The sequence below is a fragment of the Legionella rubrilucens genome, assembly GCF_001468125.1.
GTDB classification, from domain to species: domain Bacteria; phylum Pseudomonadota; class Gammaproteobacteria; order Legionellales; family Legionellaceae; genus Legionella_C; species Legionella_C rubrilucens.
Genome location: NZ_LNYT01000007.1, coordinates 510498 through 568168, shown reverse-complemented (window position 1 = coordinate 568168; position 57671 = coordinate 510498). Strand labels below are relative to the sequence as shown.

Here is a 57671-nt window from a genome sequence, read left to right as displayed (position 1 = left end):
GTTGGAGTCAGGCCGCTCGCGCCAATTTTACGGATGATTTCAGCACGCGGACTGGCCAGGGCATCGCCGAGGTTTTTCAAAAAAATCTGCTCTTCCGGCGAATCCGTCAGCGCATTTTTTAAATTAAGGCCGTAATCCACCGCCTTACCGAACAAATTGCTGAAACATTCACGAAAAGCTTCATTAAAGATGATGAGGTTAAACTGATCGTCAATGGCAGCGATGCCATCGGTCGTTGCGCCAATGATCCCTTTTAACTGGTTTTCAGCCTGCTTGCGCCGCCGGTTAATCAGCACCGCCTTGCTGTATTGCAGATTAAAAATGACTAAAAAAAGCCCGATAACCAACGAGGTGCTGATTAAAGTAAACAAGAGGAATTTTTTGGTAAAGGCGGAATTATCCGTCAGCGCCTGATTGCGCAGGTCGAGCAAAATGAACTCTTCATTTTGAATATTAATGGCGAGACGCCTGATTTCTGTGGATAGCGACGCCCCTTTATCACTGGCAATCAGTTGTTCCGCCGCTTCTTCTCCCTTTAATGTGTAAGCCGCGAGAACCTGTCGATAGAAAATCACCCGCTCATCCAGCAGTCCTGATAACTGATCGAGACGTTTTATCTGATGCGGGTTATCGTGAACCAGCAATTTCAACCGTTTAATCTGGTTGCGTGCGGTTTGAATGTTTCGCTCAAACGACACAAGATTATTGCGGTTGGCGGTAATAATATAGCCGCGAAGATCGTTTTGCATTTCAAGGATTCGGTTCCATAACTCGCTGGCTAAGTAAGTCACTTTATGGGTATGGAGAACCGTTTTATTGGCATCCAGTAATTGCTGGATTTGATAATAACCGCCAAGATTGATTGCACCTTGCAGGAGCAGCACAATAATCATGAAGCAGTTTAATAAAATCCTTTTATTCACCATGCGGTTTATTTGATCGATATGCGTCTTATTTCAGTATACACCATGGGGCATGGATCTTTTCCGCAAGCCCGCTATACTGGAACAGGTCAATTGGACGTTATTCACTACAAGGAACACGTTATGAAAATAAAAACCATTGCTTTATTTGCAGCCTGTTCAATGATTTCAGCCGCCGCGTTTGCCAACTGGACTTGTTTTGTCGCTAACAAGCGTGGGGAGCACTGGTCCTTTTCGGCGCCCACTCAGGAAGGTGCGCAGGCCATGGCCAAAAATGTCTGCGATGCCAACAGCATCAACCCGAATAATTGCAATCCGACCTGCACCGACAATGGCGTAGCCGGCGGACGCTGGCATTGTGTGGTCAGTAATTTAAAAGGCGATCACTGGTCTTATTACGCTCCCACCCAAGAGCAGGCCAACAACCTGGCAAAATCCGCCTGCGACGCCAACAGCATTAATCCCAACAATTGCAATCCATCCTGCGTGCCTGAATAACGGGCGCTGGCCAAAGCCGTTTAATAACGCTGCTTTGGCCTCCTTTTTTGTAGTATACTTGCCTACCTGCTTATTTACTGTTTTAACGCCATGGCGATGTCTGTTCTTCAATTCCCTGCCCAGGAAAAACAACAAACCTGGGGGCAACTCTACGGTTGCAGTCTGCCTCTGGCCGTAGCGGAGTATTGCCGTCAGCAGAAAGGCATTCAACTCCTCATCACCCCGGACAATCTGACCGCCGCCCAGCTTCTGGCGGAATTGCAGTTTTTTTATCAGGACACCGACAATCCGCCGGAGTTATTGATTTTTCCGGATTGGGAGACCCTGCCCTATGATCAATTTTCCCCCCATCAGGACATCATTTCCGAACGCCTGCTGACCCTAAGCCGTATCGGCAATGCGACGCACGCGTTAATCATCACGTCGGTCAATACCCTGATGCACCGTCTGTGCCCGCCGCAATTTCTGCACCAGAATGCTTTTGTTCTGAGCACAGGACAAACGTTAAATACCGACCAATTCCGGCAACAATTGCAACAGGCCGGTTATCATTGCGTCAATAAAGTGCTTGAACATGGCGAATACGCACTACGAGGGTCGATTATTGATGTTTATCCCATGGGCAGCAGTCAACCCTTTCGTATTGAATTGTTTGATGATGAGATAGACAGTCTACGATTGTTTGATACTGAAACCCAGCGCACCATCAGTAAAATCAACGACATTCACATTTTGCCGGCGCGCGAATTTCCTTTAAATGAACAGAGCATTACCCATTTTCGCCGGGCCTTCAGAGAGCGGTTCACGGGTAATCCAAGTTTATGCCCGGTGTATGAAGCCGTCAGCGACGGCCAGGCCCCTTCGGGAATTGAGTATTATCTTCCTTTGTTTTTTGATAAAACCGTAACCCTGTTTGATTACCTGCCCGTCAATGCTTCGGTGTTGCTGCTGGAAGACATTCCTGAGCGGGCAGATCAGTTCTGGCAGGAACTCTGCCAACGTTATGAGCAACGCAATTACGATGTCACCCGCCCCATTTTAAGCCCTGACCAATGTTTCGTCCGGCCCACGGAATTACTGACTCTGGCCAATCAATTTCAAAAATTACGCGCTTACCATCAGCCCAGCGATAAAAAAGGGGCTTTTAACTTCCCAGTCGACAAAGCGCCTGCCTTGCCGATTGAGCGGCAAAATCCGGTTCCGCTGAACAGGCTCGTGGATTACCTGAAGTCGCCTGAGCGGCGGCATTTAATTGTGGTCGAAAGCGCCGGCCGCCGCGAAGTGCTGCTGGATTTAATGAAAGAAAGCGGGCTTAACGCCAAAATTCAGCCGTCCTGGCAGGCCTTTTTAAAGGACAGCGGCAGCCTGATTAATATCACCACCGGCCCACTCATCCATGGCATGGAATTACCGCAACAAAAGCTCGCGGTCATTGTAGAGGCGCAATTGTTTGGCGAACAGGCCGTCCCGCAGCGTAGAAGCGGCCAGAAAGCCTTAGATCCCGATTTGATTATCCGCGATCTGGCGGAACTTCGCCTTGATGCACCAGTGGTTCACCTGCAGTTTGGCGTTGGCCGTTACCAGGGTTTAAAAACACTGGAAAGTAACGGCACCATCAATGAATTTTTAGTGTTGTCCTACGCAGGCGATGATAAAATTTACGTGCCGGTCACTTCGCTGCACTACATCAGCCGCTACACCGGCCAGGACAGCGAGCATGCCCCCCTGCATAAACTGGGCAGCGATGTCTGGCAAAAAGAAAAGAAAAAAGCCGCCGATAAAATTCATGATGTGGCCATTGAATTGCTGGAAATATATGCCAAACGCGAAGCCAAACCCGGTTTTCAATACCAGTTCAACCAGGGCGATTACCAACGGTTTGCCAGCGGTTTTCCCTTTACTGAAACGGCAGATCAACTCCGTGCCATTGAAGAAATTATTGGCGATATGCAATCCCCACGCCCGATGGATCGCCTGATCTGCGGCGATGTGGGGTTTGGCAAAACCGAGGTGGCCATGCGCGCGGCTTTTGTGGCGGTTCAAAATGGCAAGCAAGTGTGCGTTCTGGTGCCGACCACCCTGCTCGCAGGCCAGCATTTCGAAACATTTCGCGACCGTTTCGCCGAATTTCCAATCAATATTGAGCTGTTGTCGCGTTTCCGCAGTGCCAAAGAATCTGAAAAGGTCATGGAATCCTTAACAAACGGTAAAGTGGATATTGTCATCGGCACCCATAAACTGTTCTCCAAAGACATTGCGTTTAAAAATTTAGGATTGCTCATTATCGATGAAGAACATCGGTTTGGAGTCAAACAAAAGGAACACATCAAATCCTTACGCACCCACATCGACATCCTGTCAATGACTGCGACCCCTATCCCGCGTACTTTAAACATGGCCATGGCGGGCATCCGTGACATTTCACTGATTGCCACACCGCCCGCCAAACGGCTGGCCATTAAAACCTTCTGGCAGGAAAAAAGCGATGCCCTGCTGCGTGAAGCCCTGCTGCGTGAAATTCTTCGCGGCGGTCAGGTTTATTTTTTACACAATAACATTCAAACCATTGACCGCATTGGTCAGGAATTGCAGGCCCTGGTTCCTGAGGCCAAAATACGCAGTGCCCACGGGCAAATGCGTGAACGGGAACTGGAAAAAATAATGTCTGATTTTTACCATCATCGTTTCAATGTCTTAGTCTGCACAACCATCATCGAAACCGGGATTGATATCCCGACCGCCAATACCATCATCATCGATCGCGCTGACAAGTTCGGTCTGGCTCAACTGCATCAGTTACGCGGCCGCGTCGGCCGTTCACATCATCAGGCCTATGCCTACCTGTTGACACCCAATGAAAAGGCCCTCACCCCCGATGCAGTGAAACGGCTGGAAGCCATTGTTTCTCTCGAAGATTTAGGTGCCGGTTTCACCTTGGCCACCCACGATCTGGAAATCCGCGGCGCCGGCGAATTGCTGGGAGAGGATCAGAGCGGCAACATGCAGGCCATTGGATTTAACCTGTACATGGAAATGCTCGATAGAGCGGTAAACGATCTGAAAGCCGGAAAAACGCCGGAATTGGCCGCTCCCATCCATCAGGGACCTGAAATTGATTTGCGCTTAAGCGCTATCATTCCCGAAGATTACATAGCTGACATCCATACCCGGCTCATCATGTACAAGCGCATAGCCAATGCCAAAAACAAGGATCAATTGCGAGAATTGCAGGTGGAAATGATTGATCGCTTTGGCTTGCTGCCGCAACCGGTCAAACAATTGTTGTTGATTACCGAGTTGAAATTGCTGGCAGATAAATTAGGCATCACCAAAATCAATGCCGCTCAGCAACAGGGGAAAATCGAATTTGGCGACGAGCCTCGCATCGATCCAGCCGCCTTAATCAGCCTCATTCAATTGCAAGCCAGGCGCTACCAGTTGGATGGCCCAACCAAACTGAAATTCACTTTGGATGCCACCCAGCCAGAAGAGCGGATTCACGAGATTTCAGGACTCCTCGTGAAACTGGCAGGCAATACCCTGGTTGAAGCTTAAGTTATTGCCAAACAACTGAAATTCACTTTGGATGCCACCCAGCCAGAAGAGCGGATTCACGAGATTTCAGGACTCCTCGTGAAACTGGCAGGCAATACCCTGGTTGAAGCTTAAGTTATTGCCAAACAATAGTGTGCGGTTCAGAAATAGCACCCTTGATGAGATCCAGGTAGTTAGATTCCACCACACGCCGCTTCACTTTGAGTGTGGGAGTTAATATCCCGTTTTCCGGCGACCAGGTATCCCGGGAGACAATGATATGGCTTATTTTTTCATAATTCGCCAACTTTCGATTCACCTCGTGCAGATTATTCTGCAACAGGTGTTTCAACTCGTCCTTGCCTTTGCTGCGGCCCAGCTCATTCAGAGTGATAATGAGGACATTATTGGGCAACTCGCGCCCAACAATGCACAGCTGCTCAATCAGGGAATTAGCGGCAAATTGTTTTTCAATGGGGGCAGGCACAATGAATTCGCCTTTCTGGTTTTTAAAATTCTCAGACAATCGGCCTACGATTTTCACATTCTGATGCTCATCCAGTTCGGCAATATCACCCGTACGCAGCCAACCGTCCTCCGTGAATGCCTGCTTCGTCGCTTCAGGCTCTTTGTAATATTCTTTCATTAAGCAGGGTGAACGAATCAACAACTCCTGATTTTCACCTTCCTTCACCTCGACCTGCAAACGCGGCGTACCCACATAACCTAAACGGCGTTGATTGAGCATGGTAAAGGTGGCATAGGCTAAATTTTCCGTTTGACCATACCCTTCCTGAATCAATAGGCCCAGCCTGTCAAAGAATGTCAGGATGGAAACCGGCAAATGCGAAGCACCGGAAAAACAATTCACACACTGTCCCAAACCCAGACTATGCCTGATTTTGCGTTTAATCAGCGTCGAAATCAGCGGAATTTTTAGCAGGAGGTTTAATTTGGCCGGCGGCAATTTCTGTTCAATTTTCTGTTGGAACACGCCCCAGATTCGCGGCACAGCGGTAAAAAAGGTGGGCTGCACCTCCCTCAGGTTTTCAGCAAATTTCTCAAGGCTTTCAACAAAAGACACATCAGCCGGAATCGTCACACTGCCCAATTGAATGGCTGTTCGCTCATACACGTGGGCTAAGGGTAAATAGGAAATCAACCGGTAATGATTGAGTTGACGGATACGGTTGATGTCCTGCGGGTACAGGGCCAGGTAATTGGCAATGGTGCCATGGGTATACACAGCCCCTTTGGGAACGCCTGAGGTCCCGGAAGTGTAAATAATGGTAAATAAATCGTCCGCCTCGATTTCTGGAAGCTCACTTAAGGGAGCATGCTTTAAAACCTCGGCCCAGGAAGTCCTGGTTTTCATGTCGGGATGGTAATCGAAACTGACCGTATGACGATCCGGTGGAATGTAATGGCAGACCCGATGATGATCATCCAGCTTGCCCAGAAAAACCAGCTTCACTTCGGCATGTTGCAAAATGTAGTTAATGCTTTCCTGATGTTGATTGGCAAACAGGGGCACATTCACCAGACCAGCCAGGCTGATACCAAAATCGGTAATAAACCACTCGGCGCAATTTTTAGAAAAAATCGACACCCGATCGCCTTTTTTAAGCCCGCTCTCAAGGAGAAAACGGGCAACCTTCCGCGCTTGTGTCACGACATCTGCCCAGGTGTACTCATGCCATTGGCCTTGGCGGGGCTGGCGCAGATAAATGCGCTCAGCAAACTGCCGCTCATTGTGCAGCAGCCATTGGTTGAGGGTTTTGCCTGATGATTGCGTGGACATGTTCACTCCCTGTCAATCGCTTACTGGTTAAGTATAGTCAGTTATCAAGCAATAATAAGGCCAGGTTAACGGGTGCCGCCAATGGTTAAGGCATCGATTTTTAACGTCGGTTGTCCGACACCGACCGGTACCGATTGACCATCCTTGCCACAGACACCCACGCCGCGATCCAGGGCCAAATCATTGCCAATCATACTGATTTTTTTCATGACATCCGGGCCGTTACCAATGAGGGTCGCGCCTTTCACCGGACGGGTTATCTTGCCGTTTTCAATCAGATAGGCTTCGCTGGCGGAAAACACAAATTGCCCTGAGGTGATGTCCACCTGGCCGCCGCCAAAATTAACGGCGTAAAGACCGCGCTCCACAGAAGCAATGATTTCTTCAGGATCATGCTGGCCGGCCAACATGTAGGTATTCGTCATGCGGGGCATCGGCAAATGGGCGTAGGATTCTCGCCGGCAATTGCCGGTGGGTTTCATGCCCATTAATTTGGCATTCAGCTTGTCCTGCATGTAATTGACCAGCCGTCCATCGTCAATCAGCGTCGTGCATTGTGTGGGCGTGCCTTCATCGTCCATGGTCAGGGAGCCGCGGCGATCGGGCAGGGTGCCGTCATCAACAACCGTGACGCCTTTTGCCGCCACCTGCTCCCCCATCCGTCCTGAAAAGGCAGAAAGCCCTTTACGGTTAAAATCGCCCTCCAATCCATGACCAACGGCTTCGTGAAGCAACACGCCTGGCCACCCCGGGCCAAGCACAACCGGCATGGTTCCAGCGGGCGCGTCCTCCGCTTCGAGGTTAATTAATGCCTCACGCACCGCCTCGCGAGCGTAATAAAGCGCGTTCTCCTTTTCCAGAAAATAGGAATAACCAAACCGTCCGCCACCGCCGGATCGGGCAGATTCGCGACGGCCGTTTTTATCTTCGACAATGACACTGACATTAATACTGACTAACGGGCGGATATCGGCCTGCAAATTACCCTGCATGCCGGCCACCATCACCACTTCATAGCAGCCGCTTAATGAGGCATTGACCTGAATAACGCGGGGATCAAGCCGGCGGGCTTCTTTATCGATGGCTTCAAGCAGCGCGATTTTTTCCTGCTTGGTCATGCCGTCAATCGGGTTAATACCGGCATAGCGCGCAATGGGCGAGCCTATGATCGGCACGGGTTCAAAGATTTTATTGGCGGAAAAGGCAATGGATCGCGCCGCATCCGCTGCTCTTTCCATGGCAGGCAAAAGAATGTCATCGCAATAGGCATAACCGGTTTTTTCACCGCTTACTGCACGAATACCCACGCCCCGATCGATGGAATAGCTGCCGCTTTTGACTTCAGAATCTTCAAGATACCACGATTCGTAGCTGCTGCTTTGAAAATACAAATCCGCATCGTCCACATGACGGCCAGCCATCGAGCGAATCAGTTTATCAATTGCCGATTCATCCAGGGAAGCGGGTTTTAAGAGTAACTCTTTTGCAATGGACAATGCCTGAGTCATGATTGCACCTTTAATTAATACCGAGAAGGACATGGTGGGTGTTACAGGGAAATTGCAGCCGCAATTGTTTTAAACGCTGCAAGTCAATCTCTGCCGTCACCATGCCGGGGTTGTCTTTTTGTTCAGCCACAATTTTACCCCAGGGCTCAACAATCATGCTGTGACCATGGGTGTGGCGGCCATTTTCATGAACGCCGCCCTGATTGGGGGCGAGTACATAACATAGATTTTCGATAGCACGAGCCCGAAGCAGCACCTCCCAATGAGCGGCGCCCGTAATCGCGGTAAAAGCCGAAGGGACAGTGAACAATTCCGCGCCGCGCATCGATAATTGCTGGTAAAGTTCAGGGAAGCGCAAATCATAGCAAACGCTGAGACCAAGGCGGCCAGCCGGAGTATCAACCACAACCACTTCATCGCCCCGCTCCACGGTATTGGATTCCTCGTGAGCTTCCTGCGAGGACACCCTGACATCAAACAGATGAATTTTGTCATAACGGGCCGCACAAAGGCCGTGATCGTCAAAAACCAGCGACGACGCACGCACCCGGTGATTCAAACCTTTGATGGGAATGGTGCCGGCAACAACCCAGATGCCGTATTTTTTAGCCAGCGCACTGACCGCCTGCTGAATCTCTCCCTCGCCATACCGTTCAGCAATCGCCAGTTTATCGGTTTCATTCATGCCCATAAACGCAAAATTTTCCGGCAAAACCAGCAAATCCACCTCGTGATCGCGGGCTTTGGCGAGCCTTTTTTCGACCTGTTGCAGGTTATCCTGAACCGAGGCCGAAGACCGCATTTGCACAACAGCCACTCTGGACATAAGTTCACCCCGAAATAAAATAGCATTTTACACTTATTTTATAACAGATTGCGATTGTTTAGGGGCGTGAAAAGGAGGCATTCGGATCTTGCCAGTGTAAAGACATCCCTATAGACTTGAAATCATGCAGGACGGCCATATCTATGCTAAAATAAATGTAACTAATGTGGAGTGATACATGAATAGAGACAACATGACTGTTATCAGTCAACGCAGCGAGTCGGTACTTGCAACAAACAAAGTATTACGCAACACCTATCTCCTGCTGGGGATGACGTTTTTGTTCAGCTGTTTTACAGCTTACCTTTCCTTTGCCTTTCAGGCGCCGCCGCTTAACATTTTTGTCATGTTGATTGGTGTTTATGGTTTGATGTTCTTAACTCAGGCCTTACGCAACAGTCCTTTTGGCATTCTGGCGGTTTTTGCCTTTACCGGTTTTCTGGGATACACCTTAGGCCCGATCCTTAACTTCTACATTGCCAATTTTTCCAACGGGCACCAAATCATTACCACGGCTTTAGGCGGTACCGGTATGATTTTCTTTGCCCTGTCCGGTTATGCCTTAACCACCCGAAAAGATTTCAGCTTCTTAGCCGGTTTTCTTTTCATTGGTACGATGGTCGCCGTATTGGCGATGATTGCCGGCATTTTCTTTAACATGCCTGCACTGCAGTTAACCATTTCTGCCGTGTTCATGCTGCTGGCTTCAGGATTAATTCTGTTCCAAACCAGTGAAATCATCCACGGGGGCGAAACCAATTACATCTCAGCCACCGTCAGCCTGTTCGTATCCATTTACAACCTGTTCGTCAGTCTGCTCCAGTTACTGGGTGCTTTCTCTGGCGACCGCGATTAACCACCGTCTCCTCACCTGAATCCCGGGATGCTTCCGGGATTTTTTTTCAACCCACTGCCGCTTGGGCGTGCGCTTAATCCGGCCTTTGCAGTCGCTGTTCTAATTTATTGGCGCGTTGTAATATCATCTCTCTGAAGGGACTGTCTTCCAGATGTTTTTCAATAACGTCAATCATACTGCTTGTTTCTTTCAAAACCAGACTTGGGGATAAGCCCGCCTCTTCAGCCATTTGTTCAATATGTCTTGGAAATAAACCCTCAAATTCATATTTGCTGCCAATCTTCATAGCCATCTTGGTCGTGAGGCTGGAATAATAAACCGTAGAAATCATATCGTAGAAAGGGGCTAAACGAACATTTTTTGCCGAGTATAATAAAGAAAAATTCTTACCGTGGGCATCATTGTTACCAATAATCAGATTAAACAAGACCCCCTGCAACAGGATTTTTATATCAATTGCTGGAATACTGGAAGCATACTTTAGCAATTGAAAACACTCTTTTAGACCTGGTCCCCCTTCGCGCTGGTATTTTTTTTCAGAAGGGATCCCCATGGCCTGGCAAAAATCTTCCTGATGCAGACGTTGAATAGTATTTCCCTGCACAATACGATCATAGCGTTTTACCAGTAAATACGGCACGTCCTCCGCATAGCACAACTCGGCTTCAACTGCATTTAACCCTATTTTTCGTGCTAAATTCAGACAAAACCATTCATTTTCAATAAGGGAAGGAAAATCACGATTAATTGGTTTTAAAATGTGTGTGCTGGGTGCCCCGTTCATGGGAATCGCAAGATGACCATTAATAACTGCAACAGCTAATTTATCCTGTGCGCCAGCCAATGACAAGCGTATCCCATCCTCTCCAGCGAGTAAGGGTTTTTGCACCATGGTTTGTAAAATCTCCACCACCGCATTGTCGTCAATCAGACGATAGTCTGGTTTTAAATCCGTAAAGTGCATTGATGGGGGGAGTAAACTCACAGCGCCGGCGCATTCTCCGCCGATGGCAGCCAACAGGGCAAAGTCATTTCGTTCACTGATTCCCAACTGCCTGGCAATGGAAGCCCGTAAATGAGATTCAGGCAAAATACCGTTAAAAAAGGGGCGGCATTCCTTCGCGGCAAAAGCCTTTTTTTGCAGCGGCAATGATTGTGATAAGGGTAAACTTTCCTTTGCACCCAGGTAATTCTCATCATAGACAAAGAGCATATCGCCGTCGTTGTCTATGGACAACTCCCCGGTCAGAGTCTGATTAAGATAGACATCCAATGTTTTAATCTGCATTGTCCATCTCCTCATGGGTTAAATGACATTGAATTCCCAGTATCTGCAGTACCTTAAGTACCTTGCCTATTTCGCAGGTGGGTTTACCCTTTTCCAGCTCAATAATAAAACGAACCCCCGTTCCGGCTGTCAAGGCAATGTCTTTTTGGGTGAGGCCAAATTTTTTACGAACCGTTTGGATAACTTCGCCAATATCCTTGGAAGTATGAATCATTATGTTGCCGTATTAATTCCCGTACGGGAAGTTTATTGGAAATTAAACCGTAAATCAAGGAAATATTCCCGGGCGGGAATATTTGGGCGATTAAAATCAATTTACAGCTTATTATTCCCGCTCGGGAATATCAACGCTGCTGCCAACTGGCTTTAGCCCTGAAGAGGTCATGCAAATCGTCTGTGGTTTTAGTCATGGGTTTGCTCAGGTTAAAGCAGGCTTTCTGTTGCTGATAATAAACGCCTAAGGGAACAGGGTACTCGGGAAAATGAAGACGAGCTAAACGCATGGCCGCCATTAAATGGCCGGGATCGTGAATGACCGCGGTATTTTCACCGACAGCGGCAATGTGCAACTCATCCCCCTGCAGGGTCAGTGCCTTGTCTTTGGCCGCGCCAAAAAGCAACGGTTGCCCTTCCTCCAGTTGCAGCGTTTTTTCTGCACGATTGGTTTTTAAGGCAAACGCATCAAAGGCGCCATTATTGAAGATGTTGCAATCCTGATAAATTTCCACGAAAGAACAACCGGGGTGCTCATACGCCTTTTTTAATACCGAAGCCAGGTGATTGGGATCTTTATCCACGGCTCTCGCCACAAAACCTGCGCCGGCGGCAAGTGCCAGCATCAGCGGATTGATGGGTTCATTGCTAACCCCCTGCGGAGAGGTTTTAGTGACCTGCCCCTTCTGCGACGTGGGTGAAAACTGCCCTTTGGTCAAACCATAGACCTGGTTATTAAACAAGAGGATATTGACGTTGACATTGCGCCGCAAACAATGAATCAAATGATTGCCGCCGATGCTTAAGGCATCCCCGTCACCGGTAATCACCCAGACAGTCAAATCCTCCCGCATGGCTTTTAACCCGGTGGCAACCGCGGTGGCCCGTCCATGAATGGTGTGGAACCCATAAGCATTCATGTAATACGGCAATCGTCCGGCGCATCCGATACCGGAGATGAAAACGTGTTGCTCAGGCGGCAGTCCGAGTTCCGGCAAAACCCGTTGCAGTGCAGCTAAAATCGCGTAATCACCGCACCCGGGGCACCAGCGGACTTCGGTCGCATTGGCAAAATCGTCACGCTTGTAGGTGTTGTTCATGTTCGCATTCCACTTTAACCGCGTTAAACAGGGTGCTTACTGCAAAAGGCTGGCCATTACACTGGGTAATGGCTTTGGCGTCCACTAAATAATCGGCTCGTAAAATCTGGCAAAGCTGGCCGGAATTAAGTTCCGCGACCAGCACTTTTCTAAAACGTTTGAGCAGGAGACCTAACTTTTCAGGCAAGGGATTTAAATGGCGCAAATGCAGAAAGGCCAGTTTCACCCCCTCTTCATTGCAACGCTCAACAGCCGCTTTCAGGCTGCCGTAAGTACTCCCCCACCCCACCAGCAGGACGTCGGCATCGCTGGCTCCTTCCAGAACAAGGGCCGGATACTCTTTCGCAATGCCCGCTATTTTGTTGGCACGCAAGGAGACCATTTTCTGGTGATTGTCCGCGTCATAGCTGACTTTGCCTTCTTCGCCCTGTTTTTCAAGGCCGCCTATCTGATGAATGAATCCCGGCGTACCCGGCTTATTCCAACTGCGGGCAAGGTATTCATCCCGGGCATAGGGTCTGGTTGAGCGGTTGAAGGCGACAGCAGGCATAGCCAGCGATTCCACCGCCGGAATTTTCCAGGGCTCTGCCGCATTGGCCAAATACGCGTCCATCAGCACAATGACTGGAGTCATGTAACGAATGGCTAAATGAAACGCTTCAATGATGGTATTGAAGCAATCCGCCGGAGACTGAGCGGCAAGGACAGGCAGAGGCGCTTCTCCATGCCGACCATAAAAGGCCTGACGCAGATCACTCTGACCGGTTTTCGTCGGCAAACCCGTGGAGGCCCCGGCGCGCTGCACATCAATTAAGACCAGAGGCAGCTCCGTCATGACCGCCAGGCCTAAGCTTTCGCTTTTTAAATCAAGTCCCGGACCCGAGGTGCAAGTCAGCGCCAGACAGCCGCCGTATGCAGCACCCAAGCAGGCGCAAATGGCAGCAATCTCATCCTCAGCCTGCAATAATTGCACGCCATACTCGCTCAGTCTTGCGCATTCATGCAAAATCGCGGAGGCGGGTGTAATGGGGTAACCGGAGACCAGTAAGGGCGTTTGCGTTTGTACCGCCAGCGTCGCTAACGCAAGCCCAACGGCTTCAACGCCGGTGATCTGCCGGTAGTCACCTTCAGAACGCTCGATGTGCCCCAGCATAAAATGCTGGCGCGACAGCTCGAGGGTCATGGCATAGTTATAGCCTGCCATCAGGGTCAATTCATTGGCCTTTGCAATCACCGCATTGTGTTTAAATTTCCTGTGAATGAAACTCAGGCAATTGGCCGTGGGGAGATCGAACAACCACAGCACCAGCCCCAGGACATAAAAATTCTTCGCTTTTTTTGCCTGGGCATGATTAATATCGAGGCCGGCAACCGCTTCCAGTGTCTGGGTAATCAGGGGCAGGCTGACAACCTGGTACTGATCACTCACCGGCGTGAGGAAATCACTGCTCATGCCTGCCTTTTGCCAGTCTTTTTCAGTGAAACTGTCTTCATTGAGGATCAACAGACCGCCATGATTTAAATACTGCAGGGAATTTTTTAAGGCCGCCGGGTTAAGCGCCACCAACACATCGAGACTTTCCCCTGCCGTGAAAATGGCCTGTTCAGCCATGGCCAGTTGAAAGCCGGAGACGCCCGCCACCGTGCCGGCCGGAGCGCGAATTTCGGCCGGGAAATCCGGCATGGTGCGTACATCGCGCCCTGTTAAGGCCGCGGTGATGGTGAGCTGTTCACCCAATAACTGAACCCCGTCACCGGAGTCGCCGGTCAATCGAATTACAACTGCATCATTTTTCGCCATATTGTCTTGCTTCCAGCATGAGCTGGCGCATGTGTCTCACCGCCTCCTTTAAACCACAGAACAAGGCACGAGCGATGATGGCATGGCCAATGTTTAATTCATGGAACTCCTGTATCGCCGCAATGGCCTGAACATTATGATAATGAAGACCATGCCCGGCATTCACAATTAAACCACGACCTGCGGCATAGGTTGCAGCGTCTTTAATGCGTTGTAATTCCTGTTGACGGGCTTCCTCAGTGACCGCATCCGCATAACAGCCAGTATGGATTTCAATCACCGGCGCACCCACGGCCACTGCCGCGTCAATCTGGCGTACATCCGCGTCAATAAAAAGCGACACCTCGCTTCCCATGTTCTTAAGACGCTTGACTGCACGGCTGACGCTGTCGAAATGCGTCACAACATCCAGTCCGCCTTCGGTGGTTAATTCTTCCCGTTTTTCAGGAACCAGGCAGCTGTGTTCGGGTAAAATCTCTTCCGCAAAATCGAGCATGGCGTCCGTGACGGCCAATTCAAGATTCATACGGGTCTGCAACACCTGCTTAATCAGGCGCACATCGCGCGCCTGAATGTGACGCAAATCTTCACGCATGTGCAGCGTAATGCCATCCGCACCGGCTTCTTCGGCATCCATTGCCGCCTGCACCGGGTCGGGATAACGTGTCCCTCGAGCCTGCCTTAAGGTAGCAATGTGGTCAATGTTGACGCCAAGCAGTATTTCTTTAGTCATGGATCACCGTTTCAGTCAAAAACAAACTGCTGCAAATTATGACGCCAAAACGCAATCTCATCCAGAGTATTTATGCGATTTGCATGCCAGAATTGAAAGAAAAAAAAACCCATTGTTTCGTACAGGCTTTTAAGCGTCGCTTAAGATTAATTGATTATACTGAATATGTTTTTAAACAAAATGGTTTTTTCTATGCCAAAGCACACGATAAACACCGGAAGGCCGCACCGTATTTCGCAAATTAGCGTCGATCACATCAATGAACAATGCCATTTCATCGTTTCAGTTCCCAACCATACCCCCGGCATCAAAATGGATGAAATACAAGCCGATGTCATCGCCCATCTTCAACGGGTCTTTGGCGACCTGTTTAACATCAAGGGATTTAAACTGGAGTATAAACCCACTGGGGTTGAGTTTCGCTACACAATAACCGACAAGGCCACCTTATTGCCGGCCTTTCTGAAGCTCGCAAAATACCCGACCTACAGCAACCGGATTAAGGCGGATTGCATCGATGACATTACAAAATTGATAGATTCCAAGCCACAACAAAAGCCCGAGGGCAATCCTGACATCGGATTTGAACCCGGGCTTCGCACGCAAATGCACCAGCATGCTCATGGTGAGGAATCGGACATCATCGAATACAAAAGCAAAAAATACCGGTTTTGCACCGGTAGTATTAATTTTGCAGCCGAGGCTCCCACACGTGTCGCCTCCGTGGGTCATACTCGGGAAGTCATTCTCCTTGATCCAGACAGTGACCAGATGCAGGAACTGTATCAGGAGTTTGAAAAAGACCTGGCCCGCCTGGGAAAAAATGTGCCCCTGGAAGATGTATTTAGACAAGCCAGACGTTTCTCCAATAATAAAATCGATAACACCGATTTTGAGCCGGATGCCAGAGCCCGGGATACCGTGAGAGTAGGTAAGCAGAAAACAAAATTACCCCTCTATACGCTGGAAGAAATCATTGAACAGCGAAAAGGCGTATGCCGGCATCATGCCCTGTTTACCGCTTTTTTATTAGGGCAATACATTAAAAATCAGTCCATTGCGAATGCGGGTGTTTATCACTGCCGAGACAGTTGGACTCATCCCAGAAAAAAGGAACCCGTCGCCCATACCTGGGTCGTTTGCAAACAAAATAATTCGTTGTACCTAATTGATTCCATGTGGAATGTGCAATACAACCTGAGCGATGACACAGGGTATTCCAAAGCCTGCCAGGCCTACACGAAAGAGGTGATAGACCGTACTCTTGAACGCGCGCATTTAAAGCCTCCCGTCAAGAGGAAATTGGCCCCGGTCCCGAAGCCTGTACTGGGCATGGAAGTACCAAAAGATCCGGTCTCAGAAAAGACTCAACAATTAAAAGCCCAACTCGATTTGCTTGAAGACGCCGATTGTGAAGTCATCCGACGATTGATTGAGCAAGGTGCCGATGTGAATGCACAGGGGGTTAAAGGATGGACTGCCGCTCACGTTGCAGCCCGAAAGGATGATAGCCACCTCATTCAGCTTCTTAAGGAAAAAGATGCCAATTTCAATTTGAAATCCGCCAGCAGACAACGCTCCCCCCTTTTCTATGCTCAAAATCGTGACATGATTGAACTCCTGGTGGACTGTGGGGCCGATCCTTTTCAGGAAGATGCCACGCCGCAACGAGTTACCCCCTTACGTGAGCATGAAAAAATCATTTCAGCGAATGACTTATTGAAATGTGAAATTGATAAACTGAATGGCGCCAACCTTGATTTAATAAAAAAACTGATTGCGGGAGGTGCTGATGTCAATGCGCAGGGTGAGAACAGCGGCTGGACTGCTGCTCATTTGGCCGCCGATAAAAATGACAACGCGCTGCTTCAATTCTTAATTGAAAAAAAGGCCGATTTTAATCTTAAATCACGCAAACGCGGCCGCTCGCCACTCTTTTATGCACAAACCCCTGAAATGGTTCTTCAGCTTGTAACAAACGGCGCGAAACTTCTTCAGGAAGACACAGTCTCCACAACGACCCCTCTAAAGGTGCTTTTGGAAAAACGCATTGTTACAGCGGACGACCTTCTTAGAAATGAACTGGATAAGCAGAAGAGAGCTGACAGCCGAGTCATCAAGGCATTGATTGAGGCTGGCGCCGATGCAAATACCCAGGGGAAATCCGGACGGGCTGCTGTTCATCACGCAGCCGAGCGGGGCAATAACGATTTGCTTAACCTTCTGGTCCAAAAAAAGGCTAATCTGAATTTAAGATCCCTTCCCGATGGACGTTCCCCTCTTTTTTATGCCCGTAACCGGGAAACCGCTCTTTTCCTTATTCAGCAAGGCGCCAATATACTTCAGAAAGATTACATGTTTCCCATAGGGATGACCCCTCTACAGTCATTGTTGGCCAAAAACATTTTTTCGGCTGATGAGCTGTTAAACAGGGAGCTGGAAAAAAGGCAGCATGCCGATCCTGCCATCATCAAAGCCCTCATTGACGAAGGGGCGGACGTTAATTTACAGGGCACAAAATCCGGCTGGACAGCGGTTCATTGTGCAACACAACTGGATAATGCGCCATTACTCGAGTTTTTAATTGAACGAAACGCTGACCTTAATCTCAAAACAACAACCAGTCAATCCTCCCCTTTATTTTATGCCCGCTCAGTCCGAGTCGTTGCGTTATTGTTAAATCACCAGGCCGATTACATGCAAGCCAATGCCAAGCAGCCTGCTTATCAGGCCCTGATGGCGAAGCCTGATTTAAACGCAACCGAAGTCAAACGGCTTCTGCTTTCCCATGAATTGAAAAAAACAGGGTTCCGGGATATCAGCGCCCCATTTTTGGCTGAATGCACCCCCAAAGACGATGCACAACATATCAAATTACTCCATGCGCTGGGTTGTTTTCTGGAAAAACAAATTGAGCGTCTGGACAAGCTTTCGCGTTTTACCAAGGGGAAAGACGACAAGGCTGCGTTGTATCATGCACTGCTCGATGAAATTCAAGATACCCTGAAAAAAGGTGACTTAGGCGATGACACCATAAAAAATCTGATTTATCAAACGGCTACGATATCCCATCATCGCCGCTACCGCACCAGTAACAAAGCGGCCGCTTTTTTTTCAGCCGGGTGTTACAGCGTGGAAGCGCAGTCATGGAAACACTACAAGGAATGGGTAAGCACCTTTAAGACGGCAGACCCCGACAGTCGTTTCCTGAACATTCTGTCCGACAGTACCGCCGTTCGCAAAAACAGATTAGCCATCACGCTTCCTACTGAAGACGGCGGTGTGACAGAGGCCAAAGGGTATGACGAGTACCGTTCAAAGAAACGGAAACCTTGACAGGCAAGGATTATTTTATTCTTTGCCTTCGCCGGCAGTCGATGCATGACCGGACAAAAGACTCGACTTGATTTTGGCCATGCCCGGAAACAACGCACGCGATTTCAACTCCCGTCCTCCGAGAAGATGGTCAATGGCTTGACGCAGAATGAATTTGGCTGTTTTTAAGACCTGTAAATCGTCAAACTGATTGTGGGCCAATCCCAGTACACTCTGACCAGAAAACCCCGGGCTGCTTTTCACAAGTCCCCTTCCAACCGCAAAGCCATACTGCGCAAGGGGATCAAGCGGTAAGCCATCGACATCGCAGGTCAATAGCAGCGAATAACCGCACACCTCAAGCAACTGCATTTCGAAGCGCCGCAGCAAAGCCTCGATGGCCAGTTTATTGTTCACTGTGGCCAGCCCCTGCAGCGTGTATTGATAAGACTCGAACAGGGACGTGTAGCTTTCACCGGCATTGAGCGTGTAGTAAAGTAATTCATTGACATAAAGGCCTGCAAACAGGGACAGGCCGCTCAATTTAAGCGACGGCGCCAGGGGTTCCAGGCGGTTGATGTAGTGCCAGTCCTGACGGGTATCCACCGCGACCCACAATGGGGTAAAGGCTTGCAGTAACGCTTGCTTTTTACCTGTCCGACCGCCGCGGTAAAGGCCATGGAGCAGGCCCTGCTCCGGCGTAAAAAAGCTTAAATGGACGCTGGTATCGCCTGCAGGGCGCTTATGCAAAAGCCAGGCTTCGTGTTGATTAGTGGTCATAACCTAACTGTTTCAAAATCCGTTCATCGTCCGCCCAGCCGGATTTTACCTTGCACCAGCATTGCAGAAAGACCTTCTTGCCTAATAATTTTTCCATGTCCAGACGGGCAGCGGTCGCGATTTCTTTCAATTTCTGACCTTTTTCGCCAATAATAATCCGCTTGTGGTTGTCTTTCTCCACCAGAATCAGGGCATGAATACGGACCACATTGCCCTCGTCTTTGTAGGATTCAATGTCCACGGTGGTGGAATAAGGCAACTCCTGGCCGCAAAGACGGAATATTTTCTCGCGCACGAGCTCCGCGCACAGAAATTTAATCGGCCGGTCGGTGAACTGATCGTCATCAAACAAATGAGGGCCTTCCGGTAAAAAGGCTTTCAGAGCCTGTTGCAATTGTTCAACCTGAACCCCGGTTTTAGCCGACAGCGGAATAATGGAGGCAAACGCATAGTGCTGGCTGATTTGCTCCATCCAGGGCAGCAGCTGATCTTTGTCGGCTATTTTATCGACTTTGTTCACCGCCAGAATACAAGGCACTTTGGCTTGCCTGATAAGGGTCAAGACGTGTTCATCCTCGTCTTTCCAGTGCGTGCCATCCACCACCATCACGGCCACATCCACGTCGCGTAACACGCTGTGGGCGGTTTTGTTCATCAGTCGGTTCATGGCTTTTTTAGCCCCTTGATGAATACCGGGCGTATCCACATAAACGTATTGATACTCCCCTTCCGTCTGAATGCCTAAAATGCTGTGGCGGGTCGTCTGGGGCTTGCGTGAAGTAATGCTTAATTTTTGCTGCAAGATCCGGTTCAGCAAGGTGGATTTACCCACATTGGGGCGTCCTACCAGGGCAATGTAACCACAATAACTTGTCATCAATCCTTCCTGTTTATTTTTCGCACATTTTAACAGCCTGCGCCGGTAATTTCCAATATTAAATACCTTGCCACTCCGTGCTGAAAGGGATATGGTGAAAGGATGAGGATGTTGGATAAAAAGTAACTATGGCACGCTACAGGATTGTTGACGGTATTCCAAAGGAAGTGATCCCCCTGCAAATCAAACCCGTTGCCCATCAGGAAATCCCAAGCATTACCGGTTCAATAATCAGCCCTGAAGCCGGGACCATGCTGTACGGGTACTACAGCATGGATTATCGCCTGCCCGGCGGCGATATGTTAAGGCTGCTCGCCAATCACAATCAGAAAACCGTCCAGATTCTGCTGTTAACCGGAGATGCGCAAAAACTGAAACAATTGCCAGGCACTCGGCAGGCTTCGCTGGTTGCCAATGCCATAGCCAGCATTCACCGTTATTGCATCCGTTCTGAAAACTACAGCAAACCGCGCACAGCCGCACAGCTGGCTAAATTCAATCTGGCTAAAAAAACCATCCAGCGCCTAAGCCGTTTATTACCTGCCGAGCGGGCTATTCCTGTTGGGGACTGGTCGGCTTATGAAGCGCTTCGTCATCAGGTGATCACCTTAATCGAAGCGTGCCGGGCAGAAAACCGCCTGTTAACCACCAATCCTGTGCTTTCCGAGGGCTGGCTGGAAACCATCCTGTATGAAGCACGTCAGGAAGCGCAACATTTTGAATTAAATCGGGTTTTCCCTGTATCACGACTGGATCAACTGGATTTTACCGAAGTCAAATCCAGACGTCAGGGCAAAACCACAACGTTCATCTGGGACAGCGATATCCACATCGGGCATAATGAACAGGCCCTCCATGATACCTTGAGCATGATCGGCAACCTTTATGGTTTGTTGCCCGCCCCGAGCCTGACACAGGTCCCGGCTAACCGTTTCAAACGCCTTGAAACTTTTTTTTATAAACTCTGGAACGATGGCCATCACTGGATTAACCACTTAGCCAGCCGAAAAAAGCTGCCCCATGCCATCGACACCGATAATCACAGCAATGGGCTGTCTGTGTTAAAAATTAAACCGTACTACAGCCTTGGAGGCATCCCTCAACGGGGCTATGATAATGTCGCAGCCCTGGTCCATTGCCTGACTGGCTGCCATGAGCCCGGCAAAACAGCGCAATCGCTTGACGAAGCACAGCGGTTATTGACACCCTGCCCCAACGGCAGCTGGGTATTGCTTGACAATCAATCCCGTATCCTCATCCGCGTAAATGACGATTGGCATCAATTGAACTATTTTGAGGAAGACGGCCTCGTCTATCCTCTGCCTCACGGCGAGGATCTATTCACCCTAAGTCAATTAAGCAAACAACATTTGTACCTCCCTGAAAAATTCAAACTCCACACACGGGCCTTTTTTTCAAAAATTCCCTTATTTTTCAGCTATTTCTTTAATAGTCTTAAAACGTTCACTCAGGCCTTGCAACGCGAATTCCACCAGCATGTGCACGAAGACCATGTCGTCCTGGATAACCCGATACCTGCAGAGGAAACCAGGACGCTTCACCCTCTTCTCAACTCTCTTCAGGATATCCTGAACGGGCATGGCCTGCTGGCCACCGGGCAAACCCTTGAAGAATTTGTCCGGGAGAAAATAGCCAACAGTCCCTATGTTGTCGTACGGGAGCAGCACCGCCCTTCTCCCCCGGCTTACGATAATCCGTTGCACCGCTCTTTCCATGTTCTGCGCCACATTGCCGGCTTTTTTGTCGATACCAGCGAACGCAATCCCCTTGTGGGCACGCTGGCGATGGCCGCTTACATTTATGGCGGTTGTGCCGTGCTGGCGCCCAAAGCCTTGACGGCGGTCTTAACCAAACTGCATTTACACGGACTTATCCACGGCATTCAACCTACCCAGGCTTTAGGGCACTGGATGAGTCATGGCCCAACATCAGAAGCCATTTCAGCGGCTGTCACTTACTGGCAGGGAATCATCGTTGGCGGCGATTTGGATCAATTTTTCATCAAAGCCGTCAGCGTGCTGCATGAGGAGCCCGCAGAAGTGGCGATTATAGTTGCTCTTGCGCTGGGGCTTGGGTATGGCCTGAGCAAGCTTATCCCCTCCCTTCAGGAGGAAATGGGGGAATTTCCTTATCCTAATTATGCTGCGATAGGGGCTAAAGGCGGAGCGGCCATCTATGATACCGTGATGTACCCCGGGGATGACTGGCTGTTAGGCAGTCTGAAATGGCTGCTCAAGACGGGACTGTCCTTTGCAAAAATCATGATCGCTCCCTTTGTTGAAGCCTCTCATTACGGGTACCGTGATGGATTCCTGCCGGGCTTGAAGAAAAGCGGGCAGGTGGCTTTAAATGTGGTTAAACGCACCGTGGCGGCGCTGGTGGATTTGCTGCTCGCGGTACTGACCATTCCCTTTCTTGAAATCAGCGCCCTGTTCATTCATGTGCCTTTCAGCGGTTTGACAATGCTGGTCAGCAAAACCATGGCCTATCTCGGCAATTGGCAAATACTGGGGCAAGTTCTGCTCGCGTTTGCGGAAAGACCTTCCGAACAAGCCTACCTGCGAGGGTTTCGCCTCTCCCCCCTTTATGGTTTCAGCAGCCCTTTTGGCATATACCATGACAACAAGGTGCTTAATTTCCTGGGTAACGCCGGCATGCTGCTCCTGTGGCCGCCAGTGCAGGTGCTTAAAAACCTGCTGGTATTGCCTTTAATCGACTGCCTTTCTTTTTTAGTCCGCGCCGTCCTGATAATCATTAACCCTGTCAGCCGATTTACTGCCTTCGTTTTAGGTCAAGTGTTAGTCAAGGCAGGGTTCGTCTGGGATAATTCCATTGGCTTATTCTTTCAGGGGGCGAGCTGGCTCACGCTGACCTGCAGTAACCTGTTGTCCACCGAGGCAAGCGAGATTCGATTGTCCTGCCTTGAATTACTGCAAACCGTACGCCATCATCTGCATCATTGGGCATTCCATCCGGAAAACCGCGAAAAACCTTATTGTGCCGAAAGCTATTTTCTTGAAGAACCCCTTCGCTTTGAGCGCTTGCCTCACCAGGAAGATGACTGCCTGATGAAAATGATGCTGAATAAACAGCAGGCTACCCTGCCCGTGCTGGGAAAACACCGTTTACGCACTCCTTCTCAGCCCGGGGAAAAGCAGGCCTTAAGCGATGATGAAAGCGAAACCCTGTTGACTCCGCAACTTTTCAGTAACAATCCTGCTATTTGAGCCTTATAGGTTATACTATAAGCAAAAGCGATTCACATTGACTTTTCAGGACATACCGATGAATAAGGGATTTACACTAATCGAATTGATGATCGCCGTGGTGGTCATCGCCATATTGACCACCATCGCTTACCCCAGTTACCTTGAATACATTACCCGCGCAAGACGCAGCGACGGACAATCCGCTCTTCTTGATTTAGCCAGCCGCATGGAGCGTTTTTATTCCGAACGCAACACCTATCAGACAGCCACTATCGGCACCGGCGCGGCTACCGACGTGCGCGCCACCAACGTCTCCCCTGACGGCTGGTATACCCTCTCCATTACTGCACAAACCGCCTCCGCCTATACCTTGCAGGCTACGCCAAGGAATGCTCAGGGAACCGATGACACGCGCTGCCAATCCCTGACGATCAATAACCTCGGCGCCAAGGGCATCACCAATGGCCCAGGAGGGGCGCCAACCGGTCCGGTTGCCCGTTGCTGGTGAAAAAACTGTTTTTTTTAGTTCTACTTGCGCTCATTTTGACTATTGAATAGTCAATTAGATTGGGTATATAATTAAGTATCATGCTGCTGCCAGAGTTTTGATATGACTGATTCGGCCCAATTGCCCCCCCACTTAAGTCTTCATTCCGATACCGATGTGCAAGACTCTACCACCCTGTTGGCACAACCGATGGAAAAACCCTTGGTCCTGACTCTGAAAGGCAATGATGGTCAGGACGTCAATCTGACCTCTACCCAACTGGAAAGCTGGTTTGCCGCCATTGAGCGTGACGAAATGGAAAACCAGGCCAACAATGGCCTCACCCCCAATTTGCCACTGCAGGAATTGCAGCGCGACCCCTATTTTGCCACCCAGTTTGTGGGACGTTACGGCATCAAAACAGCCAAAGATGTGATCGCTTTCCTGAAATCACCCGCAGGCGACAGTGTCAAGATCATGATTGGGGAAGAGTTAGCTCAGGTGGCTGCTCTTGAAGAATTTAAACGTCAGGAATACCAAACCCACGAAATCAGACAACACCGCCTGCTGGCGTTTTTACTGCTTGGCCTGCTCTATCGGGAAGCCCATGCCCGGCATGTGGTTGAAGCAAACACCCAACAGGCTGAAGCGCGTGTGCAGCAAGGCGAGGCCAATATTAGCCAGGAGCAGCAGCGGGCACGTGAGCAGCGTACAGCGGCTCTCAATCAATCGCTGACGTCGTTTAATAATACCGCGGCAGCCATAGAATCCCGCTTAAGCCAGAAAGAGCTTGAACTGGATAGTGTGCAGCGGGAACTGCAAGCCATTAATCCCCAGGAAATGGCCCTGCGCTATGAAATCTTTGACCAGCACCTTAGTGAATTGGATATCCAATTTCAATTGCCTGAGCTGGACATTGATGAACAAATCGCAAGCCTTGAGACTCAGAAGGCCGCTCTGGAAGCCCAATTGCAGGCGCAGGCGCCAGAAACGCTGGCAAGTGCTCTGGTTGATCCCAATGCTCCGCCGCAAGGACTGGATAGCGGCAATCTCAGGGAGAAGATTGATCAACTCTCTGCACGCATCCATGCTTTAAAACAGCAAAAAATTGCCGGTGCCAATGCACATATTCCTCAGATTGAAGACAAAATCAAGGCATTGAGCGACAAACTGGAATCGCAACTCGATGACATTCAGCAGCTGATTGAAAGCGGTAAGGATGAGGAAGCACGCAAGATCCTGCTTGAACACAACGGCCTGCACCTGCAAATCGCCGGATTAAAAGACATGATGGGTGTGCTTAAAGGTGAAAAAGTGCTCTACAAGGAGGATGGCCAGGTTGCCAAATCGTTTGATGAGGCTGCGTTTGTCCTTCCTATGGACAAAAAAGTAGTCAAACGGGATGATAAATTTTACTTAATCGGCGCCAAACAGGATTTAAGCACCATGGATGAACATGATGTCCTGCAGGCCCAGAAAGATTTTGAGCGTGCCCGCCCTGAAATCAGCAATTTAAAGCTGCTGGTAAAACACAACCATGGTCTGGAAAACGAACGGCTGCAACAGGTTCAGGACAAATCGCGCTCCCTGCACAACGACATCATGACGCTTCGCAACCAATTGACCCAGATACAAGCTGCCCGCTCTGAAGTTGTGGCCGAGATGCAGAAACTTGATCCGACCATGACCCCGGAATCACTGATTCGTCCGAGCATACCGACCCCCACACCGACCAGTAAGCCGGTGAATTCAGTCGGCAAACCTGCACCGCAAGTTCCTCATTCGACCCAGGTGTTCAAAATGCTGTTTGAGATCATTCAGCGGCTGCCGCCAGATCCGAAAGGGGCAGCTGATCAATTGGAAAAAGAAATGGAAGACATGCACAAGGCGAAGGGCAAGCCCATGAGTGAGAAAGTCAGGGAGATACTGAGAAAAGAAATCCTTGATCCAGTACGCAACGGGATAACCCCTATCCCGAAAATACCCATGGATACGTTGATTCGTTGCATGCCCTATTTCGGTGCCAATCCGGAAAAACCCAACGTGATGCCGCCTACGCCGACTTCACAGGCGAATAAACCGGAAACCCCGACGCCGTTTTCTACCACGCTTAAAATGTGATCCTGTCGTCATATTCCCCTTGCTAAGCGGCCGCAACTCTTCTAACATAAATGAATTATTGCAGGCCGTAGGCGGGAATGATCGTGACTGAAAAGTTCTTTGGTAATCAATCAATAATCGTGACACTGGATGTTGACGCCCTGTTATTTGACCGTTTAAAACAAATTGCCCACGCCGGATTTTCCATTGTTGAAATCAATACCTGCGATCAGAATCTCTTAAAGAAGATTCTTGAGGATTTTCCCGGTTTACGGATAGGTGCCGGCAATGTCGTCAGTACTCAGCAACTCGAAGATTGTTATCAGGCTGGCGTTCACTTTATTTCAAGCCCCGGTTTTTTACCAGCCATCGCTCAAACTGCCGCGATTTATTCTGTCAACTATTTACCGGGCATTGCCACCATTTCTGAAGCGATGCAGGTCATCGCCCTGGGTTACCATCAGGCCAGGCCGTATCCAGCAACACTGTCTTTCTGTGCCCTGCTCAACAAAAACCTGCCCATGCTTCGCTTATTCCCCGCTGAAATTGAATGGGATGAAGCAGAACATTATTTGAATTTACCCGCCGTTGCCGCTGTCAGCATTTTAAATCCGGAAAGCAAGCAACTGAACGCCTTATCGACCGGGGTTTTTGCATAAATCAATCAGCAGTAAAACCGCCCCAAGGCAAATGGCGCTGTCGGCTAAATTAAATACTGGCCAATGGTGATTTTTGTAATACACGTCAATAAAATCAATCACATGACCTAACAAAGCCCGATCGTATAAGTTGCCTACTGCGCCACCCAGAATGAGACTCACGGCCAACGATTGCAGCACAGCCTGTTTCGGTAAACGGACGAGCCAGACAATCAGGACAAGGCTCATGGCAATACTGAAGCCCGCAAAAAACCAGCGGTTCCATCCGCCGACGCCGCTTAAAAAGCTGAACGCAGCGCCGGTATTGTAGGCCAGCGTCAAATTGACCATGGGCATAATCGGCTTCGGCTGGTAAGGATTCAGCCAGATTGCCGCAGCGTATTTACTGAGCTGATCAAGCCCCAAAATCACGAGACTTAACAGAAACCAGGGCCATTTTTTCATGCAAACAACCTCGTTTCATCATGACCGGAAATGTTATCCACGCAGCGCAGGCAAAGTTGGGTATGGGTTAAATCCTGCCCCACGTCCTGCCGCCTGTGCCAGCAGCGCTCGCATTTCTCATAGGTGATGGCTTTGACTTCCACGGCAATGCCGAGCTCCTCATTGCGTATGGCTGCCGCCGGCGCCTGATCAAACGGCCGCAAAACTGCACTGGAGGTGATCAGCAGAAAGCGCAGTTCATTCTCAAATGCGTGCAGGCGGGCAAACAAGTCCGGGTTGGCATATAAAACCACTTCGGCCGCCAGACCTGAACCAATGGTACCCTGCTGACGCTCGATTTCCAGGGCTTTGTTGACGTCATCGCGAACCAGTTGTAATTGTTGCCAGAACAGCATATCCACGCCGTCAATCACCGGCCAATCCTGATACCAGGTGGTCAGGAAGACCGATTCATCCGACTGGCTGGGAATTTGCTGCCAGATTTCTTCCGCGGTAAACGATAGAATGGGGGCAAGCCAGCGTGTCAACGCCTGAATAATATGGTACATGGCCGTTTGACAGGAGCGCCGGGCAATGCTGTTTTTGGGTGTGGTGTATTGCCTGTCTTTGATCACATCCAGGTAAAAACTGCCCAGATCCACTGCACAGAAATTGTGGACTTTTTGATAAATGACATGGAATTGGTAATTCTCATAGGCTGCTAAAATCTCGTCCTGCAATTGCTGGCAGCGCTTGATCGCCCAACGATCCAGTTCAACCATCTCCTCGACGGCCACGCCATGGGTGTTCAATTCAAAATCAAAGAGATTCGCCAATAAGAACCGGGCGGTGTTGCGAATGCGGCGGTAAGCATCGGCATTGCGCTTGATGATTTCATCCGAAATACTGACTTCGTGTTTGTAATCCGTGGACGCGACCCACAGACGCAGAATATCGGCGCCATGCTGCGCCACGAGTTTATCCAGGGCAATGTAATTACCCTTGGATTTCGACAGCTTACGACCTTCGGCATCCACGGTGTAACCATGAGTCAGCACGGTCTTATACGGGGCATGACCATCGATGGCTACGGCGGTGGTTAAGGATGAATTAAACCAGCCGCGATGCTGATCCGATCCTTCAAAATACACATCCGCAGGATAGTTGAGGGCTTCATTCTGCTTCAATACGGCATAGTGCGACACCCCGGAATCGAACCAGACATCAAGCGTGTCGGTTATTTTCTCGTACTGTTCCGCGTCGTTGCCCAATAACGTTTCACTGTCTAATTCAAACCAGGCATCAATGCCTTTCTTCTCAACCAACTGCGCAACCTCTTCAATCAACCTCACGGTATCGGGGTGCAGCTCGCGGGTGGCTTTATGCACAAACAGGGGCATGGGTGTTCCCCAGGCTCTTTGCCTTGAAATGCACCAGTCAGGACGGGTTTCAACCATGTTGCCAATGCGGGCTTTACCCCATTCAGGGACCCAGTTGACGCGATCAATGGTGGCTTTTATCTTTTCGCGCAAGCCATTTTTATCCATGGAAATGAACCATTGCGGTGTAGCCAGAAAAATCATGGGGGTTTTGTGACGCCAGCAATGGGGATAACTGTGAGTCAGTTTTTCACTGTGAAGCAGAACACCGCGTTCCTTAAGAACATCAATCACCTTGTCATTGGCTTTTAAAACGGACAAGCCGGCAAATAGCGGCACCTCACTGGTGTAGCAGCCATTCGCCATGACAGGATTAATCAATGGCAGGTTATACTGCTGGCCGACCTGGTAATCATCCGGTCCATGAGCGGGCGCTGTGTGCACACAGCCCGTTCCTGAGTCGGTGGTGACATGTTCTCCCAGAACAATCGGCACGGTGCGGTCATTGAATGGATGCTGTAACATCGTGTTAAGCCAGTGTTTGCCGACGAGTTGACCATGACGCACAAACGCTTCAAAGCCATAACGCGCCATCACCGTGTCAACCAGATCCGCCGCAACAAGGAAGTAACGGTCGTCCGCTTCAACCAGCTCGTACTGGATTTCGGGATTGAGGCACACGGCTTCATTCGCAGGCAGGGTCCAGGGCGTGGTCGTCCAGATGGGAACAATCACGGGTTTGACCGCCAGATTCGCAGAAATGGCAGCTAAAACAGCCGCGGGATCGCGAGCCACAAAGGCCACGTCAATGGAAGGCGATACCTTGTCTTCATAATCGACCTCGGCTTCCGCCAGCGCGGAACCGCAATCGATGCACCAGTGGACAGGCTTAAAACCCTGCTGCAAATGACCGTTGGCAATTATTTTCCCGAGTGCCCGGATAATATTGGCTTCGTAACCAAAGTCAAACGTGGCATAGGGGTGCTCCCAATCGCCGAACACGCCCAGGCGTTTAAACTCTTCGCGCTGAATATCGATTTGACTGGCAGCGTACTCGCGGCATTTTTGGCGAAATTCCCGTGCGCTGATTTTGACGCCGGCTTTTCCTGCCTTTTTCTCGACATTTAGCTCAATGGGCAAACCATGACAATCCCAACCCGGAACAAACGGGGCATCATAGCCGCTTAAGGTTTTGGACTTCACAATGATGTCTTTCAGGATTTTATTTAAGGCATGACCGCAATGCAGATGGCCGTTAGCGTAGGGCGGTCCGTCATGCAGAATGAATTTTTCAGCGCCCGCACGCGCTTTTCTGATTTTTTCATAGGTTTGCCCTGCCTGCCAATCGGCAAGCCGCTGAGGTTCGCGCTGGGCGAGATTGGCTTTCATGGGGAAAGCCGTATCGGGTAAATTTAACGTTTCTTTGTATTCTGCCATCTTAAGCTTACTCAACTAGTAGGTTAACCTGGATGCGGATTGCCGAAAGGCTGCTTTTGCCGCAACAATATCGTCCTGTATCTGTGCAATTAACTCATCGATGGATGAAAATTTCTTTTCATCCCGCAATTTGTGCAGGAAAAAAACCTGCAAAAACTCACCGTACAAATTGCCATCAAAATCAAATAAATGGACTTCCAACACCACGTTGCTGCCGTCAACCGTGGGCCGTCTTCCGAGGTTAGCCACCCCCTCGACAACCTGACCATTCTGCCGCTTCACCTTCACGCAAAACACCCCGTGCAAAGGCAAATTGGCGCGCCGACCGCTTAGATTGGCTGTCGGAATACCCCATTGCCGCCCCCTGCCTTCACCGCGGCTAACCCGCCCGCACAGGCTGTAGGTGCGGCCAAGCAGCAGCGAGGCTTCGTCAAGATTGGCCTCAGCCAACAATTGGCGAATCCGGGTGGAGCTCACTCGTACGCCTCTGGCCGTAAAATCCTGAAAGGTTTCCACTGTGCAATTCCTGGTTTTAGCCATCTCCCTGAGAAGATGAAGATCACCCTGACGTTTATAACCGAAACGAAAATCGCCGCCCACCAGCAGAAACCGCATGTTCAGCCGGTTAAAAAAATAGGTGCGCGCAAACTCATCAGCCGCCAGGGTGGCTAAAGACTGATTAAAGCGCAAACAATAAACATAATCAATGCCCAATTCCTTCACCAGCGCTAATTTCTCCCGCAAAGTGGATAATCGGGCAGGCGCTGTCTCGGGATGGAGGTATTCGCCGGGTTGAGGCTCAAACAAAATAACCACGCTGGGTAAATTCAGTTGTTCCGCCTGCTGACGCAATTGAGTCAGCAATGCACGGTGCCCCAGATGAACGCCATCAAAATTACCGATGGTCACCACCGAGCCCTGAACGAATGAATTGAATGATATTCCGCGCAACAGCCTCATGCTTGCTTATTTAACCAGGATAAAAGCGTGATTATACCCAGTTTAGCCAGGATTGAGAAATAGCTGCGATCGCAGCACGGTCTTGCCAACCAAAACCAAATCAATGCGCATTTTGCTCCTTATGAGTTCACTATCTCCAATTTTTAATCTAATATTTCTATAAATGAGTTTACCAGAGCAGAATCCATGTTCACACCCAAAGCCCCGACCCAGACGCGCAGCGAAGCCTCCCGTTTAAATGCCTTTGCGGGTACCGACCAAACTCGTTGGGAAAACTATTCAAAAGAGGTGGAGGAAAAAATACTCGGTATGATCAAAGACAATTGCTCCTTTGAAGAAATCCACCGATTCGCCTCGTCTTCCCGTAGCCGGATAGCCAAAGAACTCCAACATGAAACCGGTAAAGACCACACCTTTGGTCAATACAGAAACTCCGCGAGGGAATTAGATATCCGCCAGGATATTTACAGTGACGAATTCTTTGCCACATCATCCGGGGCCAATTACCCCATCTTAATCAAACTTAAAGCCACCATTTTATCGCAAGAAAACACGAAACAAGTGGTAAAAAAAACGACAAATCACAATACTGTTGAATATGAATCGATTCCACAGGGTTCGACTTATTTACCCGATGTCATCAAATTGCCCTACAGTTCTGACTATGCCAATTTGTCATTGAGCATGACCCTCACTCCAAATAAGACCTTCCCCTCTTACCTGGAACCCAAGATTTCAGTGACCCACGGCCACATGAGTCCCTCTGTCTTCAATGCCGCCATGGCAGGACTGAATGATTTTTTTATCGTATTAAAAAAAACCGATGATGAACAAGCGGCTCTGAACATGATCGGTTTGCTTGCCTATGATTTATCCCGTTTGATGTTTTTAGAGCGTGGCGGGGCCGCTGTTCATGGCTGGATCATTCGCGCCCTTATCAAGTATCGATTCAAGACGGATATCGGCAATTTAAGTATCTATGGGATACCTTTTGATATTTATGCACAGGTCCAGTTGGACAGAGACGAGTATGCCAGGGACTTTGCGCGAACCATCACCCGCTTAATGAAGCGTATCGAAGAGGGGCAAAAATCGCAATCCAGCAAAGAGGAGAAGGAAGAAGCGGTCAGTTCACCTTATCCTGATTTCATTGAATTGCCCTCTCTGGATGCCAAACAGGAACAGATTGATTTACGCTCCCAAAAAGAAGTACTCAGTACATCAATAAGTTTACCTACTCCAACTGATCAGCCCGCTCAGGGTTCACCTTACTCGAGCTTTTTTTCGAAAAATAAATCAGGCGAAGGTTATTCTTTTGTTAACAGCAGTCAGTGTTTATTGCGTGGCGATACCAGAGAACCTGAGTTCATCAAGGCTTGCGGTGGATTTAATCCCTGGGCCTCGCATGATCTTTACCAATTGCTTGAACAAATGGACCAATGTGACGATTCACGCGAATACAATCGGCTTAACCAACTGGTAAGCAATATGCTGGCCTCCAATCAAATTATTCCAGAAGAAGTGGAGGTCATCCAGCAAATCATCGCATTAAAAAACATGCTGGCAGAAACAGAGAATGAGCATCTGAAATCCACCTGCAAAGAGGAAATCAAAATCCTCGAAGAAAGGCTTCACATGATCAGTCAGCCTAAATACAAAATTGAACAACTGAAAGATGAATTAAATGAAAAAGAATTAAAAACCCTGTCTAAAGCCACCTTTGATCCGCTGGATCCGGTCTTGCATCGCACAACCACTCAGGCCAATGCGTCTGGCTTTGTTTCATTCACCGACTCACTGGCAGTAGCCAGCAGCTTTTCCACTAAAAGAAGCCGTGATGCGAAACCCGTTCATGCAGGGTATGTTTATGTGGTTCGGGCTCGGGGGGCACTTGTTGCGGACACAGCCTCAGAACAGGATTTTGAACACGAGTATTCACTGCCGGGTGGACTGGACTGGCGTGATGTGCTTGCTTTTCGTGAAGTAACTTACGATGACAAGACTAAATCGTTTAATTTTTCAGGACCAACCTTCCTTAATAAGGAATTTTCAGAAAAATTAAAGCCGCAAGCCGAGGGAATCATGAGGTTATTATCGAATAGAAAACAGGGCAAAGAGGAACAAAACAGCAGGGAAAATGATAACCCCTCCTGTACTATACTCTAAGTCCGTTTTTGGATTTGGTTTGAATAATCAGGCTCACTGTCCTCCGGCGCGCATTGGTCTCCTGAGAGATGCCCGCAATCAACCCCTGACAGATGGTTATCGAGCGGATTGCTGTCTGCCATTTCGCCAAACAGGGCAGGCTGTCCGTCAAAGCCATAGGGTGGCGGCTGATAAGCATTGGCTGTGGTTTGTTGGTTCATCGACGTCGTTGTGTTGCCGAAACTGCTCTTAAAAATCTGCATGGCCTGGTCATTGTAACCCAGGCGGCTCATCAATTCGTTAGGATTTTGACCGGCAATCTGCAGCAGATCCCGGTAAGAAGGACTGTCCTTATGAAAGCGTTGAATGACCTGCTCTGCTGCCTTCACATCGTCTTCTGTAAACGGCTGTGCCGCCGGCTTGCCGCCCAGATCCCTGGAAATTTCATAATGGGCTAGAATTTTTTCAAACTTTTTGCAGCCCTCAAGATCATGGGTAGAACAACGCAGCCATTCGCTTTTAAGATCCGCATTGTAATCAAAAATCCCGCTTTCTCTTAAACGCTCATCCAGTGAATCCACCTGATTAATGAGGTTTTGTGCATTTTTATGCACTTCGGCATCATAAGTCAGATTATCCCCCCGGGTTGCACCGTAACTCTCGGGCAGGAATTTTTCACGAAGTTCCCGACGTTCAGTGGAAAAATCCCATATATCCTTGCGGGCAGCACTTTCAGCATCCATACGGGTAATTTTTCGATCGCGTGGCATGGTAAAGTCCCAATCAATACTATGGTATAACTATAGCATTAGTACGAAAATTATACATTTTTAGCAGCAAAAATGGCCGCTTTTGTCCTTTTGGATACCGGAGGAGGAAGGTATCATGATTGAAACATAAAATGATCTTCAAAGAGAGGTTTGAATGGATTTGGCTTTTTTGTCTGACTAATGAGCCCGATTTTTCATTGAAGCAGCGTTTCAAACACCCACAGGTTGTATGATTCGCCGCATTCAAGGCTCTTAATTGCCTGGCAGAAACTTATTTGTCGCTGACATGCGGTCTGACGATCAGCACATCACATTCGGCGCCATGCAGGATAGCATTGGCTGTAGAGCCTAACAGCAGGGCTAAACCATGCTTGCCATGACTTCCAGTGACGATTAAATCGATTTTCTTCTCCTTGGCCACGCGGAGAATTTCATTTTTGGTGGAGCCAAATTCAATCAGGCAATGCGCATCATCCACGCTCAGCTTCTTGGCTAAGGCTGCCAGTTCTTTTTCGGCCTGCTCGCGAATGGACACTTCCACTTCGGCAAATCCGGCAAATCCAGGGTAAGCATAGGCGGGAATGGGCTCGACAACATGCACCAGGAGTAAATCGGCGCCATTCTCATCGGCAATTTTTTTTGCTTTATGTGCAGCTTTTATACCCACTTCATCGAAATCTGTGGCGAACAAAACCCTTTTATACATGATTCTCTCCTTGACACTGACTTTTATAGCCTAGCAGAAATTGATTTAATTTCCCATAGGACAGCTTATCGGTTACACTTTTTATTTTTTAAAAAACGGGGTGTCTTTGCAGCATGCAAAGGCTGAGATCATACCCATTGAACCTGTACGGATCATGCCGGCGTAGGGATTGTTTATGTTACTGGATTTATCAGGCACTTTAGCTTCGTTGCTGTGCACCTATTACCTTATTCGTTTAAACCGAATCGCCTGGATTCTTGGCCTGGCAGCGAACCTGATTAACGGCTGGCTCTACTGGCACAACGGCATTTACGCCGACACCCTCCTGGAGGTGTTCTATTTAGTAAGCACCGCTTACGGCTGGCTGAAATGGCAACAATCCTCCGAGGCGACCAGTCGTGAAATTTCCTCGTTGTCATTCAATCAATGGCTGATGGTCGGCCTGGCGTTCGCCAGTCTTTATTTTTTGATTGTCATCGGCCTTAAGCGCTTCACATCGACAACCGTTGCTGATCTGGATGCGTTTACTACGGCCTTAAGTTTAATTGCCCAGGTATTGATGTGTCATAAAGTGCTGGAGAGCTGGCTGCTCTGGCTGGTGACGGACTCGGTGTACGCCTATCTTTATTGGCTTAAGCAACTTCCCTTTCATGTCCTGTTAATGATTGTTTACACCGGTATGGCATTAACAGGCTACTGGATTTGGATCAGACAGCAGCGAAGGCATCGGCCGTCTGATCCTGTTGCAACCCCATTACCCTACAACGGGTAAACCGGATACGGAACGAATCCAGGGTTTAAAGGGAATGACGGCAGGCGGTAGATGACTCATGGCAGCTTTTGCCTGTTCAATCTGCCCGTACTCTCCTAGAGTCAGCACATACCACACGCGGCCGTTACGGCTGACTTTCCGAACTTTGACTGCGTCATGGATGCCATGGGCGTGCACAAAGCGTTTTAAATCTTCCGGGCTTCGACCAGCCAGTAACTGGATGGTGAATTGGCCGCCATTGGCCGCCGTAGCTACTGCTTTAGCCTGTTCTTTTATTCCAGGCAATGAAGAAGCCGGGGCTTTAGTCAGTACAGGCGCTGTCGTTGTGGGTTTTGCGGGCTCCTGGTGCCTTGCAGTGGGGGCTGGCTGGCGTTGACCTGGCTCGGTGTTTCGCGCCAGAGATTTGGGAATGACCAGTACTTTATCCATCACCACCAGGTTATCGTTGGCCTCTTCATCGCTATTGGAAATCTCATACAGACGCTTTAAAGGCGGCGGCTGCAGTTCCTGCCTGGTAACGGCCACATTTAACGGCAGAATTTCGCTGACCAACGGCCTTTCGATGGGCAACAGGTTTGAGACCACCGGCTGTTCCTTGATGGCCTGCGCAGAGGCTAAGGGTTTTTCCGGAAAAGAAAACGACAGGGTTCGCCGTAATGCGTCCTGGTTCTGCCAGATGTAATTACACGCCAGGCCAACAATCACCAGACTTGCCGTTAATGTCAGGCGCTTGGCTAAGGATTTTGGCTTGTGAGTGTCTTTCAATGCATCGGCACTGAAGAAATTATGCATTTCAAGATTAATGCGTGCAATTTCGCCGCCAGTGAGCTGATAAAACTGCTTTAACCGATCGGAAGACATGGTTTTCTCCAGTCGTTTCGGTGAGGGCAGGTAGCTTAAAAGGTACGTTTTGGTTTCGCTTTCACTGAGCGAGCCTGGGGTAATGGTGTGAATCAGGTTTTTATAATCATCCTTGTCCAGGCGATTTAAACTGCCAATCAAGGAGTAATCACAAACGATACACAGATGGAAGAAGGCAGTCCCTTCCTGGTTTTTAATGCTATCCAGAACTTCTTTAAGGAACTCATCAGGAACATGATGCGCATCATCGATGATCATTAAAACGTGCGCTTTTCTTTCATTGATTTGTTCCACGACACTGGCCAAAGTCGGCTGGACATCATCGCGAAGATGAAACGCCTCGACCATCTGCGCTAAAAAATCATCGGCTGAAAACGGCGCGGCAGCGGTCATGGTGTGAGATTTAATTCCCTGATCCAGATTGGCTTTCAGCAACTGAATAAAGGTACTTTTACCACCCCCCTGCTCGGCAAGAACAGCCATCAGGACATTATTAAACAACACCAGATGGTTTATAAAATCAATTTTGGCAAGCCAGGATGCCGGCTTAAATGGCGTCTCAGCCGCCGGACTGCTGCTTTCACCCTTGTTTGACATGGATAACTTCTCCTTCGACAGCACACTTCAAAACCTCACGTAAAGCCGTTTCTGTTACCTCATCATCAATGTAACAGTCACCAATGCCTTTAAGCAGGATGAAGCGCAACTTATTATTTTTAATTTTTTTATCCTGCGACATTATGGCACGCAATTCCTCCAGAGGAATATCCCCCGGGATGCGCGACGGTAATTTCGCAAGGGTCAACAACTCATCAATCAGAATCACCTGCTCCTCGCCAAGAAAACCCAGTCGGGAGGAAAGTTTGGCGGCGCAATAAAGACCGATGGCTACTGCCTCACCATGCAGCCAGCGTTGATAGCGGCTGTAGGTTTCCAAAGCATGGGCAAAAGTGTGCCCCAAATTAAGCAGGGCCCGTTGACCGGCTTCACGCTCGTCCTCCATGACAATCGCCGCCTTAATACGGCAACATTCGCTGACTATCTGTGCTAAATCAGGCGAGTCATTATTGGCCAAGCCCTGTTTTAAAGCCTGATATACCAGCTCAAAAAAATCACCGCCTTCAAGCAGCGCATACTTGATGACTTCAGCAAGCCCCGCGCGAAATTCACGTGGCGGCAGGGTTTTTAAGGTGTCGAGATCGATAATGACGGCATCCGGCTGATAAAAATTGCCAATCAGATTTTTTCCGGCCGGGTGATTTATCGCTGTTTTACCGCCAATTGACGCATCGACCTGAGCCAGCAGAGTGGTTGGAATCTGGATAAAATGCGTTCCGCGATGATAAGTCGAGGCAGCAAATCCAGTCATGTCGCCAATCACGCCGCCCCCTAAGGCAATGAGTGTCGTGTCGCGGTGATGTTGTTTTTGAATCAATTCATCATAAATTCGGGCAAGACTGCCCTGCTCCTTATACCTCTCGCCATCCGGCAAAATCAAATGGTCACATTGTCTATCAGTAAAAAGCGAGCGCACTTTATCCAGGTATAGCGGTGCAACCGTCTCGTTGCTGATGATCATGACCTGCCTGGATGGGACATACCGGGGTAATAAGTCTGCCTGGGACAACACATCATGGCCGATGATGATGGGGTAGGTTTTTGCAGGCAGCGTCACCTGCAAGGCCCAACTCGCATTAAACTTCGCCATAGATGTATTTTATAATGTTATTAGCGACCGCTTTGACCGTGAGTTTGTCTGTTTCGAAACTGACATCCGCGAGCTCTTCATAAAAGGGTTCGCGTTCATCCCGCAACATTTCCAGACGCCCTTCCAAATCGTCGGTTTGTAATAAAGGACGTTTGGTATCCCGTTTGGTGCGTTCAAACTGCTGTTGCAATGATGTTTTTAAATAAATGACGGTACCACGTCCAGCCAGTGCATTGCGATTCTCGGGAAGCATGACCACGCCTCCACCGGTTGCCAGCACAATATTGGTTTTCTGGGTTAATTCATCAATGACTTTCTGTTCGCGTCGGCGAAGTCCCTCTTCCCCCTCCATATCATAAATCCAGGAAATATCGGCACCAGCACGTTCTTCTATTACTTCGTCTGAATCAAAGAACTCAAGTTTGAGCTCTTTTGCCAAAGTACGGCCAATGGTACTTTTTCCTGCACCCATCGGTCCGATTAGAAATATATTTCGTACTTTAACTATGCTCATTTTTAATTACATACCTCTTCGCTGAACATGAATAAGCGCAATATCCATGTTGTTTAACATAGTGTGAGCCTTTATTTAAAAGGCCCGACAGGCTTCCCGAATTTATCCAACTCACAACCCTTGGCAACTGCCTTTCCCCGTCCTTCAACGGTGGTAATGGACAAGGTGTTTGTTATTATCCTAGGAGTAATGAAAATGAGCAACTCCTCATTTTTAATTGAGGTGGATGTATTTCGGAATAATGCACCAACCACGGGCAATTCTCCCAGGAAAGGTACGCGATTAATTGCATTGTTTTTATCCTGTTTATAAATTCCTCCCAAAACAATGGTTTGGCCGTTGTTCACCAGCACATTGGTCTGAATCTCTTTGGTCAGGATGGAGGGTACGCCATTAAACGTTTGAGCGGAAGGGGTATCCTGATTAATCTGCAAATCCATCATGATTTTACTGTCAGGTGTTATCTGAGGAGTCACCTTAAGGCTCAATACCGCTTTTTTGAACGCAACGGCCGTGGCACCGCTTGAGGTGGCTTCCTGATAAGGAATTTCCTCCCCTGATTCAATCACGGCGGCCTGCTGGTTGGTGGTAATTAATCGCGGGCTGGCAATGACCTCTCCTCGTCCTTCGCTTTCCAGCGCGGAAAGCTCCAGATCAAGCAGGATGCCGTCGCCGAGCTTGGCTAAGGCAATACCAATGGAGGCCGGTGAAGCAGAAACCGGAACCGCGGCCAAATCAAGGTTTAAACGATCCGCCAACGGGGTTACATCGGCTGGCGCAATCCCCTGCTCCATCTGGTTGGCACCGCTTAAGGTACCGCTTAAGTGCGTGGGTCTTGAAACACCGAAGCGAATTCCCAAGTCCCTGGCGAAATCCTTGGTCACGTTCACAATGCGGGCTTCGATGAGCACCTGTTTAACCGGGATATCCAATTGTTTGACCAATTCGCGGATTTCTTCAATCTGAAGGCCCGTATCCTGAATCCAGATGGTATTGGTGCGCGCATCCACACTCAAATTGCCGCGTTTGGACAACAGGGACGTGTTTTTATCTTTTAACAGGGTGGCAATGTCCGCCGCTTTTGCGTAATTGATTTGCAGCAATTCGGAGCGAAGCGGCGCTAAGCTTGTGACTTCCTGCTGGGCTTTAAGCTCTTCCTTTTCGCGCCTGAGCAAATCCTCCGACGGGGCAATCATCATGATGTTACCGGTTCTGCGTTTATCAAGGCCATTGGTTTTAAGGATAATATCCAGTGCCTGATCCCAGGGAATATCATTGAGACGCAGGGTGATGTTATTGGTGACTTTATCACTGACCACAATGTTAATGCCGGTAAATTCAGCCAGCAACTGCAAGACAGAACGCACCGGTATATTCTGGAAGTTTAAGGAGATGCGTTTACCGACAAACACTTCCTTCTTCAATTTAGCCTGTTTGATTTCTTCCTCCGTCAGCGGGAAGACATCAACCATGAACTGCTTATTCACCTGATAGGCAAAATGACCATAATCTCCTTTTGACGTCAGCGTCATACGGACATTTTTTCCTTCCTGCTGCACCGAAATCACCTGCGCCGGGCTTTGGAAATCACGCACATCGTAGCGCTTCGCCAATTGCGGCGGTACACTGGTACTCATGAAATTAACCACAATTTCACGACCTGTCTGGGTGACATCGATGGGGATACTGCTGTCAGAGACGCTGACCACCACGCGCCCTCCCTTGTTGGTGCCGCGGAAATCGATGTTGTTAATCCGGTGTTTGGTATTGGATGATGCCCGGTTGCTGACGAAAATTTCTTTTCTTTCCTGGAAGAGCTGGTTACTCTTGCCGCTTAAGGTCAGGGAGTACACATTGCCATTCACATACCCTGAATAGGCGACCGAACCGTCAAGATTAAGAATAGCCCGGACACGATCGCCCACGGAGACCACTTTATAATCCGTCAGAGAGCCAATGTCGATTTTCTTGGTTTGCATGGAGGGATGCAGTTGATTCGCGCTGTGGATAAAGTCCAGGATGAGCCGCGACGGCTTTTGGGTAATAAAGCTGGCGGGCATCTGTTTGACTGGCTCGGCAAACTGGAAATCGAGGCGCACCCGGTTGTCCGGTAAAGGGAGGGTCTTAATCCCTATCAACGCGTTATCCTTGGCGTACGCCAGCCCCAGGCAAAAGGTGAATAATAACGCTGTAATAATCTTACGCAAGGTAGACTCCTATTGAGGCGCGTTTAAATTAATCGTGGTGATTTGCTTCTTCCACTTCCCTGCAATTTGTGTTGTTTCTTCCAATTTCAATAACTCATTACTGATGCTGATGACTTTACCAAAATTCTGCCCCATGTAATCACCGGGTTTAACCCGCACAATTTCGCCATCCGGTTTACTGATTAAACCCCAGACAGTCGCATTTTCTTTTAATACACCAACAAATTTCAAGGAATCCAGCGGGTACTGTTCCAGGGGTTGCTTGGGACGATTGGTATTGGGAGCAAGCTTGTCTTCGGTCACTTTGATTTCTTTCGGTTTAAACGGGCTGCGGCGGCTATCCACTTCGGGGTAGGTAAATTTGGGCAACGGCGCCACCTGAGGGATGGGTTCAATGGGCCGGCCAGGCCTTGATTTGATTTCATTGATATAGCGCGACAATTCCGAATCAGCCGATGACGTACAACCAGCCAACAGAGCAGCCAGGCTTAACAGGATGGCATTGTACAATACGCTTGTCTTGACGGTCATAATGTCCTGTACCGGTATATTTTTGCTGTAATTTTCATTTCCAAAAGATCAGGATTCGTCACGGCTTTTGCGCCTGGCTGTTGTTTATTTTTATCAGAAAGATTCACAATTTCAAAATCATGCAGGGTGACAATGCGACTCATCTCGGCAATTCGGCTTAAAAACAGAGCCAATTGATGATAATTGCCAACCACCGTAATATCGATAGGCAACTCCACGTAGAAATCGTGAACCACCTCGGGTTGCGGTGCGAACAGCTCAAACGTCAAACCGCTTGAAATACCGGTTTTGGAAATGTCTTCAAGCAGGCCCGGCATTTCGTTTTGTGCCGGTAATTGCTTAAGCATGTTGCCAAAACGTTCATTCATAATCTGAAGCTGGACACGATAAGCCTGCAGGTTCACTGCCTGTTGCTGTTTTTGCTCGAACTCGGTTTTCAGCGTGGCCTGCTGAGCGAGCAAGGCATCGTGCTGTTCAAAATTCGGCTTTACGATCACCCAGTAACCAATACCAATCAAAATGACCGCGAGCAAACCCGCCATAAAATACTTCACTGGCGCCGGCCATTGGCCCACGTTATCAAACGTTAACTCATTAAGATTGAAATTGTTCATGGTTGTGGTTTAACCGCGTTCGTGGTTGTGGGCTGCAATTCCTGCTTTAAATCAGGCTTTAAAATGAAACTCAATTTAAATTCATTTTTATTATTAGCTTTTATATCCGCCTGAGCATTGGGATCGGCTGTCGCAGGATTGACTGTCGTTTTTTTAATTTCCGTGAGCACCGGGTCTTTAATCCAGGGATTGCGTTCAATGTTGCGCATCAGCATGGAGACATTGGTATTGGATTCGGAATACCCAAGCACGGTAATCCGGTCTTCGCTGCGTTGAACCTGCGTTAGATAAACCCCATCCGGCACCACCTTAACCAATTCATCAAAAAGATGAACGGTGAGTGTGCGGGTAGCCTGCAGGTTCTGGACAATGGTCATGCGTGAAATCAAGGCTTCCCGGATTTCCTTAAGCTTTTTAATTTCCTCAATCTGTTTATTGAGCGTATTAATTTCATCCTGAAGACGCTGATTACGCTGGGTTTCCCCATCCACCAGACTCGTTGCGTAGTAATTAAAGAGAAAAACGGTCCCTGCCGCAAAAATCAGGGCGGCAAGCAGCATGGTGGTGAATTGTTTCTTTTCGTGTTCGCGCTTGATTTCCCGCCAGGGTAAGAGGTTTATTTCTGTCATGACATTACCCTACTGTTCTCAGTGCAAGACCACAGGCTATTAATAACGAAGGCGCCTGACTTATCACCTCGTCGCGATTAACGTATTTACCAAAATCCATTTCATGCAGCGGGTCAGCCACACTGGTCGGGATCCCGGTTTTTTCCTGCACGAGGCCCGCCAGATTAGGCAATCTGGCGACACCGCCGGCCAGGATAATGTGATCGACAAAACCATGGTGACTGGTGGAGAAGAAAAACTGCAGGGTGCGTTTCACCTGCAGCAGAATCATCTCAACATAGGGCTCAAGCACTTCTTCTTCATAATTCTCAGGCAGGTTACCCTCGGCTTTCATCAGGGCAGCCTGTTCAAAACTGACCTGGTACTGAGCGGCGATGGAATCAATTAATTGCTTGCCGCCGAACTCTTCCTCACGGGTAAAAATGATTTTCATGCCGTGCAGGACAAACAGGTGAGTATATAAAGCGCCAATATCAATGACGGCAACAATTTTATCCTGTCCCTGGGCCGGTAATTCCTTAGCCAGCAGATGCGCGGCGCGCTCCACTGCAAACGACTCCACATCGACAATTTTAGCCTCAAGCCCGGCCCGGTTAACTGCATCGACACGGCTGCCGACATTCTCAGCGCGGGAGGCCACAATGAGGACATCGAGCATGGCGGAATTTTTAGGCGAATGCCCCAGTACTTCAAAATCGATGTTGATTTCATCGATGGGATAAGGGATGTATTTGTCAGCTTCCATGACGATGAGTTCTTCGATCTCGGCATCGTTCAATCCATCATTAATCTGAACGACCTTGCTGATAACGGCTGAATCAGGGACCGCCACCACGGCGTGTTTGCCGGATAAATGGGCTTTGGATAAAACGCGTTTGATGCACATGGCCACCGCGTCAACGTCTTTGACCGTGTTGCCTTCAATGGCATTGGCGGGTAGAGGCTCAGCCCCATAGCCTTCGATGCGGTATTTATTATCAGCACTGGAAATTTCCAATACTTTGACAGAGGAAGAAGTAATATCAATCCCGATGATTGAGCGGCTTTTAGGTTTAAACAGTTTGAGCACGTATTCTTTCTCCCTGCGCTGAAGTACTAATATCTAAACCTATACTGGTATCCAAACCGATGACGCTTGTTTCATGTTAACGTAAGCGTTTAAAAAATGGAATATTTTGCTTTTTTTTCAGTAGATTCTACCTTGCAGGTGATATCTAACCATCAGGTTGATTAAATTATTTTCTTATTCATGCCCTCTTTCGCTGAACAGCGTTGTTAACCACCAAGAAACAAACCAGTTAACATTCTTCATAATAAAACCATTTAACTTTTCTATTAATCTATCTGTATAACGCTTGCCCTCATGCCAGCAATTAAATATAGTGAAAGACCGCCGGCAATTTTTTCCGGATTATCTGCAAAAAGGAGTTTCGTATGTCTCGTTTACAAGAATTAATCAACACCGTGGCTCAAATCATCATTAATTATTATGAGGAAACTCAATCACAGAATATTGACATTCCACTCGAGCTGCTTTACGCCAAACCTCACGATGAATTCATGAGTGAGCTGGATAAAATCATTCAAAAGGCCACATCGAAAGGCTATCACGATAGACTGTCCCTGCTACAATATGCCCGGCAGGTTGTCAATGACATCCGACCGCTGGTTGAAAAAGGAACGCCTTTATCCCCGGAAGAAGAGCTCCTGGTCAAAAACACCTTGAAGTCGTTCGTGGCCGATTGCGGTTTGCTGCTGAAAACGGATCAGGGGAAAAAACTCTCCATTCTCTATGGCAACGACACCTGGGAAATGAAAGGCTGTATACGTGGCGTGATGGGCCGTTACAACTATGCAGTCAGTGGTACGGTACTGAACGACCTTCTGTTCTCCTCGCCAAAATCCAAATTCCAGTTTCCCTTGTTTCCCTCCCCCATGCAGGACAAAACCACATTAAGCGAAATCGAGTCGATGATTACAATATTCATCAACCAGCATCAGAATCCTCTCAAGAAACACGCGGAACTGAAAAAGGAAAATGAACGTCTGAAAAAACAATGTGAAGAGCTTATGTCTTTAAACAAACAGACAGAAGAGTCTGCAGCCGCCAGATACGATCTACTTGTGAAAAACCATCAAAGCCTTGAGAAAAAACTGGAGCAGCAGGAGGCAACCAGTCAGCAAAAAGAAGAAGAATTAAAGCTTAAGATTCAAACGCTTGAACTGGCCTTAAGCGAATCCAGAGCCGCCTACTCCCTGTTGGAAGAACAACACCTGCTTGTTAAACAGACATCGGACGAACAGCAGGTCAGTGCGGAGAAGGAGTTAGACAAATTAAAAATGGCGCTTGCTTCAAAAAGTGAAGAAAGCACGGGATCGCTCACCACTGAAATTGCGTCGCTCAAAGAATTGCTGAAACGAGAAACAGAAGCCAAACAATTACTGGAAGCGGAAGTCTCAAAATTACGCGAAGAAAACAGCACAGCGCGGTATTTAAGTCCCAAGAATCCAATGGTTGACCTGATGCTGCGCCAGCCACAGCAATTCCGCTATGGCGGGTTGCTTTTCGGGAAATACCCCTCATCATCTCCCGGTATTCCCTCGGAACAAAGCAAAGGCGCGTCGCCTTCGTTAAATCCCCTGAGTGAATAATGCGTTTCCCCTGGCCTCTCCCTCTTTGACCTGGGAGAGGCTGCCCTGCCGGTTAAAATTCGCAATATTCTGCAAAATAGCGGTATAATCGCTGCATTGTTACTTTTAAAGATGAATCGCAGTCAGTATGAAAAAGCCAGCCTATTTTTGGCGTAAAGGCCTTTGGGCATTATGCAGCCTTTTCTTTTTATTGGTTATTGGCGTCAGCTTTCTTTATATCTATCTTGAAAGCCAGTTGCCCGATATTGATTTTTTAAAAACCGTGCAATTGCAGGTGCCTTTGCGTATTTATACGCAGGAAGGCTTGTTAATTCAAGAATACGGTGAAAAAAGACGCATTCCCTTAACCTATGACGAGATTCCCAAAACCCTGGTGTATGCCCTGCTCGCCACGGAAGATCAACGCTTCTTCGAACACCCGGGCGTTGATATTTTTGGCTTGGGCCGTGCGACGCTGCGCATGATTAAGACCGGTACCAAATCCCAGGGCGGCAGTACCATCACCATGCAGGTGGCGCGTAACTTCCTTTTAAGCCGTAAAAAAACCTTTCTGCGCAAATTCAATGAAATCCTGCTCGCCATTAAAATTGATCGCGAACTGAGCAAAGAAAAAATTCTCGAGTTGTATCTGAATAAAATTTACCTTGGCAACCGCGCTTATGGCGTAGGCGCTGCCGCGATTATCTATTATGGCAAACCCTTAAAAGAATTGAACCTCGCAGAACTGGCCATGATTGCCGGATTACCGCAGGCGCCGTCCACCCAAAACCCCATTGTCAATCCCGTGGCCGCCAAAAAGCGCCGCGACCATGTGCTGGAACGGCTTCTGGAAGAAAAATACATCACCAAAGCCCAATACGACGAGGCAGTTAAACAGCCAGTCACCGCACGCTATCACGGCACCAATATCCAGGTGAAAGCGCCTTATGTGGCGGAAATGATACGTCAATCGCTTTATGAGCACTTTGGAGAAAAAGCCTATACCAAAGGGTACAAAGTCTATACCACCATCAAAGGCCCCCTGCAGCTGACAGCCAATGAGGTCATCGAAAATCATCTGATAGCTTACGATCACCGTCACGGCTACCGCGGCCCGGTTACTCATTTTGACAACATTCAGGGGAAATCGTCCGATGAACTGCGCAAACTTCTCAGCAAATACCCCACCGTAAACCACCTTGAGCCGGCACTCATCGTCGCTGTGGCCAACCGACAGGCGCAGGCCATTTCCCGTCAGGGACAGGAATTGACCATTCCCTGGGAGGGTCTCTCCTGGGCAAGGCCTGCCTTGCGTAAAGGGTGGGTTGGTAAAGCGCCCGCTAATGCCAGTCAGGTAGTCCATGTCGGCGATGTCGTCTATGTCCGAAACAAGGACAACCAATGGTCTTTAACCCAGATCCCGGAAGCAGAGGCGGCTTTAGTGGCCATGAATCCTAAAAACGGTGCGTTGGAAGCCTTAGTCGGCGGATTTAATTTTGAAAAGAGCAAATTCAATCGCGCCACCCAATCCAGCCGTCAACCGGGCTCAAGCTTTAAACCCTTCATTTATGCCGCCGCATTGAATAAAGGGTACACCTTGGCCACCCTGGTTAATGATGCCCCCATCGTCGTCGATGATCCCAGCCAACCCACCATGTGGCGTCCGCATAACGATAACCAGACCTTTGGCGGCCCCACCCGCCTCAAGGAAGCCCTGGTTCGCTCGCGCAACCTGGTGTCCATTCGCGTGCTCGATGATTTAGGTTTGGATTATGCCATTGATTTCGCGACTCATTTTGGCTTCCATAAAGAAAACCTGCCGCGTGCTCTGTCGCTGGCGCTGGGCACCCTAACCGTAAGCCCCATTGATTTAACTGCTGCCTATGCGGTCTTTGCCAATGGCGGTTATAAAATTGAACCTTACATCATCGATCACATTACCGACAATGACGGCAAAGTGTTATTGCAGCAGAAGCCGGCCATCGCCTGCGAAGCCTGTGACCCTAAACAGGTTGATGCCTCCTCCCGGGCACCACGCGTCATTCCTGCCGACGTCGCCTTCTTAATGACGACGGCCATGAAAGACGTTGTTCAGCACGGCACTGCCCACGCTGCACGCGTTCTTAACCGTCAGGACATTGCGGGCAAGACAGGAACGACCAACGATCAGGTTGATGCCTGGTTTGCCGGATTTAATCCGGATTTAGTGGTCGTCACCTGGGTAGGTTACGACAATCCCCGTTCCCTGCACGAATATGCGGCCAATCTGGCCTTGCCCATGTGGATTGATTTCATGAAAGTGGCTTTGCACAAACAGCCGGAACACGAATTTACCAAACCGGACAATGTCGTCGCAGTACGCATTGATCCCGTTACCGGCCTTCTGGCACGCAGCAATCAGGACAACGCCATTACTGAATATTTCCGAGAAGAAGACATTCCTGCTGATGATGCCCCGGGAACTCAGGAATACTCCTCTCCCGCGACGCAGGGTAATCAACAGGATCAGGGCGATTTGTTTTAACGCTGCCGCCTTCTCCCGCTGCGGGAGAGGGTGGCTTTACTGCCAAACGCCTTTACTGCCAAAGTAGCCATTAATATTCTCTTAATCATTCTAAGCTAAACTACTTAAGAACTGAAAAACCAACGATACCCATGTTTAATGACTTATACCATTATTTTTTAGCTAAAAAACAGCAATTCAATCGAGACTACGAAAACGCAACGCCGGAAGAGGTAAGAAAGGCCATTAAAGAAGTTTTAGCCTCACAGAATGCAGAAACATTAAACGATACCAGTTATGATGAGACAAAACAGAGGGAACATCAAATTGTCAGGCTGCTTTTGATTGATTTACACTGCAGAAAAATGCCGCCGGTTGAGAGCAAGGTCGATTTAGAAAAATGGGAAGGATTAGAATCGGATTACACCTCCATGGAAAAACGATTGATCAGTATGCAGGTCTATTCCATAGACAAGCAGGATCGGGAGTATGAGGACTACTTTCAGGTTGTGGAAGACGAGGTTAAGAACCTGGACGCCTATATCCAGACAACCGGCCTGGAAGGCGATATAGAACCATTTATTGCTCAGGCGCCCGCACGGGGTGAGATGGGCGATTTCCTCAGGCTCATGGCAGAGATTAAAAAAAGCCACCTCAGCGCCGCCTTAGTCCATTCTAATTATCGAGTAGGCTATTTAACAAGGGCATGCACAATACTCACAGAACAATTTGAAACGAAGAATAGTGAATTAATCGATCTAAGAAGAGCACAGGACGAACTCAAAACGCAACGTCAAAATCTAGAAAAATCCAATACATGGGTTTACAGATGGGGCTTTCAGGCCGCCCACCAACAAGCGAACCGCTTTCAGCGATTGGTTCTGTGGGCTTTCAACTTTTTTACATCCGAACCTATTCAGGATAGCGCTTGTAAACTCCAGGGCGATATCCAGAAAGTCTATGTTGATACAACAGAAAATTCCAAAAAAATAGCGGTCGTGAGCAGAGATGTTTCGGGTCTCAATCAGCTATACAGGGATAAAAGACAAGAACTTGACCATGCTAAAAAAAGACAGGCAGAGATTGTAAAAACGATAACCTCAGGAAGTGAAGCCGGTGCAACGTTAGAAGAAACAATTACTCCGGAACTGCCGGATGAAACCTTCGGATCATTCCGAATTTGAATGGGTTGATTGCCTCCCTGCGGCTAATGGCACAGGGAGGAATTTAAGGTTAAACCGCCAAAGCATCCGTCGCTGTCACGTATTCATAATCCAAATCACGAGCCACGGCTTCATACGTGATCATGCCTTTATGGACATTCAGGCCATTGAGCAAATGCCCATCGCTCAACAACGCCAGCTTGACGCCTTTGGTGACCAGACTTAAAACAAAGGGCAGCGTCGCATTGTTTAAGGCAAAGGTGGAGGTTCTCGGCACCGCACCGGGCATGTTAGCTACACAGTAGTGCACGATGTCATCCACGACATAGGTCGGTTCCTGATGGGTGGTCGGACGGCTGGTTTCAAAACACCCCCCCTGATCAATTGCCACATCGACCACCACCGAACCCGGACGCATGGCTTTCAGCATGGTGCGAGTGACAAGCTTTGGAGCCGCCGCACCGGGAACCAGCACGGCACCGATCACCAGATCCGCCGCTGTCACGTATTCTTCCAACGCCCCGACCGTCGCATAAATGGTATTTAATTTAGCGCCGAATTGAAAATCAAGTTCCCTTAATCGTGTCAGCGACTTATCCAGTACGGTTACACGCGCTTCCATGCCCATGGCCATCCGCGCCGCGTTAGTACCGACGACACCGCCGCCGATCACCACAACATTGGCGGGTGCCACCCCAGGCACTCCACCAAGCAATACGCCGCTGCCGCCCTGCGCCATCTCCAGACAGTGTGCACCGGCCTGGATAGACATTCGGCCAGCGACTTGCGACATGGGGGTCAGCAGCGGCAAACCGCCGTCATTCTGTGTTACGGTTTCATAGGCAATGGCGGTAACCCCGGATTCTTTGAGAAGACGGGTCTGTTGTGGATCGGGAGCCAAATGCAAATACGTGAACAACGTTTGCCCTTCACGCAGACGATGACACTCAATCGGCTGCGGCTCCTTGACTTTTACAATCAATTCCGCCCGTTCAAACACTTCATCGGCGGTATCCACGAGTTGCGCACCGGCGGCAACGTAATGTTCATCCTTGATACCAATACCGTTCCCAGCACCTTTTTCAACCAGAACCGAGCCGCCAGCGCGAATAATTTCCTTCACGCTTCCCGGCACAAGGCCAACGCGGTTCTCTTGTGGTTTAATTTCCTTTGGAACACCAACCAACATACTTAATTCCCCTTATACTGCTTTAATTGTTCGATCAACTGGGGGACTATTTCAAACAAATCACCCACTAAACCGTAATTGGCAATTTGGAAAATGGGAGCATCCTCATCTTTGTTAATTGCCACGATAACTTTTGAATCTTTCATGCCGGCGAGGTGCTGTACCGCGCCTGAAATACCAACAGCAATGTAAAGACCCGGCGCCACCACTTTTCCTGTTTGACCCACCTGGTAATCATTGGGAACAAAACCGGCATCAACGGCAGCACGGGAGGCACCCACGGCTGCGCCCAGCACATCCGCCAATTCCTCTATCAATTTGAATTTTTCAGCACTCTGCAAGCCGCGTCCGCCCGACACCACAATTTTGGCGCTTCCAAGATCGGGACGCTCAGACTGACTCAGTTCATGACGAATAAATCGGGTCTTCGTATCAACCGGGGCGGCTTCAATCTGTTCAATGCAGCAAGGGCTTTGTTCGGAGAAAACCGGATCAAAGGCCGTGCTTCGAATGGTCATGATTTTAATGGGATCAAGCACCTTGACGGTCTCAATCGCATTGCCCGCGTACACCGGGTGTTCAAAGGTATCCTGGCTGATTATCTTGCTGACATCTGAAATTTGAACCATGTCCAATGTGGCGGCAACACGCGGCAACAGGTTTTTACCAAACGTTGAAGACGGCGCCAGAATGGCATTGAATGAATGCGCTTTGCTGACGATGAGCGGTGTTAAATGTTCAGCAAGAGCCTGTTGGTATTGTTCATGGTCAACCCACCAGACGGTATGCACACCGCTTAAACTGGCCGCCTGTTCAGCCACTGCTCTGCAATTCTTGCCGGCCACCAGCAGGGTCATTTCGCCCCCCAACTCCTTCGCGGCCGCAAAGGTATTGCGGGTGGCAGGATGCATGGTGCGATTGTCATGTTCGACTATGACTAAAGTGCTCATGAGTTCTCCTTATTAAAGCACTTTGGCTTCGTGTTGTAATTTGCTAATCAGTTCAGCCACTGACTCCACTTTGACTCCGCCTGAACGGCTGGACGGGGCTTTGACGGAAATGATTTCAACATGAGGTTTTAATGACAGGCCCAGTGTGTTGACGTCCATGCTTTCCAGCGGTTTCTTTTTCGCTTTCATGATATTCGGCAGGCTGGCATAGCGCGGTTCGTTCAAGCGCAAATCCGTGCTGACCACCGCCGGCAGGGGCATGGCCAGGGTTTCAAGACCGCCGTCAATTTCACGGGTAACCTGGATAGCATTGCTTTCGATTGTCAATGCCGAGGCATAGGTAGCCTGCGGCCAAGCCAGTAAAGCGGCGAGCATTTGCGGGGTTTGATTATTGTCGCCGTCAATCGATTGTTTACCCATCAGAATTAATTGTGGAGCCTCTTTTTCGGTGATTTTCTGAAGTATCCTGGCGATATCGAGACTGGTATAGGCAGTCTCGCTTTGAACATGAATGGCTCTGTCAGCGCCTAAGGCTAAGGCATGCCTTAAGGTTTCCTGACAGGCTAGCGGTCCAATGGAAACGACAATCACCTCGCCAGCCAGTCCTTTTTCCTTTAAGCGGATGGCTTCTTCAACTGCAATTTCATCAAACGGGTTCATTGCCATTTTAATATTCTGGGTCTCAACGCCAGTCTGATCCGCCTTAACCCTGATTTTGACATAAGGGTCTATGACGCGCTTCACTGCCACTAGAATTTTCATAGTGTTCCTCACTGGATTTTAAATTTAGTCTGCATCTTGCCAGATGTCGCTAAAGAAAAACAAGGCGTATCCCTTGTTTCACCCTGCCCATCCCCAGCTGATTTCTCATCTTGTTCCACAACCAAGCGTTTGTAAATAATGGCGAAAGGATTCACCAATTTCAGGGTGTTTCAATCCCAGTTCGACCGTGGCCTGAATGTAACCCAGTTTGGAACCGCAGTCGTAACGGCGGCCCCTGAATTGGAAAACCGATACGGATTCACGCGACAAAAGACGCTGGATGGCATCCGTTAACTGGATTTCACCGCGATGATCCGGCTTCGTCTCTTTCAGGCAGGAAAAAATGCCGGGGGTAAAAACATAACGGCCCACCGCCGCAAGATTCGAGGTAGCCGCTGCGCGTTGCGGTTTTTCAATGATTGCCTTAATGTGGGAATAATCGGCCTCGCGATTGTCGACTTCAACCACGCCATACTGATGCACGTCCTCCCAGGGTACAGGCTGCACGGCCAGCAGAGAATGATTCGTCGAGTCGAAATACTCTGTCATGGCTGCTAAGCAGGGAAGCCTGGCGTCGTCAATCAGATCATCGGCCAGCAAAACTGCGAAGGGTTCATTGCCCACCACGTGTTCAGCGCATAACACCGCATGGCCCAGTCCCAGGGGTTGATTTTGCCGGACATAGGTAAAATGAATGCCCTCCGGGGACACATTCTTCACCAGTGACAATAAATGGTCCCGTCCCTGCTCCTGCAGGCGGCTTTCCAGCTCGAATTGATTATCAAAATGATCTTCAATGGACCGTTTACCCGCGCTGGTAATAAAAATCATGTGGGTAATACCGGCTCGAACAGCCTCCTCCACCGCATATTGAATCAGAGGTTTATCCACAATGGGCAACATTTCTTTGGGGTTAGCCTTGGTAGCGGGGAGAAAACGTGATCCCAGACCCGCTACCGGAAATACCGCTTTAGTAATTTGCATCCACACACTCCTTGCGAGACAGGATTAAATGATTTCTTCGTGAAAACTGGTTTCTGGCGCAGTCTGACGAAGGGGTTGATTGACCACAGGGCGGCCAACGGAATAATAAAGCAAACCCGCCTGGGTTGCTGCCTCTAAACAGTAACAATTGCGGCCGTCAAAAACCGGTGCTGTTCCCAACTGCTTTTGCAATTCAGCCAGGGGATAATGCTTAAATTCAGCCCACTCGGTAATAATAGCCAGGGCATGGAGGTTATGTTGCAGCACGTCCCGCGCGCTGCTTAACCAGGTAATCCCAGCCTCTCCTTTGAACAGTTCTCGAGCGGGGTTCATGGCTGCCGGATCGTAAACAAACACATTGGCTTTTGCCTCAATCAACGCCTTAAGAATAACCAGACTGCTGGCTTCACGCAAATCATCCGTCCCCGGTTTAAAGGCTAAACCCCAGAGGCCAATGTTCAATCCAGCCAGTTCTTCATTAAAATAGGAAGACAACTGCCTAACCAGCCATTGCTTTTGCTGGTGATTAACCCGTTCCACTGCATCGAGCAATCGCGTTTCAAGCCCCGCAAGTCTCGCACTATGGCTTAAAGCCTTCACATCCTTGGGGAAACAGGAGCCGCCATAGCCAATACCTGGCTGGAGAAAATGAGGTCCAATGCGATGATCAAGCGCCATGCCTTCGCGTACCTCATCAATGTTGGCACCCAACTGTTGCGCAAGCTGACTGATGTAATTGATGAAACTGATTTTGGTCGCAAGCAATGCATTGGCCGCGTATTTGGTTAACTCGGCTGAACGCTGGCTCATGGTCAGCAGCGGAATCCCTTTTTGAACCAGCGGTTCATAAAAACGTGTCAGGGTGTCAAGTGCCGCACGGTTGCCGCCAATGACAATACGATCAGCATTTAAAAAATCATGAACAGCGGTGCCCTCTCGTAAAAACTCAGGATTGGAAGCCAGATGAATACGGTGGCTTTTTTTCCGTTGCTGCAACTGCTTATGCACATGCGCGGCAAGTAAATCACCCGTACCAACGGGAACGGTGGATTTGATAACCAGGACCCCATCAGTTGTGGCATGCTCGACCACCTGGGAAGCAACATCATACACTTGCGACAAATCGGCGCTGCCATCCTCCTGACTGGGGGTTCCCACGGCAATGACATGCAGGGACGCAGAAGGGACCGCTTCGCGTAAATGGGTGGTAAAAACCAGGCGATTATTGTGGATCTGGTCCTTCAGCAAAGCAGGCAATCCCTCTTCGTGGAGGGGGCACTGCCCCTCAATCAACGCAGCTATCCGCGCCTCGTCGACATCAACACAAACCACCCGATGCCCCATGTGTGCAAAACAAGCCGCTGACACCAAACCCACATAACCCGCGCCATAGACAACAACGTTCATAACGTCTCTCAAATCAATTAGTAGTAATAAAAATCAAGGGCCCTCGCTACATAGCATACAGAGTATCGAGATCGTGCTCATCCTCTTCCTTGTCCCCTTCTGTTTTGGGCTGATCTTCTATCATGAGAAGCGGAGTGACTTCAAGGGGCAAGGGTTGAGCCGACAATTGTCTTGCCAGTTGAAGGGCCATTGCAAGTGCTTTCGCGGATTGGCTGGATTCAACACGGAATAAGGGATGATTCGCCACTTTTTTTAAATGGCTTTCTATTTTTTCAAATTTTTCGGTGGGGGCCAATGCCTTATCCAAATGCTGTAATTCAGTGACGGCCTCTGCCAATACTTTACTTTTAGCGTCACCCGTCCGCCAGGTGCTGAAGTATTGCTGCTTTTGTTTTCGTTTATATTCTTCTAAAGGCAAAGCGACAAGCTTTCCTTCCAGCGTGGAAAACTCCGCGCCGCCCAGCAGATGCTGCGGCCCAAGCCCTGACTGCTTACCGGACGAAGATGGCACTGTCAATTGACCTGGCTGCGACCAAACATCCTCCTTCGCTACCGGCGTGCTTTTTTCCTCCGTTTTTTCGTTCATCCCCGGTTTTTCTTCAATGGCAGGAACCAAGTAACGGTACAGCGCGCCGCCCAATCCCGCGCTGAGATACCGGATGTGATGCATGGCCGTGTAATTTAAACTAACCAGGCTGCCCAATAGCGCCAGTACCGCATTTTCAAGACTGACACCGAAGGATTTCATCTGTTTTCCCAGCATCTGCCAACGCGTGCTGTTGGATCGCTCAAGCCATTGGCCCCCTGAGGAAATTAAATAAATCGAAGCGTACAGTAAAGCCAGTTCCTTCACATAAAATCCGACACAAATACCGCCGCTGATGTAGGGTAAACTGTGTAATAAACCCTTAATCCAAAGAGGGTTTTTAGATGAAACCGTGGCATGGTAACCCCGGGCTGATTCAAGCACATCAATAATACTTTGCATCAAGGCCCGCTGTGTCCGTGTGGTGGCACGCTCCTTATCCTCTTTGAGTTGGTTGAGTAATTCGTCCATGGTTGACACATGGGCAAAATAATCGCCTTTCTTTTCCTGTTTCATGTTGGTTAACTGTTCCCGGACATACCCAACCAGCTTAAATGCGCCCCCGTTATTTTCAGACGTGCTTAAGACCGCATTCAGCCATTTTTTTTCAGCCGTTTCGTTCACCAGTTTATCGGTGTGAAACCAACGGGCTAAGGTTTTATAATGCTTATTGATGGCAGTGGGTTCGAAGCCATCCTGCGCCATGTATTGGGAAAACAAGGCAATGGCCTGGGCTTCAACCTGCTGCAGAGAGATGTTTGGTTTGGAGCGATAAGCGGTATTGTCGTAATCAGCGAAGTTTTTAACCAGATAACCTAATTCATCATCAAAATTTTTCATTGACGTAGTCCCTTACTTATCGCATGCCAAAAAAATTGTTACCATGCCTTTTGTTTGTGACTATCAGCTTAATGTAAATGCTTAAAAAAAACCAACAATTGTGCTCATCTTCAGGTAATAATGAGTCAGGATTTGCTAATCCTGCAACATTTCGGACAGCCTCCTCCTTAAAGCCACTTCTTTATTTTACCCTGTATATTCTTTTATTTCTGCTTATTCGCCTGTTTCTGCGTGGTCACACGCTTGAAATCGACGAAGCCGAACAGTTTGTCATGGCACGCGAGCTGGCCTTCGGTTATCCGTTCCAGCCGCCATTGTATACCTGGCTGCAATACGCTGTGTTTCAATTGCTGGGTCCTCATTTGTTCAGTTTGGCGGTTTTGAAGTATGCTTTGCTCCTCGGCTGCCTTTGCAGTTATTTTAAACTTTGCCGTTACTACTGCCCGAATCCTGCCCTGGCCTGGTCTGCCCTCTGCGCCTGGACGCTGATCAGCGTCATTAGTCTCGATTTAATTAAAGATAACACCCATTCCATACTTGCCTTACTGCTGGCCTGCCTGACCTGGCTCTGGTTCTTTACCGTGCGAAGAAACGACTTGGTCTGGTATGCTGTTTCAGGTCTTCTTGCGGGCGCAGGCTGTTTATCAAAATTTAATTACTTATTATTCCTGACCGCCTTAATCATTACCGCGTTAACCTTGCCGGACAAACGGCGTCAATTGCTTGACTGGCGAACCGGGATCACCGTCATCCTCCTTCTAGCAATTCTCTCACCTTACGTGCTGTGGCTCTGGCAACATCATGCCCTGGGTTTGCAAAGCAGTTATAAATTGGCGCCCGCAGAAAAATCGATTGGATACGGTATTTATAAATACCTTCTGTCTGTGGCCCTGTTTCTTGGGCCTCTTTTTCTCTTTTCCAGTTTATTTTTCTCTGTTCCGAAAAAAATTAATCTTAAGGCAACGGCAAAAACAAGGCCGCTTTTTCACCACGCGGCCTTAAGCCTCGTTTTGGTTTCAGTGGTCGTGCTGCTCTGTGGTTTCAAAGATTTTCAGGCCCGTTGGCTAATCCCCATGCTCTTTCTAAGTCCTTTGCTCTTTTTTAGTCTTCTGAATCAGGAGCAATCCTGGGAAAAACAGGCGAAGCGGTTCATTGTTTTCTGCCTGATAGGTCAACTGCTGATTATTGCGGCGGTGGTCGGCCGTGCTCAATCGGGGCATCAGTCAAAACGTGAGTATGCGTTTGCGCAACTGGCCCAGGCAATAGTGAATCATTGCTCCACACCGGATTATTTTTATGCAGAAAACCATTTGCTGCTGGGCACGATGTCCTGGCAATTTCCGAAGGCACGCATTGAATTGAAAAAAGGGAATGAAAAGCCGCTTGCCTACAAGGGAGGCAAAGGTGTTTTACTCTGGGGACCGGAGGAGCCCCCTTTCTGGATTAACCATTTCAAAGAAGCGACGTCCATGGGGGAAATCGTCAGCAGCATGGATCCGGGAAAGGACGAGCCCTTCGCCCATTTCATCTGCCTCAAGGGATAATGACTTATCCCTTGGCGGCATTGCTTTTTAACATACGGGAAGAACGCTCGCGGTAGATAAGGAACAAATTGCGCGCGTAAATGAATACCCCTGTGGATTGGCCAAGAATAAACACCGGGTCTTGTTTATAAATGGCATAAAAAAGCAGGGTTACCCCGCCCAACAGGCTTAAATGCCAGAAAGCCACCGGGATCACGCTTCGTTTCTCTTTTTCACTGACTAACCACTGAACAATAAATCGTGCAGAAAAAATGCCCTGCCCGATCAACCCAATGATCAACCACAACATGCCGTTATTCATTAATAATCTCCGGTGCACAGGGACGTTTAAGCAACCAACGGACACCAATTAAATCATGGATACCTACAAACAAACGATTCATCACCCCGTATTTCGAGACGCCATGCCAACGCGGACGATGATTGACCGGCATGTTGATCAATTTGTATCCCGCGCGTTTAAACAAGGCCGGCAGGAAGCGATGCAGGTGGTTAAAATGCGGCAGACTCAAAAAAGCATCGCGGGGAAAAATTTTCAGGCTGCAACCCGTATCCGGGCATTCGTCGTTCAGCAGACGTCTGCGAACGCCATTCCCTACCCTGGAAGAAATCCGACGCAAACGGTTATCATCACGCCGGGCACGGTTACCCAAAATGACCGTGCGATTGTCTTTGATACAGGCAATCAGCCGGGGTATATCCGCCGGATCATTCTGACCATCCCCATCCAGCGTAGCGATGAGATTAAAACGGGCAGCCCGTATACCGCTGACTAATGCGGCACTTTGTCCCGCATTCTTTTTATGGGCAACGACCTGCAGCTTCGGCGAAGTCTGCGCCTTGCTTTTCAGACAACGTAAGGTGCGATCGGTACTGCCATCGTCAACAAAAACCACTTCAAAATTAAATTGTTCATCCGGTAAGGCT

At 48.9% G+C, this 57671-nt stretch carries 46 protein-coding genes and 1 riboswitch (2 of these 47 cut by a window edge); of the genes, 14 read left to right on the top strand and 32 right to left on the bottom strand.

The genetic code is table 11. The features are described from left to right. On the bottom strand, positions 1 to 926 hold the 5' portion of the coding sequence (locus Lrub_RS06130) for a diguanylate cyclase (RefSeq protein WP_082651453.1). 1213 nt of this gene lie to the left of the window's left edge; the window shows 926 of its 2139 coding nt (coding positions 1-926); the start codon lies at positions 924 to 926; its stop codon lies off the left edge, out of view. Positions 927 to 968: 42 nt separating this feature from the next. Between Lrub_RS06130 and Lrub_RS06125 the strand changes: the two genes are divergently transcribed. Beyond that, the gene (locus Lrub_RS06125; protein WP_133134014.1) at positions 969 to 1421 is read left to right on the top strand and encodes a hypothetical protein; all 453 of its coding nucleotides are present in this window, start codon (positions 969 to 971) and stop codon (positions 1419 to 1421) included. Positions 1422 to 1511: 90 nt separating this feature from the next. Beyond that, entirely contained in the window at positions 1512 to 4976 is a 3465-nt protein-coding gene (gene mfd / locus Lrub_RS06120; protein ID WP_058531285.1) for a transcription-repair coupling factor, read from the top strand. Between the two features lie 115 nt (positions 4977 to 5091). Here mfd and Lrub_RS06115 read toward each other — a convergent pair whose 3' ends face one another. The 3 genes from Lrub_RS06115 to Lrub_RS06105 form a co-directional block, all read right to left on the bottom strand. Next, complete coding sequence (locus Lrub_RS06115; protein ID WP_058531284.1) at positions 5092 to 6756, bottom strand: AMP-binding protein; 1665 nt, start codon at positions 6754 to 6756, stop codon at positions 5092 to 5094. A gap of 65 nt (positions 6757 to 6821) precedes the next feature. After that, a complete protein-coding gene (tldD, locus tag Lrub_RS06110) occupies positions 6822 to 8264 on the bottom strand; it encodes a metalloprotease TldD (RefSeq protein WP_058531283.1) in 1443 nt (480 codons plus the stop codon). 10 nt (positions 8265 to 8274) lie between these two features. Beyond that, positions 8275 to 9090 (bottom strand): carbon-nitrogen hydrolase family protein, encoded by an 816-nt coding sequence (locus Lrub_RS06105; RefSeq protein ID WP_058531282.1) that lies wholly within the window; start codon positions 9088 to 9090, stop codon positions 8275 to 8277. Between the two features lie 178 nt (positions 9091 to 9268). Here Lrub_RS06105 and Lrub_RS06100 point away from each other — a divergent pair, with 178 nt between their 5' ends. Next, complete coding sequence (locus Lrub_RS06100; protein WP_058531281.1) at positions 9269 to 9946, top strand: Bax inhibitor-1/YccA family protein; 678 nt, start codon at positions 9269 to 9271, stop codon at positions 9944 to 9946. Positions 9947 to 10019: 73 nt separating this feature from the next. Here the strand turns inward: Lrub_RS06100 and Lrub_RS06095 are convergent, their stop codons facing one another. The 5 genes from Lrub_RS06095 to pdxJ all read right to left on the bottom strand — a co-directional run bounded on the left by Lrub_RS06095 (position 10020) and on the right by pdxJ (position 15081). After that, entirely contained in the window at positions 10020 to 11234 is a 1215-nt protein-coding gene (locus tag Lrub_RS06095; RefSeq protein WP_058531280.1) for a type II toxin-antitoxin system HipA family toxin, read from the bottom strand. Further along, a complete protein-coding gene (locus Lrub_RS06090) occupies positions 11224 to 11448 on the bottom strand; it encodes a helix-turn-helix transcriptional regulator (RefSeq protein ID WP_058531279.1) in 225 nt (74 codons plus the stop codon). Before Lrub_RS06090 ends, Lrub_RS06095 begins: the two co-directional genes overlap by 11 nt. Before the next feature lie 130 nt (positions 11449 to 11578). Further along, positions 11579 to 12547, bottom strand: coding sequence for a 2-oxoacid:ferredoxin oxidoreductase subunit beta (locus Lrub_RS06085; RefSeq protein WP_058531278.1), 969 nt, complete (start codon positions 12545 to 12547; stop codon positions 11579 to 11581). After that, positions 12525 to 14348, bottom strand: coding sequence for a 2-oxoacid:acceptor oxidoreductase subunit alpha (locus Lrub_RS06080; protein ID WP_058531277.1), 1824 nt, complete (start codon positions 14346 to 14348; stop codon positions 12525 to 12527). Before Lrub_RS06080 ends, Lrub_RS06085 begins: the two co-directional genes overlap by 23 nt. After that, positions 14335 to 15081 (bottom strand): pyridoxine 5'-phosphate synthase, encoded by a 747-nt coding sequence (gene pdxJ, locus Lrub_RS06075; RefSeq protein ID WP_058531276.1) that lies wholly within the window; start codon positions 15079 to 15081, stop codon positions 14335 to 14337. The genes Lrub_RS06080 and pdxJ overlap by 14 nt, the downstream gene beginning before the upstream one ends. Before the next feature lie 192 nt (positions 15082 to 15273). Here pdxJ and Lrub_RS06070 point away from each other — a divergent pair, with 192 nt between their 5' ends. Further along, positions 15274 to 18417 carry an ankyrin repeat domain-containing protein gene (locus Lrub_RS06070; RefSeq protein ID WP_162263126.1) on the top strand — a complete coding sequence of 1048 codons (3144 nt, stop codon included), beginning with the start codon at positions 15274 to 15276 and terminating at the stop codon, positions 18415 to 18417. Positions 18418 to 18432: 15 nt separating this feature from the next. Here Lrub_RS06070 and recO read toward each other — a convergent pair whose 3' ends face one another. Continuing rightward, complete coding sequence (gene recO, locus Lrub_RS06065; protein ID WP_058531274.1) at positions 18433 to 19176, bottom strand: DNA repair protein RecO; 744 nt, start codon at positions 19174 to 19176, stop codon at positions 18433 to 18435. Next, a complete protein-coding gene (gene era, locus Lrub_RS06060) occupies positions 19166 to 20053 on the bottom strand; it encodes a GTPase Era (RefSeq protein ID WP_058531273.1) in 888 nt (295 codons plus the stop codon). Before era ends, recO begins: the two co-directional genes overlap by 11 nt. Before the next feature lie 128 nt (positions 20054 to 20181). On the opposite strand from era, the gene Lrub_RS06055 reads away from it, so the two are divergent. The 4 genes from Lrub_RS06055 to Lrub_RS06040 all read left to right on the top strand — a co-directional run bounded on the left by Lrub_RS06055 (position 20182) and on the right by Lrub_RS06040 (position 26529). Further along, positions 20182 to 23301 (top strand): hypothetical protein, encoded by a 3120-nt coding sequence (locus Lrub_RS06055; protein ID WP_058531272.1) that lies wholly within the window; start codon positions 20182 to 20184, stop codon positions 23299 to 23301. Positions 23302 to 23359: 58 nt separating this feature from the next. Beyond that, a complete protein-coding gene (locus Lrub_RS06050; RefSeq protein WP_058531271.1) occupies positions 23360 to 23791 on the top strand; it encodes a type IV pilin protein in 432 nt (143 codons plus the stop codon). 102 nt (positions 23792 to 23893) lie between these two features. Continuing rightward, positions 23894 to 25891 (top strand): hypothetical protein, encoded by a 1998-nt coding sequence (locus tag Lrub_RS06045; protein ID WP_058531270.1) that lies wholly within the window; start codon positions 23894 to 23896, stop codon positions 25889 to 25891. Positions 25892 to 25971: 80 nt separating this feature from the next. Then, positions 25972 to 26529 carry a beta/alpha barrel domain-containing protein gene (locus tag Lrub_RS06040; protein ID WP_058531564.1) on the top strand — a complete coding sequence of 186 codons (558 nt, stop codon included), beginning with the start codon at positions 25972 to 25974 and terminating at the stop codon, positions 26527 to 26529. Here the strand turns inward: Lrub_RS06040 and lspA are convergent. Genes lspA through ribF form a run of 3 tightly spaced genes read right to left on the bottom strand, consistent with a single transcriptional unit; the run spans position 26506 to position 30728 of the window. Continuing rightward, on the bottom strand, positions 26506 to 26973 hold the full coding sequence (lspA, locus tag Lrub_RS06035; RefSeq protein WP_058531269.1) for a signal peptidase II: 468 nt from the start codon (positions 26971 to 26973) through the stop codon (positions 26506 to 26508). The two genes, Lrub_RS06040 and lspA, sit on opposite strands and share 24 nt — an antisense overlap. Continuing rightward, positions 26970 to 29768, bottom strand: a complete 2799-nt coding sequence (ileS, locus tag Lrub_RS06030) for an isoleucine--tRNA ligase (protein WP_058531268.1) — start codon at positions 29766 to 29768, stop codon at positions 26970 to 26972. Before ileS ends, lspA begins: the two co-directional genes overlap by 4 nt. A 15-nt stretch (positions 29769 to 29783) precedes the next feature. After that, positions 29784 to 30728 (bottom strand): bifunctional riboflavin kinase/FAD synthetase, encoded by a 945-nt coding sequence (gene ribF, locus Lrub_RS06025; protein WP_058531267.1) that lies wholly within the window; start codon positions 30726 to 30728, stop codon positions 29784 to 29786. Between the two features lie 186 nt (positions 30729 to 30914). On the opposite strand from ribF, the gene Lrub_RS06020 reads away from it, so the two are divergent. Further along, positions 30915 to 32894, top strand: a complete 1980-nt coding sequence (locus Lrub_RS06020) for a hypothetical protein (protein WP_058531266.1) — start codon at positions 30915 to 30917, stop codon at positions 32892 to 32894. On the opposite strand, the gene Lrub_RS06015 is transcribed toward Lrub_RS06020, so the two are convergent. Continuing rightward, positions 32891 to 33643 carry a hypothetical protein gene (locus tag Lrub_RS06015; protein ID WP_058531265.1) on the bottom strand — a complete coding sequence of 251 codons (753 nt, stop codon included), beginning with the start codon at positions 33641 to 33643 and terminating at the stop codon, positions 32891 to 32893. The two genes, Lrub_RS06020 and Lrub_RS06015, sit on opposite strands and share 4 nt — an antisense overlap. 271 nt (positions 33644 to 33914) lie before the next feature. Continuing rightward, positions 33915 to 34349, bottom strand: coding sequence for a universal stress protein (locus Lrub_RS06010; RefSeq protein ID WP_058531264.1), 435 nt, complete (start codon positions 34347 to 34349; stop codon positions 33915 to 33917). A gap of 86 nt (positions 34350 to 34435) precedes the next feature. Next, positions 34436 to 34535, top strand: a riboswitch (TPP riboswitch). On the opposite strand from Lrub_RS06010, the gene pnuC reads away from it, so the two are divergent. Next, a complete protein-coding gene (pnuC, locus tag Lrub_RS06005) occupies positions 34525 to 35121 on the top strand; it encodes a nicotinamide riboside transporter PnuC (RefSeq protein ID WP_058531263.1) in 597 nt (198 codons plus the stop codon). It overlaps the preceding riboswitch by 11 nt. Here the strand turns inward: pnuC and Lrub_RS06000 are convergent. The 8 genes from Lrub_RS06000 to Lrub_RS05965 form a co-directional block, all read right to left on the bottom strand. Further along, positions 35104 to 36579 carry an AAA family ATPase gene (locus tag Lrub_RS06000; protein WP_058531262.1) on the bottom strand — a complete coding sequence of 492 codons (1476 nt, stop codon included), beginning with the start codon at positions 36577 to 36579 and terminating at the stop codon, positions 35104 to 35106. The genes pnuC and Lrub_RS06000 overlap by 18 nt on opposite strands. After that, entirely contained in the window at positions 36563 to 37690 is a 1128-nt protein-coding gene (gene aroB, locus Lrub_RS05995) for a 3-dehydroquinate synthase (protein WP_058531261.1), read from the bottom strand. The genes Lrub_RS06000 and aroB overlap by 17 nt, the downstream gene beginning before the upstream one ends. Continuing rightward, a complete protein-coding gene (gene aroK, locus Lrub_RS05990; protein ID WP_058527208.1) occupies positions 37677 to 38204 on the bottom strand; it encodes a shikimate kinase AroK in 528 nt (175 codons plus the stop codon). Before aroK ends, aroB begins: the two co-directional genes overlap by 14 nt. Positions 38205 to 38275: 71 nt before the next feature. Further along, positions 38276 to 40411 (bottom strand): type IV pilus secretin PilQ, encoded by a 2136-nt coding sequence (locus tag Lrub_RS05985; RefSeq protein WP_058531260.1) that lies wholly within the window; start codon positions 40409 to 40411, stop codon positions 38276 to 38278. Between the two features lie 9 nt (positions 40412 to 40420). Continuing rightward, entirely contained in the window at positions 40421 to 40942 is a 522-nt protein-coding gene (locus Lrub_RS05980) for a pilus assembly protein PilP (RefSeq protein WP_058531259.1), read from the bottom strand. Further along, a complete protein-coding gene (locus Lrub_RS05975; RefSeq protein WP_058531258.1) occupies positions 40939 to 41556 on the bottom strand; it encodes a type IV pilus inner membrane component PilO in 618 nt (205 codons plus the stop codon). Before Lrub_RS05975 ends, Lrub_RS05980 begins: the two co-directional genes overlap by 4 nt. Then, positions 41553 to 42185 carry a PilN domain-containing protein gene (locus tag Lrub_RS05970; RefSeq protein WP_058531257.1) on the bottom strand — a complete coding sequence of 211 codons (633 nt, stop codon included), beginning with the start codon at positions 42183 to 42185 and terminating at the stop codon, positions 41553 to 41555. The genes Lrub_RS05975 and Lrub_RS05970 overlap by 4 nt, the downstream gene beginning before the upstream one ends. A 4-nt stretch (positions 42186 to 42189) precedes the next feature. Next, the gene (locus tag Lrub_RS05965; RefSeq protein ID WP_058531256.1) at positions 42190 to 43254 is read right to left on the bottom strand and encodes a pilus assembly protein PilM; all 1065 of its coding nucleotides are present in this window, start codon (positions 43252 to 43254) and stop codon (positions 42190 to 42192) included. A 365-nt stretch (positions 43255 to 43619) separates the two neighbouring features. Between Lrub_RS05965 and Lrub_RS05960 the strand changes: the two genes are divergently transcribed. The 3 genes from Lrub_RS05960 to Lrub_RS05950 all read left to right on the top strand — a co-directional run bounded on the left by Lrub_RS05960 (position 43620) and on the right by Lrub_RS05950 (position 48503). Beyond that, positions 43620 to 44837 carry a hypothetical protein gene (locus Lrub_RS05960; protein WP_058531255.1) on the top strand — a complete coding sequence of 406 codons (1218 nt, stop codon included), beginning with the start codon at positions 43620 to 43622 and terminating at the stop codon, positions 44835 to 44837. 127 nt (positions 44838 to 44964) lie between these two features. Further along, positions 44965 to 47340, top strand: a complete 2376-nt coding sequence (locus tag Lrub_RS05955; protein ID WP_058531254.1) for a penicillin-binding protein 1A — start codon at positions 44965 to 44967, stop codon at positions 47338 to 47340. A gap of 131 nt (positions 47341 to 47471) precedes the next feature. After that, positions 47472 to 48503 (top strand): hypothetical protein, encoded by a 1032-nt coding sequence (locus Lrub_RS05950; protein ID WP_058531253.1) that lies wholly within the window; start codon positions 47472 to 47474, stop codon positions 48501 to 48503. Between the two features lie 49 nt (positions 48504 to 48552). On the opposite strand, the gene ald is transcribed toward Lrub_RS05950, so the two are convergent. The 6 genes from ald to Lrub_RS05920 all read right to left on the bottom strand — a co-directional run bounded on the left by ald (position 48553) and on the right by Lrub_RS05920 (position 55200). Then, a complete protein-coding gene (ald, locus tag Lrub_RS05945; protein ID WP_058531252.1) occupies positions 48553 to 49671 on the bottom strand; it encodes an alanine dehydrogenase in 1119 nt (372 codons plus the stop codon). Positions 49672 to 49673: 2 nt separating this feature from the next. Then, the gene (locus Lrub_RS05940; protein WP_058531251.1) at positions 49674 to 50621 is read right to left on the bottom strand and encodes an electron transfer flavoprotein subunit alpha/FixB family protein; all 948 of its coding nucleotides are present in this window, start codon (positions 50619 to 50621) and stop codon (positions 49674 to 49676) included. Between the two features lie 12 nt (positions 50622 to 50633). Then, a complete protein-coding gene (locus tag Lrub_RS05935) occupies positions 50634 to 51383 on the bottom strand; it encodes an electron transfer flavoprotein subunit beta/FixA family protein (RefSeq protein ID WP_058531250.1) in 750 nt (249 codons plus the stop codon). A gap of 105 nt (positions 51384 to 51488) precedes the next feature. Next, positions 51489 to 52367, bottom strand: coding sequence for a UTP--glucose-1-phosphate uridylyltransferase GalU (gene galU, locus Lrub_RS05930; RefSeq protein ID WP_058531249.1), 879 nt, complete (start codon positions 52365 to 52367; stop codon positions 51489 to 51491). A 24-nt stretch (positions 52368 to 52391) separates the two neighbouring features. After that, entirely contained in the window at positions 52392 to 53774 is a 1383-nt protein-coding gene (locus Lrub_RS05925; RefSeq protein ID WP_058531248.1) for a UDP-glucose dehydrogenase family protein, read from the bottom strand. Positions 53775 to 53820: 46 nt separating this feature from the next. Next, entirely contained in the window at positions 53821 to 55200 is a 1380-nt protein-coding gene (locus Lrub_RS05920) for a hypothetical protein (RefSeq protein WP_058531247.1), read from the bottom strand. Between the two features lie 77 nt (positions 55201 to 55277). On the opposite strand from Lrub_RS05920, the gene Lrub_RS05915 reads away from it, so the two are divergent. Next, positions 55278 to 56744 (top strand): ArnT family glycosyltransferase, encoded by a 1467-nt coding sequence (locus Lrub_RS05915; RefSeq protein WP_058531246.1) that lies wholly within the window; start codon positions 55278 to 55280, stop codon positions 56742 to 56744. Positions 56745 to 56748: 4 nt separating this feature from the next. On the opposite strand, the gene Lrub_RS05910 is transcribed toward Lrub_RS05915, so the two are convergent. Both Lrub_RS05910 and Lrub_RS05905 read right to left on the bottom strand, forming a co-directional pair. Beyond that, the gene (locus Lrub_RS05910; RefSeq protein ID WP_058531245.1) at positions 56749 to 57045 is read right to left on the bottom strand and encodes a lipid-A-disaccharide synthase N-terminal domain-containing protein; all 297 of its coding nucleotides are present in this window, start codon (positions 57043 to 57045) and stop codon (positions 56749 to 56751) included. Continuing rightward, on the bottom strand, positions 57038 to 57671 hold the 3' portion of the coding sequence (locus Lrub_RS05905) for a glycosyltransferase family 2 protein (RefSeq protein ID WP_058531244.1). The gene runs 86 nt beyond the window's last position; 634 of the gene's 720 nt are visible here — the last part of the coding sequence; its start codon lies off the right edge, out of view — the gene reads right to left on this strand; it ends in the stop codon at positions 57038 to 57040. Before Lrub_RS05905 ends, Lrub_RS05910 begins: the two co-directional genes overlap by 8 nt.

What these genes read in the sequence shown, in the direction of transcription:
- era (WP_058531273.1), bottom strand. Translation starts at nt 20,053, where the DNA reads ATGACAAGTTATTGTGGTTACATTGCCCTGGTAGGACGCCCCAATGTG.
- Lrub_RS05975 (WP_058531258.1), bottom strand. Translation starts at nt 41,556, where the DNA reads ATGAACAATTTCAATCTTAATGAGTTAACGTTTGATAACGTGGGCCAA.
- tldD (WP_058531283.1), bottom strand. Translation starts at nt 8,264, where the DNA reads ATGACTCAGGCATTGTCCATTGCAAAAGAGTTACTCTTAAAACCCGCT.
- Lrub_RS06015 (WP_058531265.1), bottom strand. Translation starts at nt 33,643, where the DNA reads ATGCCACGCGATCGAAAAATTACCCGTATGGATGCTGAAAGTGCTGCC.
- Lrub_RS05950 (WP_058531253.1), top strand. Translation starts at nt 47,472, where the DNA reads ATGTTTAATGACTTATACCATTATTTTTTAGCTAAAAAACAGCAATTC.
- mfd (WP_058531285.1), top strand. Translation starts at nt 1,512, where the DNA reads ATGGCGATGTCTGTTCTTCAATTCCCTGCCCAGGAAAAACAACAAACC.
- Lrub_RS06115 (WP_058531284.1), bottom strand. Translation starts at nt 6,756, where the DNA reads ATGTCCACGCAATCATCAGGCAAAACCCTCAACCAATGGCTGCTGCAC.
- lspA (WP_058531269.1), bottom strand. Translation starts at nt 26,973, where the DNA reads ATGAAAAAATGGCCCTGGTTTCTGTTAAGTCTCGTGATTTTGGGGCTT.
- Lrub_RS05915 (WP_058531246.1), top strand. Translation starts at nt 55,278, where the DNA reads ATGCTTAAAAAAAACCAACAATTGTGCTCATCTTCAGGTAATAATGAG.
- Lrub_RS06080 (WP_058531277.1), bottom strand. Translation starts at nt 14,348, where the DNA reads ATGGCGAAAAATGATGCAGTTGTAATTCGATTGACCGGCGACTCCGGT.
- aroK (WP_058527208.1), bottom strand. Translation starts at nt 38,204, where the DNA reads ATGAGCATAGTTAAAGTACGAAATATATTTCTAATCGGACCGATGGGT.
- Lrub_RS05960 (WP_058531255.1), top strand. Translation starts at nt 43,620, where the DNA reads ATGTCTCGTTTACAAGAATTAATCAACACCGTGGCTCAAATCATCATT.
- Lrub_RS05935 (WP_058531250.1), bottom strand. Translation starts at nt 51,383, where the DNA reads ATGAAAATTCTAGTGGCAGTGAAGCGCGTCATAGACCCTTATGTCAAA.
- Lrub_RS06105 (WP_058531282.1), bottom strand. Translation starts at nt 9,090, where the DNA reads ATGTCCAGAGTGGCTGTTGTGCAAATGCGGTCTTCGGCCTCGGTTCAG.
- Lrub_RS05970 (WP_058531257.1), bottom strand. Translation starts at nt 42,185, where the DNA reads ATGACAGAAATAAACCTCTTACCCTGGCGGGAAATCAAGCGCGAACAC.
- pdxJ (WP_058531276.1), bottom strand. Translation starts at nt 15,081, where the DNA reads ATGACTAAAGAAATACTGCTTGGCGTCAACATTGACCACATTGCTACC.
- galU (WP_058531249.1), bottom strand. Translation starts at nt 52,367, where the DNA reads ATGCAAATTACTAAAGCGGTATTTCCGGTAGCGGGTCTGGGATCACGT.
- Lrub_RS06125 (WP_133134014.1), top strand. Translation starts at nt 969, where the DNA reads ATGGGGCATGGATCTTTTCCGCAAGCCCGCTATACTGGAACAGGTCAA.
- Lrub_RS05925 (WP_058531248.1), bottom strand. Translation starts at nt 53,774, where the DNA reads ATGAACGTTGTTGTCTATGGCGCGGGTTATGTGGGTTTGGTGTCAGCG.
- Lrub_RS06010 (WP_058531264.1), bottom strand. Translation starts at nt 34,349, where the DNA reads ATGTATAAAAGGGTTTTGTTCGCCACAGATTTCGATGAAGTGGGTATA.
- recO (WP_058531274.1), bottom strand. Translation starts at nt 19,176, where the DNA reads ATGACCACTAATCAACACGAAGCCTGGCTTTTGCATAAGCGCCCTGCA.
- Lrub_RS06070 (WP_162263126.1), top strand. Translation starts at nt 15,274, where the DNA reads ATGCCAAAGCACACGATAAACACCGGAAGGCCGCACCGTATTTCGCAA.
- Lrub_RS05920 (WP_058531247.1), bottom strand. Translation starts at nt 55,200, where the DNA reads ATGAAAAATTTTGATGATGAATTAGGTTATCTGGTTAAAAACTTCGCT.
- ald (WP_058531252.1), bottom strand. Translation starts at nt 49,671, where the DNA reads ATGTTGGTTGGTGTTCCAAAGGAAATTAAACCACAAGAGAACCGCGTT.
- Lrub_RS06045 (WP_058531270.1), top strand. Translation starts at nt 23,894, where the DNA reads ATGACTGATTCGGCCCAATTGCCCCCCCACTTAAGTCTTCATTCCGAT.
- Lrub_RS06085 (WP_058531278.1), bottom strand. Translation starts at nt 12,547, where the DNA reads ATGAACAACACCTACAAGCGTGACGATTTTGCCAATGCGACCGAAGTC.
- pnuC (WP_058531263.1), top strand. Translation starts at nt 34,525, where the DNA reads ATGTTACTGGATTTATCAGGCACTTTAGCTTCGTTGCTGTGCACCTAT.
- Lrub_RS05980 (WP_058531259.1), bottom strand. Translation starts at nt 40,942, where the DNA reads ATGACCGTCAAGACAAGCGTATTGTACAATGCCATCCTGTTAAGCCTG.
- aroB (WP_058531261.1), bottom strand. Translation starts at nt 37,690, where the DNA reads ATGGCGAAGTTTAATGCGAGTTGGGCCTTGCAGGTGACGCTGCCTGCA.
- Lrub_RS05940 (WP_058531251.1), bottom strand. Translation starts at nt 50,621, where the DNA reads ATGAGCACTTTAGTCATAGTCGAACATGACAATCGCACCATGCATCCT.
- Lrub_RS06055 (WP_058531272.1), top strand. Translation starts at nt 20,182, where the DNA reads ATGGCACGCTACAGGATTGTTGACGGTATTCCAAAGGAAGTGATCCCC.
- Lrub_RS05955 (WP_058531254.1), top strand. Translation starts at nt 44,965, where the DNA reads ATGAAAAAGCCAGCCTATTTTTGGCGTAAAGGCCTTTGGGCATTATGC.
- Lrub_RS06000 (WP_058531262.1), bottom strand. Translation starts at nt 36,579, where the DNA reads ATGTCAAACAAGGGTGAAAGCAGCAGTCCGGCGGCTGAGACGCCATTT.
- Lrub_RS06100 (WP_058531281.1), top strand. Translation starts at nt 9,269, where the DNA reads ATGAATAGAGACAACATGACTGTTATCAGTCAACGCAGCGAGTCGGTA.
- ileS (WP_058531268.1), bottom strand. Translation starts at nt 29,768, where the DNA reads ATGGCAGAATACAAAGAAACGTTAAATTTACCCGATACGGCTTTCCCC.
- Lrub_RS06020 (WP_058531266.1), top strand. Translation starts at nt 30,915, where the DNA reads ATGTTCACACCCAAAGCCCCGACCCAGACGCGCAGCGAAGCCTCCCGT.
- Lrub_RS06050 (WP_058531271.1), top strand. Translation starts at nt 23,360, where the DNA reads ATGAATAAGGGATTTACACTAATCGAATTGATGATCGCCGTGGTGGTC.
- Lrub_RS06090 (WP_058531279.1), bottom strand. Translation starts at nt 11,448, where the DNA reads ATGATTCATACTTCCAAGGATATTGGCGAAGTTATCCAAACGGTTCGT.
- Lrub_RS05910 (WP_058531245.1), bottom strand. Translation starts at nt 57,045, where the DNA reads ATGAATAACGGCATGTTGTGGTTGATCATTGGGTTGATCGGGCAGGGC.
- Lrub_RS06095 (WP_058531280.1), bottom strand. Translation starts at nt 11,234, where the DNA reads ATGCAGATTAAAACATTGGATGTCTATCTTAATCAGACTCTGACCGGG.
- ribF (WP_058531267.1), bottom strand. Translation starts at nt 30,728, where the DNA reads ATGAGGCTGTTGCGCGGAATATCATTCAATTCATTCGTTCAGGGCTCG.